The following is a 49,223-nucleotide window of genomic DNA, read 5'->3' on the forward strand; positions in this document are numbered from 1 at the left end:
ACAGGTTACATGCTCATAACCTGCTACAGCCCCCAAACCCACGTCCCACGCGGCTTCCCGGTTCTTATTCTTTCCCTGTCGCTATCGGATTGTCAGGGTAAGAAATCCAATCGCTCCAGCTCCCCGCATACAGCATCACATTACGAAATCCAGCGGCATACAGCGCCAATACATTCGGCGTTGCGGTAACACCGGAGCCGCAATAAACAATGGTTTCCTTATCGGGATCGAGATCCGCGAACGATTCCTTCAACGATTCCGCGGTTTTCCAGCTTCCATCATCATTCAGAACATTCTTCCAGAAGCGGTTGATCGCGCCTGGAATATGTCCTGCCTTCGCATCGATGGGCTCCTCTTCGCCAGCGTAGCGTCTGGGCTCGCGAGAATCGATGAGCACTACATCTTGCTTGCCGATGGACTCACTCACATAGGCGGCATCGGTCACCATGGCTGGCCGAACTGTCGGAACGAAGCTGGCTGGAATTATAACAGGCTGCTCGGTACTTACAGGATACGAGTCGGCCTTCCATGCGGAGAAACCTTCATCCAGAACGTACACCTCATCATGTCCGAGATATCGCAGCAGCCACCAGAGTCTGCCGGCCATTGCGCCTCCTTGATCATCATAAGCGACAACTCGCGTATGATTGCCAATCCCCGCCTTGCTCAGCGTGGACGCCAGCTCATTCACATCCGGAAGTGGATGCCGTCCTCCATGAGCCCCTACAGGAGCGGACAAATCCTTTTCCAAATCCAAATACACGGCCCCGGGGATATGCTCTGCCTCATAAGCCTCGCGTCCCGCGTTTGGCTTCCCCAGCTGGAACCTGCAATCCACGATGACTTGATCCGCCTCATACAAGCGGGCAAGCAGCCATTTTTTCGATACAATCGATGATTTCATCCGTATATGCTCCTCTCGGTAATTGTGCCTGTTCAACATTGATCATTCCTATTATATACCTCAAGCCAGCCCATTCCCAAGGTGCTAATTTCGATTTATTTATGATAAAATGTTAGCCAACAGGAACGGAGGTCGAACGGAAATTGCTCGCAGAATGGTTCACTACAATACCGGAACGAATCCGCTGGCTGGAATTGCTGACCTCTATCGGAATAGCAGCAGCTTCTATTATACTCTGCTTGGCTGTTTCCGGCTGGTTGGTAACATTCATCGTCCGCAAATGGGTTCGATCCAATTATATCGTCCAATGGACAGCGTCCTTCAGGAAGCCCTTGGGCGCTCTTATTATACTTAGCGGCTTCTCTATCGCTCTTCATCATTATGTGCCAGCCAATTGGGAATACAATGCTGTCGCCCAGCAAATCACAATGAGTCTAGCGATTATATTCGCCGGTTGGGGGTTGTACAATGTGTCCGCAACCTCCTCCTCCTTGTTCGAAGATATTAGCAGGCGGTTCGGCCTCGACGAATCCAGCATGCTGATCCCTTTCTTGTCCAAGCTGCTCCGGTTTCTCATCGTGGTGCTGGTCATCGCCCTCATCGCTTCAGACTGGGGACTGAATGTTAACGGCGTAGTTGCAGGGATGGGCATCGGCAGCCTCGCGGTCGCGCTCGCGGCCAAAGATACGCTTAGCAATGTCATCGGCGGCATCGTCATTATTACGGAGAAGCCCTTCTCCAAGGGCGACTGGATCATGACGCCGAGCGTCGAAGGCTTCGTGGAGGATATTACGTTTCGCAGCTCCAAAATCCGCACCTTCGCCGATTCCATCGTCACCGTACCGAACGCGACGCTTGCAACCCAGCCGATTACCAACTGGAGCAAGATGGGCAAGCGAAGAGTCAACTTCTCGCTAGGCGTAGCGCTCGATAGCGATCCTGTCTCCCTTGAACGGGCAGTTACCCGTATCGAGATGGAGCTGCATATGAGCGATGATGTTCATCAGGATCTGATCATGGTCCGGTTCAATGAATTCAATGCGCAGAGCCTTGGAATCCTGGTCTATTTCTTTACAAATACGATCATCTGGGCACAGCATCTGAAGATCCGTCAGGAGATGAACTTCATGATACTGCAAATTCTGGAGGAAGAGGGCATTAAGCTCGCCTATCCACTCCAGCGGGTTTTCCTGGAGCCTGCTGCTGCTGCTGCAGCTAGCACCACTATGCTGGAACCGGTTAAGAAAAACTCCGCCTCTTAACGAACAAGAATGAATCAGCCTTTGAATAGTCCCGCCTCCCTATTACATGATGAAGCCAGCCCTTCCATCTGGCTTCGAGAAGGAGCCCAACCTGTCATGACCGTCTCATCTGCCGCTGATTCATCCAGCTTTACCCTCTCACCGCTTGATCCGATGCTTGCTGAGGAGCTGTCCCGCTGGCGCTACGAGCCGCCGTTTGACTTCTACAATTGGTCGTCATGGGAGGTCATGCAGCAGCTTGGGCTTGAATTCGGCGATGCCGACATTCGTCTTCGGCAATATGCCGCTGTACGGAATGCGGACGGCCTATTCGTCGGCTTCGCGCAATTCTTCTCCCTGCTTGGGGTAATACGACTTGGCCTTGGATTGCGGCCTGATCTGTGCGGACTTGGGATGGGCTTGCGATTCGTGCAAGCTATTGTTGAGGAGGCGCTGCGCAGAGCGCCGGGGGACGAGATTGATCTAGAGGTTCATGTCTGGAATTCTCGTGCGATCCGCACTTATGAGAAAGCGGGATTTGTCATTACCGACACGTATGAACGGGCTGCTGGCGCAGCCACTGTAGAGGTTCATTGCATGTCCTATCTGCCTTCCCGTACTAAATAATTCACTCGCCGCATATCCGTATAGGGAGTCGTTAAGCAGCCGCTTGCGAATGCGTATACTCTTAAGGAGGCGAGTCCCTATCAAAACCTTGAACATTGTCAGCTTGCTCATTCTTATTATCGGAGGGTTGAACTGGCTGTCGATCGGTCTTTTCGAGTGGGATCTGGTTTCAAAAATTTTCGACGGCTCGGATACCGTCGGCGCCAAAGTCGTCTACATTATCATCGGGCTGTCAGCCTTGTATGCCCTGACCTTCCTCAGTAAAGTCAACGCCGAAGAGTAACACAACCTAAGAAGCCCGCCCCGCGCTCTTCCCAAGCGCTGCGGCGGGCTTCCTATTCGCGTTACATCATCTCTCCCCCTCAGGGTCAATAATATCGACAAACATAATGCCCTGCTGACCTACCGACACCGATATTGTGCGAATGCGGTCTCCCGAGTTGAGATCTGTATACGTGCGGGAGACATGCGCTCTCAGCTTGCCCTCCATCTCGACCGAGATCGGAATGAAGTACGGCCTCCAGCTCCAGTTCGACCCGCAGAAGGCAGTCTCTCTGTCCCAGACTCCATTGCTCTGTCGATTATAGTTGGAGGATATCTGTATCCCGTCTTCACGGCACCAATAAACACGAATGCACGAAGCTTCAAGTCGGGACAGCATCCCCTCGATGCAAGCGTCCGCCGCCTCCTGCCCTGCACCATCGGCAGCTGCGATAATGGATGTCCGCCATGAAGCATCAACAACCATTCGAAGCTTCTCCGCCTCAACGCCCCAATACCGCTCCTCGCTGATCATGCGGGAACGCCGACGCTCAAGCCCTGCTTCAATTAAGTCAGCATAATGATAGGCCGGCCGGAATTCCGGCTCTGCGGGTGCGAACAGGTAGCCTTGCACATACCGTGCGCCAATCTCAATCGCCCGCTGCAAATCATGCTCCGTCTCCACCCCTTCCACCAGCAGCGATGCGCCAATCTGCTCCGCTAGCGTAGAGAAGGAACGAACGACGCCATAATAACCAATATGCCCTTCGCTCTCCTGCAGCAAATGGATATCAAGCTTCAATAGGTTCGGTTGAATCTGCGCGATCCGATCCATGTTGCTGAAACCGCTGCCCACATCATCAATCGCAATCAAGCAGCCCTGCTTGCGATAGAGATCGACGACAGTCCGCAGCTGCTCCATCGATCCTTGGAACGCTTCCTCTGTTATCTCTATGACAATCCTTTTCGGATTAATTCCATACCTGTTTATCAATTGGAGTGTCGGCAGCTCGCCGGTCTCCTTATACGTCTGGTAGATCCAGGAGGGCTTCAAATTAAGGAAGAGCATAGCGGGATGATAACCGTTATCTGCAGCTGTCGATGCCAGCTTTGCCAGTGCCTTCTCCCTGAGAACCCGGTCCACACGAATCTGCTCCGTCATTGGCACCGTCTTGTCCTCGAAGAATGGCCCCAAACTTCGTACACCCTCGCCTGTCTGAATGCGGCCGAGCGCTTCATAGCCCATAATTCTTCTCGTATCCAATGCCAATATAGGCTGGTAATACGGTATCAATTGACTCGTCGCCGCACCTTCATTCGGTGTCCATGTCCTATTATATAGTCCCATTATCGCATTCGCGCTCCCTGGCATTTCTCATGTTAGTTTATCTGCCATATATAGACACCTCCTATTGTAGAACAGTGTCCAATTGTTGTAAAGAGTGCGCGCGTTCACTTCCAAAATCCCTGTTTATCCAACAAATGTGCGGTATGCTTCATTGTAGCGTTCAGCCGACTGAATATCCAGCTTCGTCAGTCCGCCAGAGTCCCATGAAGTGAGGCGAAGGGTAACCCTTTTATAATCGATGCCGATAAAGGGATGATGGTTCAGCTCCTCCGCAATGTCAGCAATTCTGCCAACGAATCCGATAGCCTCTGTAAAAGAAGCGAAACGGTAGCTGCCCGCCATCCATTTCTCATCCTCGCGCACCCAGCCGTCAAGCGCGGCAATTGCGTCATTCGCCGCCTCTGCCGTCAATCTGTCCTGCTTCGCCATTCGCTTTCATCCCCCTCTATCCCATCAGATCAGCCGAACAATACGGCTTTCCTTGCCATCCACCGACACCTCGATGCAATGATGCTTGGAGCGATATGCAATGACACCGCTGCCCACTTCAATCACATCATCCTCACCCAGCCCGAAGAAAACATCGTCCGCCAGCGTCTGCATTAATTCCTTGCGTTCAGGCTCGGACAACGACTCCCAGTCCTGCGCCTCCATATCAAAAAACAGATAACCATCGCCAATCGCATGAATGGCTTCCGTCAAATCGGCCAGAATCTCTTCATATTCCCTCGCATGCTTAACTCCCACCGTGTATGGCCACCTTTCTCATCTAAACGAACTGCTGATTAATCACTGATCCAAGCAATCGCCCGCGCTCATGCGAACGCAGAACACAGTCTGCCCGCCTATTCATGCCAGCTATTAAGCATTATTCTACACGAAATCCAATTAAAATTAACAGTTTGCGCGAAAACATCTATTTTGCTCTAATCTACTCTTCGTTTTTGACGATAATTAATATAGAGTGTTATTGTCGAAAATACATTAATAATGTCACCCCGGCACATCAGTTGTCGACTTATAGTTTCCCGCACTTGGGGTATGAACGGCAATCGCCGGTCATGGCTTCATTATCAATATATCTATCAGACGAGGTGTGTCATGGAAAAATCGACTTACATTGGTATCGTACTCGGACTCGTTGCAGTCATGCTAGGAATGGTGCTCAAAGGAGCGGCGCTTGTCAGTCTGTTTACTCCGGCGGCATATGTTATTATTTTTGTCGGAACTGCGGCATCGCTATTCATCGGATTTCCGATGTCGGATCTCGCCAAATTTCCTAAGCTAATCAAAATGATATTCGTACAGCAGCAGCTGATCCCCCGCGAGAAGCTCATTGCCTTATTCATGGAATGGGCAACGATTACGCGCCGTGAAGGCCTGCTCGCTCTTGAAACACAGGTCGACGAAATTGAAGATGCATTCCTGCGGAACGGGATGCGCATGATCATAGACGGCAACGATCACGACCTTGTTCGTGATGTACTGTTGGAGGACATTGCCGCAACCGAGGATCGCCACCGTGCAGGGGCGCTAATCTTCTCCCAGGCGGGTATGTATGCGCCTACGCTCGGGGTTCTCGGGGCCGTTATCGGACTTATCGCCGCGCTCTCCGAGATGAGCGACATGGACAAGCTCGCTGGCGCTATTGCAGCAGCATTCGTCGCAACGCTGCTCGGTATCTTCACAGGTTATGTGCTGTGGCATCCAATTGCCAACAAGCTCAAGCGTCTGTCCAAGCGTGAAGTCGATATTCGCCTTATGATGGTTGAAGGGCTGCTCTCCATTCAATCCGGCGTATCCACAATCGCGATTAATCAGAAGCTGTCTGTCTTCCTGACACCAACTGAGCGCTTGAAAATGAATGAGAAGGGAGCGGAGGGCGGTGAGCAAAAAGAGGCATAGAACCGAACACCACGAAGAACACGCTGATGAAACGTGGCTCATCCCTTATGCCGACTTGCTTACTCTTCTTCTTGCCCTGTTCATCGTTCTCTACGCCATGAGCTCTGTAGACAATAAGAAATTCGAGGATATGAGCAAAGCCTTCAATATTGCCTTCAGCACCGGTGTAGGCGTCCTGGATAATACGACAGTGGTCGAGACCGGTCAGCAGATGGATGATGCGAACAAGGATAAGAAACGTTCTGATGACGAGGATCAGAAGAAGAAGGAAGAGAAGGAACGCCAAGCTCTCATGCAGCAGGAGCAAGAGGATCTGGAGAAGCTGAAGAAGCAGATTGATCAGTATATCCAATCCAACGGCCTGACGACACAGCTCGACACCAAGCTGAATCAATCACAGCTGATGCTGACCATTAGCGACAACGCGCTGTTCCCTTCCGGAAGCGCCACGCTGAAGCCTGATTCACGAAGCTTGGCTGGAGCAGTCGCTAATATGCTGAAGCAGTATCCGGAGTATGAGATAATTGTTGCGGGTCATACCGATGATCAGCCGATCTCCAATCGGGAGTTTAGCAATAACTGGGAGCTGAGCTTCCAGCGGGCGTATAACTTTATGGAAATTCTGCTGAACAACTCCAAGCATGATCCTAAGCTAATCAGCCCTATCGGGCACGGTGAATACCGTCCGGTCGATACGAATGATACCGTACTCGGACGCTCGAAGAATCGCCGCGTCGAGGTGTCCATCATTCGCAGATACGCAGATCCTGAGAAAGCGCAGTCGATCACAGCAGCGTCAGCGACTAAGCAATAATACCCTTATAAGTATGTACAAGAAACTTCCAGCATACAAAAAACCAACGTTATTCAGACATCGGTCTGAAGCGTTGGTTTTTTTGTTGCCGTTATCCTCCCCCTGAAAAAAGGGTTGCAGCAATACACCGACTGCGGCACTTTGCGAAGCATTTGTTCAATTGTGGTCGAACGAACGCCGTCATGCAGCGAAACACCCCGTGCTGGGAGCTGCGCCCGGTGCGAAAGATAGTTCGTGATGCTGCACTGCCACGCGCACGAAGGGACTGTACGAAAAGTCCAATAACCAATGAGTCAGTCCCAAATGATGTGAAAAGATGCCTCCAAAACCACTATAAAAGATAAAAGTGGGACTGGAAGCATCTTTTTCATCCTATATGAGGGGGCTTAGCAGGAACTTTGAAATCGACTTTCTGAACAGTCCCCTGATTCATGGTTAACCGTCGATCAATCCCGCCTTGAGCAGCAATCGGTGAATGAGTACAGTCGTCTCGGCACGGGTTAATGACTGCTGCGGACGCAATTCATCGCCATAGCCCTTCACCAGACCCGCCGTAATGGCTGTCTGTATCGCAGCGCTCGCCCAGCCGCCAATTTGATTGCTGTCCACGTAGATTGCCAAATCCGCTTGCGCCACCGCATGATCTGTAATCGAAGCGGCATTAGCCAGTCGCAGCGCCCGTACGATCATGACGATCGCTTCTTGCCGCGATACCTCCCGATTGGGCCCGAAGGTTCCGTCCTTGAAACCATCTGTAATCCCATATGCTTTAACTGCCGCAATGGCGCCGCTGTACCAGCTCGATTGGCTCACGTCCCCGAAGCCAGCCTGATCTCCGCCTTGCGGCAAGCCTAATGCTCTTGCAAGCAAGGCCACGAGCTCAGCCCGAGTGATCGCAGCGTCAGGAGAGAATCGGCTTCCATCTGTGCCATTTACGATCATTCTGCTGTACATGCCGCCAATTTCAGCTGCTGCCCAATGTCCTTGAATGTCGGACAACTCGGATGCTCGCGATACCAGTACATAAGTGCTGTTCGTGAGACTGCGAATAACAGCAGCCTGCCGTCCCTCAACCTCGATAAATTCCGTCGGCACCGGATGCACGCCGAGCTTTCCGTCCCAGACCACGGCCGTTGAAGCCATTCCGGCAGCATCCTTCGGCAAGTACAGTACCCTTTCCACATAACGACTGAAGCTGGATATCTCTCTTCTCTCGCCATTGCGCACCAAGCTTACAGTAAAATGAACCGGAGCCGCAGCTAGTCGGAAGCCGTCCCTATTCGCCGCTTCCTGCAGCCCGGAAGGGACTTCGCCGTTGCCTGACTCGATCATTATTTGCGCTTCCGCACCGTCTGTCCAATCAGCATCCTGATTTATGACCTCAGCCAGAGGCAGCCGATATTGGCCATGACGAGTTTTTAAAGTTATCGTTGCCGCCTTCTCGGCTAGGAGCGTTACAACCTCAGCGGGAAGCCGCAGAGCTGCTTTGCCCGCCACATCCTCAATCGAAATCGAGAGATTCACTTCATCAGCGGCGGATAAGGAGTCTAAGTCGAGTATCCTCTTGAGCGTATTCATACCCAGTATGACATCGATGGATTTCACACCATTCCCATCCGTTTGAAGGGAGGCGATTCCCGTCACTTCTCTGCCATTTATCCAAATCGCAAGCGTATTGCTCGAAGGCGAGGGGCTCGAAGGACTCGTTGTATTGGGATTGGAGCTTGCAGCTGCACGAATCACGTCCAGCGTATACTTTTGGACCGAACCGTCTTGCGCTTTGACGCTGACCTCGAACGTGTTCTTGCCCGTTACAAGCGAATATTCATTTGTAATCGAATTGCCGGTGACCTGCGATCCGTTCACATGGACGACAGAATACGCATCTGCGGCAGTCAGCATCATTTTCAAGCCATGTACCGAATGGCCTGCCTCAACCGTATAGCTCGTTGTCCCTGGATCAAATTCGAACTTCACCGTGCCGTCCACTCCAACAAGCTGCCAGCCGGACAAATTCGAATTGCTGCTCAAAGGAACGATGTTCTGAACCTCGATGGAGCTGACATTCGCATTGCCCGCTGCATCGGCCGCATAAACAGAATAAATTCCATTCTCTTGTACCGTAAAATGGTCTGTCACTGGCACGCCTTCCGTATCAAAATACGAGATCGAGCGGCTGCCCGCTGCCCACTTCATCGATGAAACGCTATTGAATTCGCCATATACCGACGCTGTTACTGTAACGGTTACGCTGCCAAAGGTTGAGCCGACAGGGTCCGCATACAGTTGGATTATCGGAGGCTGGTCGTACGTAAACGCAATCTCTACCGTTTGATCCAGCGAGAGACCGCTTGCTTCCTCCTGAGCGGAGTAGGTCACTTTCTCTGCCGCTGTATTGCTCACCGAGAATGCAGCTAGTCCGTCCGCGTTCGTCAATCCATACACCGTATCGATTACCGATCGTCCGCCATTAGCCTGTAGCAGTACCCGTTTGCCGACGAGCGGATGATCATAATCGTCCTTGAGCTTCACAAAAATCGAAGCCTTGCTGCTGCCATCCGCGCGCACAACCAGATCGCTCGCAGTAACAGTGGAGTGAGAAGAGCTCACCGCCCCGGGCACGAATTGCATGCTGGCTGTTTGTCCAATCGCGCTCCCGCCAATACTTGCGCTGATCGTTGCGATGCCCACCGTTACTGGAGCTGTCAGAAGCGCTGTATAGGTCCCGTTGTTGTGGTCCGTCACCGTGCCAACCGCGCCTAGCGTCGAAGCAATGGCGACCGTCGCTCCTCCGATCGTAAGAGCATTGCCCTGCGCGTCCTTCAGCTTCACGCTGACGGTCGTCTGGCTCGTCCCGTCTGCGGTCAGGGTCACATCGCCGACTTCAACCGTGCTGGTCGCTTGGGATGGCGCTCCCGTCACGAATTGTACGCTGGTCGTCGCTGCTATCGCACTCCCGCCAACACTTGCGCTGATCGTCGCGTTGCCTACCGTCACCGGAGCCGTCAGCGTTGCCGTGTAGGTTCCGTTGTTGTGGTCTGTCACCGTACCCACCGCGCCTAGCGTCGAACCGATGGTGACTGTCGAACCACCGGTTGTCAGAGCATTGCCCTGCGCATCCTTCAGCTTCACGCTGACGGTTGTCTGGCTCGCCCCATCAGCCGTCAGGGTTGCATTGCCCGCTTCAACCGTGCTAGTCGCTTGGGATGGCGCTCCCGCGACGAATTGTACGCTGGTCGTCGCTACGAGCACGCTCCCACCAACACTTGCGCTGATCGTCGCCGTGCCTACCGTCACCGGAGCCGTCAGCGTTGCCGTGTAGGTTCCGTTGTTATGGTCCGTCACCGTACCCACCGCGCCTAGCGTCGAACTGATTACGACCGCCGACCCTCCGGTCGTCAGAGCATTGCCTTGCGCGTCCTTCAGCTTCACGCTGACGGTTGTCTGGCTCGTCCCGTCAGCGGTCAAGGTAGCATCGCCTGCTTCAACCGTGCTCGTCGATGGAGACGGTGCTCCCGCCACGAATTGTACGCTGGCAGTGTCCGTTATCCCACTGCCTCCAACACTTGCGCTGATCGCCGCCGTTCCCACCGTCACCGGAGCCGTCAGCGTTGCCGTATAGGTTCCGTTGTTATGGTCCGTCACCGTACCCACCGCGCCTAGCGTCGAACTGATGGCGACCGTCGACCCTCCGGTCGTCAATGCATTGCCCTGCGCGTCCTTCAGCTTCACGCTGACGGTCGTCTGGCTTGTCCCGTCTGCGGTCAGGGCAGCGTCGCCAGCTTCAACCGTGCTGGTCGATGCGGATGCCGCTCCAGACACGAACTGGACGCTGGCCGTGTCCGTTATCCCACTCCCGCCAACACTTGCGCTGATCGTTGCCGTGCCCACCGTCACCGGAGCCGTCAGTGTTGCTGTGTAGGTCCCGTTGTTGTGGTTCGTCACAGCACCCACCGTACCCAGCGTTGATGCGATTGCGACCGCTGCTCCTCCGGTCGTCAAAGCATTGCCCTGCGCGTCCTTCAGCTTCACGCTGATCGTCGTCTGGCTCGTTCCGTCTGCGGTCAGGGCTGCATCGCCCGTTTCAACTGCACTGGTCGCCGGGGACGGTGCCCCCGGTACGAACTGAACGCTCGCTGTCGCCGCTAGCGTACTGCCGCCTACACTTGCACTGATCGCAGCAGTGCCCACTGTCACCGGAGCCGTCAGCGTCGCCGTATAGGTGCCGTTGTTGTGGTTCGTCACAGCACCCACCGTACCCAGCGTTGATGCGATTGCGACCGCTGCTCCTCCGGTCGTCAAATTATTGCCCTGCGCGTCCTTCAGCTTCACGGTGATCGTCGTCTGGCTCGTCCCATCAGCGGTCAGCGCTGCAACGCCCGCTTCAACCGTGCTGGTCGCTGGGGACGGTGCTCCAGGCACAAATTGTACACTGGTCGTCGCTGTTATCGCACTCCCGCCAACACTTGCGCTGATCGCCGCCGTGCCTACCGTCGCCGGAGCCGTCAGCGTTGCTGTGTAGGTTCCGTTGTTGTGGTCCGTCACCGAACCCACCGTGCCAAGCGTCGAACTGATTACGACCGCCGCTCCTCCGGTCGTCAAAGCATTGCCCTGCGCATCCTTCAGCTTCACGCTGATCGTCGTCTGGCTGACTCCATCTGCAACAAGACTGGAATGGGCGCGGGAAACCAAGCTTTCTGACGGAGAGGTAGAGTAATCACCAATCATGTACGTTCTGAACGAGAAATCAAGGGATGCAGGTGTCGAGTACCCCCTGGTGTACATATTGCTATTGTTCGAGTTCCACCCATAGCCATTAGAGCCTCCTCCAAATTCCGAAGAGACAACCATCCGATACATCGTTTCCCTCTTTAAGTAAGGCAGTGTTCCGGAGAAATCGACTAGGACCCAGCCGTCACCTTCCCCCGCCGAATGCGCCGTGGCAAGCAGTGTCGATGAATCTCCATCCTTATAGAGACTCACCTTAATGGGACCGGGCGAGCCCAGAAATCCGTTAATATTGAGATATATTTGGCTAAGGTTTCCGGTAACCGCCGGGGTAAATGTCTGGAAGCGCGAATAATCAGCGTTAAAAAATACACTTCCAGTAATAGATGCCTGCTCTTGATCCAGCACGGCTGGACCTGTAGCAAATACACCACCCCCGGTTGGCATTCCTAAAGTAACCATCGCTATAAGAAACATTGCAACCCATCGCTTCAAACCTTTCATGCTTATCCTCCGTTTTCTGCTTACGATGTTATAAACCTCTCGAATTCAATCCTGTTATTAAAGTCATGTTTAAGAGTAAGATAAATCCCTTCATCTCTCCATACCTATAAAGGAGTATCTTCATTGCTATAAAACATAAAAATGCACTAACATCCACTACAACCTATAAAATATAGGATAATATGTAAACTGTACTTGCAATTGTGATGAACTGCTGGATGGCTTCAGTAAATTCCATTACAATAGAATGCAAGACTTAGGAAATTGACATCAGAGGTGTGCGAGGATGAACGCAAAGGATCATTTCGAGAGGCCAACCAGCCATTCAGAGCTTGCAGGGCATGCCTCCGATGTGACGCAGGCGCATGAATCTGGCATGACGCTTAGAGAATATATGAATGGACAATCGTCCATGAACCCGGAGCTGTTTCTACAGCTGGCAAGAGCCATTACAACCAGTGTAGGACAGCTGCATCAGCAGCAGATCATTCATCTCGATTTGCGACCGGAGCGGATCCATGTGCTGGCAGCCCGACAAGAGGCTTGCTTGAGCGATTCAGGCTATGCGGTGCATCGCAGTGCCGATGGCTATGTACGCCCGACTGGCTCCGGTCTCTTCGAAACAGCAGGCTTGCCCTACTGCTCGCCCGAGAATACAGGCAGAATGCTGCGAACTGTAGATGAGCGCAGCGATCTTTATTCGTTAGGCATTATTTTCTACGAAATGCTGACTGGCCGTCCCCCTTTTCTGGCTGACAAACCGCTTGAATGGGTGTATATGCATCTGGCGCAAAGCCCCCCGTCTTTAACCAACCTTAACGCACTTTTGCCCGGCGGTCTTGAAGCGATCATTATGAAGCTGCTGGAGAAAAATCCGGATAACCGTTACCAGAATACCGGCTTTCTCATTGCTGATCTGGACAAAATAGGACGTGCGCACGATACGTTCTTCATAGAGCAGGGGTTTTACGGTAGAGAGCATGAAATTTCATTGCTGACTCAAGCCTTTTATTCCGCTTGCTTAGGCTCGACGGAAATGGTTTACGTGTCGGGCGAAGCCGGTATCGGTAAAACAAGCTTGATGGAGGAGATATTTCGTAAACAACAGCATGCACGGAATTTTTTCTATATCACCGGAAAGTTCGAGCAAATATCGAAGGAAAGCCCCTATCATCCGATTATTCAGGCGTTCCGCGGATTAATACGCCATTTGCTCGGGGAACGAAAGAATCAGTCCGAGCTGTGGAAGCTGAAGCTGCAAGAAGCTTTGGGCTCCAACGCCAACATTATTACAGCGATTATTCCCGAGGCCGAGCTTATATTGGGCGGGTCTCCGGCTGCAGAGGAGCTTCCAGCCCATGAGTCGAAGAAACGGTTCATTTATGTTTTTCGCAAATTTGTACAAGCACTGGCTTCCAAGGAGCATCCTATCGTTCTGTTCATCGATGATTTGCAGTGGGCGGATTCCTCGTCCCTTCAGTTGATTCATGCGCTGCTGTGCGATCCGGAATGCCAATATCTGATGTTTGTCTGCGCTTATCGCCATACAGCGATAGACCTGAGCAAGCTGCCGGGATATGAAACGGATGGAAGCATCTCCGAACAGGCGGTTGTCCGTCATATTCATCTGTCTCCGTTGAGCTTGGAGCAAATGAACCTTATTGTGATGGAGACGCTTAATAGCCATGAGGACACTACGCTCTCCTTGACAGAGCTGCTGTATCATCAATCAGGCGGCAATCCGTTTCATTTCAAACAAATCCTGCTCCGCCTGCAGGGTGACGGCATTCTGCTGTACAACCACGAGAAGCGCTGCTGGCAGTGGAATTTGGGACAGGTAATCGGCGGGCAGGAGCCAAGCTATGCCATCCACGATCTGATCACGCACAGGCTGCAGCGCCTATCGAGTAATGCGCAGGAGCTGCTCAAAGTCGCGGCCTGTGTAGGCAACACCTTTCACCCGCTTCTGATAGCGGGCATTGTGAATGGAAGATTGGAAGACAGCATGGCAGAATGGTCCGCGATTGAAGGCGAAGGGATCATTCAGCCGTTTGAAACAGAGAAATTCCGCTTTGCTCACGATAACATACAGAAACTTATTTACAGCCAGATGGATGATGAAGCGAAGCAGGCTATCCACATTCGGATAGGCAGATGCATGAACGGGCAGGACGCCGGTTATGGAGAAAGTGCGTTTGATGCTGTCAACCATCTTAATCGGGGCTCCCGGACAATAACGGACGAGCAGGAGCTGCTGCAGCTGGCAAAGCTGAATCTGGATGCGGGGAACCGTGCCAAGGCCTCTTCCGCCTACGATATTGCGTTAGGGTATTTTGGGAAAGGGGTGGAGCTGTTAGCAGCGGACGATTGGAACAGAGAGTTCGAGCTCTGCTTCGAATTGCATGCGCACAAAGCGGAATGTGAATATTTGTGCGGGAATTATCAGAGCTCCCATCGGGAAATCGGCTTCTTGCTCGGTCATGCGCGCAATCCGGTTGAGCGGAGCAGAGTGCAGATGATCCGAATTATGCAGTATATTAATCAAGGCAAATATTTGGAAGGCACTGCGCTCGGTCTGGACAGCCTGAGAGAGCTTCAAATTATCGTTGCGCCCAATCCGGGAAACCTGATGCTTCTGATGGAAGGGAAGCGAATTGAGCTGCTGCTGCGCAATCGGTATGACAGGCTCGCTCATTTGGAGGAAATGTCGGATCGGGAGCGGATCGCCGCGATGAATCTGATTTTTGCAATTATACCCTCCACCTTCTTCACGAATAAGAAGGTTTATTTTCTGCTGATGTGCAGAGCGATTCAATTGTCTCTCAAATATGGCAACACCCCGGTTTCTGCGGCTGTCTATTCTGCATATGGGATGCTCCTGGGGAGCGCATTGGGCAAATTCGATAAAGGCTTTGCAATCGGCAAGGTAGGCGTGGAGCTGTCCGAGCGTTACAATATCGCTTCCATCAAAAGCAAAACCTACACCGTATATGGCGGGGTTCTGTGCCAATTTGCCGGCAATGCCCGCGAAGGAGATGCCTATCTGGCACAGGCGCTCCGTTGTGGCATGGATTCGGGGGATTATGTGTTCGCCAGCTATGCCATCGGCGCGCATATCAATTCATTGTACACGAGAGCCCCGTTAAGTGAACTGGCCAGAGCGATTGCAGACTATATGGCAGTGCTCGATACAACCAATGATGAATTCGTAAGACAGAACTTTTACCTGTATCAGCAATTTATTCTTGCCCTTCAGGGCGGGACGGCTGCGCCGGACTCGTTCAGCAGCGCTGGATTTGAAGAGGAGGAATTTCTAAACCGCATTCGCAAGGAGGAGACCTCGGCCACTACTTTGTTTCAATACAGCACGTATAAGACTCAGCTTTGCTATTTCCTGGGCCGCTATGAGGAGGCCGCCCGCTGGGCTAGGCAAGCGAGATCGTATGAAGCATACGCCACTCATTTGCCTCATTTGCCGGAATGCCTATTCTATGAATCGCTCGCCGCATTGGCTGCTTATACACCGGCAAGGAGAGGGCCATCGATCGGAAAAGGCTTGCTTCGCAGTCTTCGACGCTACAGACAATGGGCTGCATGGAGCCCGGCCAATTATCAGTCCAAGCAGCATCTTCTTCAGGCTGAATTCGCCCGTGTCTCCAGCGAATATAGTGTAGCCGAAGAGATGTATGACAAAGCCATCCGCGAGGCAAGAGAGCAAGGCGATATGCAGGTGACAAGCCTTGCCGGAGAGCTCGCCGCGAGCTACTATTCAAGACGTGGCAAGAGAAAGACAGCGTTATTTTATTTGCAATTGGCAGTTGAAGGATTCAAGCAATGGGGCGTGGTGGTGAAGGCAGCGCAATTGGAAGAACGCATGCTGCACTGGCAGCAGCAAGAGGAGGAGGCCACCGAAACGTCTGTGGGTGCACAGGCGCCAGCGGGAAGGAATGCTGGGGAGCAGGCGGCAGGTGCAGCGAGCAGGAGGAGCGAGCCGCATTCCGTGGACAGCGTCGATCTCGCAGCGCTTCTTGCAACGACCCGGGCGATCACGAATCAGACAGACATGGATGCTGTGCTTGCGGAAATCATGAATACCATTATGAAGTATGCGGGGGCAAGCAAGGGCGCTCTGCTTACAGGCAGCAATGATGCGCTTTATATTCAGGTCTATGCGGATTCCGTGACGCAAGCTGCCCCATTCCCTCTGGAGCTGAATGACAGCTCGCTCTTGCCGGAAGGGATCATCAGATATGTCTTTCGTACACAGGAGGATGTCCACTATACCGCAGGAGAGCAGAGCTGGCTGATTCACAACCCGTATATTGCGAAGCACCGGCCTCAATCCTCCCTATGCATCCCTGTCACGATTCATGGCACGATGCTGGGCGTTCTTTACCTTGAGAATAAGCTTGCAAGCGATGTATTCGCATATGACCGCATGGCCGTTATCCTCGCGATGGCGTCACATGGCATGTTGATGTGCGTGCTTCAGGGCTCGCCTGATCAATCGGATACGGAGCCGCAGTCGGAGGAAGAAACGAAGTCCTTGCCAACGGGGATGGAGGAACTGCTCACGGATCGTGAGCTGGAGGTGCTTGCACTATTAGCCGCAGGATTATCCAACAAGGAAATTGCGGACCATTTGGTTATTGCCATCGGGACGGTAAAGGTTCATGTGAAAAATATTTTCGCCAAATTAAAGGTCAACCGGCGCACCAAAGCTATCGCGCAAGCTAAGGAGCTGAAGCTGCTCGATCAGGGCGCGCGGACTCCTTCGCTGTAATCGGACTAGGACATTCAAGAAATCGTCGCGCCGAGGCATCCATCATTCGCCGGCATGAGGTTTGAACGCCGACGTGTGGACCGAGCACCGCGTGCCGCGATGGCACCGCGCGCCGGGCAGAATCAGAGAGCTTAGTGTCCTTCCAGCGTGGCGAACAGCTCGGACATTTCGCCTTTAGTCAAATCCCGCCATTTGCCTATCCGCAGATCGCCAAGATGAATATTCATAATGCGGACACGGCGCAGCTTCACAACCTGAAATCCGAAGGCCGTGCACATCCGCCGGATCTGGCGATTCTTCCCTTCCGTCAGAATAATGCGGAATACACGGTCTCCTTCCTTCGTTATCTTGCAGGGGAGCGTCATGCTGCCAAGGATGCGAACGCCCTCGCTCATTCCTTTTAGAAACGGCTGTGTAATCGGACGGTTGACCGTCACTACGTATTCCTTCTCATGCCGGCCTTCCGCCCGCAGAATGCGATTCACAATATCGCCGTCATTCGTAAGCAGAATGAGCCCTTCGGAATCCTTGTCCAGTCGGCCGATCGGGAAGATCCGTTCCTCATGTCCGATATAATCGACAATATTGCCGCGAATATGCGACTCTGTCGTACTTGTTATCCCCACCGGCTTATTCAGCGCGATATAGACATGCTCCTTCTGCTCGCCAACCCGTTTTCCGTTGATGCGGACATCATCGCCAAGCTCAGCCTGACTGCCCAGCTCAGCGAGCTTGCCATTAATAGTGACCCGCCCGCCTTCTACGAGCTTATCGGCCTCACGCCGGGAACAATAGCCCGTCTCACTGATGAATTTATTAATTCGCAATTGACCTCTTCACCCCATGCTTGCGCAGCACTGCCTAGCGCGCGTTCTCGTGTACAACATTATACCTTATTCCCCTATAAGAAGAAACGGCTGCACACAGGCGCTGATCTCTTCTGCCTATATAAATGGAATGAAAGAAAGCACAACAGAGCGGAGCAGGGGAACGTTTCTGGACAAGCGTCAGCGCTCGCCTTTGTTCCCGGAATGATCGTAAGAACGTTCCCCAGCGCAGCGCCTGTTTGTTCCTTTCTTCGCAATTCTATTCCTGACCTTGCCAAGACCCTCTGGCTACAACCAGCAGATCCATATGTCTGCCTGTCCGCAGCAGCGTCTTGACGATGGCCCCCTTCCGCCATTCATGCCAGCGTGTACGTCTGGACTGCCCTATAATCATTTGTGTCGCTCCCAGTTCAGCCGCATGCTCCACCATGACTTCCGGGACACGTCTTCCGCCGCTTGCTGTATGCACTATAAAAGTGCCGCCTAGCCGTTCTGTCAATTGCCGAATGGACGCCAGCCGGGATTCCAGCTCCCCCTGTCGCTTCGCTGCTTCATGCAGGACATGGGTCACGTACCAGGTCGCCTTCAGCCTGTAAGCAATTCGAAATCCTCTTCGGACAATCCGCTCCGCCTGCAAGGAGCTGTCCACAGCTGCGTAGACAACCTCCTTGCGGCGCCACGGCCCCCTCAGCGAGCTCGCTTGCTCCCATGATTCCAACCGTTCATCCACATCGTCCGCAAGCTCACGCAGCGCCAGTTCACGCAGTCCAATCAGATTGCCGATTTGAAAAAAATGGCTCAGCGCCTGATCCACCTTTTCCCGCGCATAAATCTTGCCCTCCCGCATGCGCTGCTGCAGCGACTGCGGCGTAATATCGATAAGCTGCACCTCGTCAGCCAGCTTCATGATCGTATCAGGCACAGTCTCACGCACACGCACGCCTGTCATCTGCTCTACGGCATCATTCAAGCTTTCCAGATGCTGCACATTAACGGTCGAAATAACGGAGATGCCAGCCGCCAACAGCTCCAGCACATCCTCATATCGCTTGCGGTGCTTGCTCCCCGGCACATTCGTATGCGCAAGCTCATCGACCAGTACGACATCAGGGCGGCATTGAACAATCGCTTCCGTATCCATCTCTGTCAGCTGAGTACCGCGATAGCTCACGATCTTGCGGGGAATGGCCCGCAGTCCCTCTGCCTGAGCACCCGTTTCTTCCCGGCCATGCGTCTCCAGCAGTCCAACAACAACATGAATCCCTTTACTGGCCAAGTCATGGCCTTCACGAAGCATCGTATATGTCTTCCCGACACCGGGCGCTGCCCCTATATACACCTTGAAACGCCCTTGATTAATGGATTGGATTTGGCGCTCCATTTCTTGTGGACTCAGACGCCGAAAGGGCTCCTCGTCATTGGAGCTGGCTGTCCTGGCAGGAACAATCCACTCTTCTCCATGGGCAGCCCGATCCGCAAGGACGAAGATATCGATATTGCGCGTCTTCTTCAGCATGTCATGGACGATCGAGCCTCGCCACAGCTCCTGCCATCTTGTCTGTCTGGAATGCCCCAGCACAATGCGCGATACGTTGTTCTTGCGCGCATAGCACACCAGCGCATCGGATATGGAGCCCTTGACTCCAAGTGGCAGCTCTTCGAATTGTCCGCCGAACTTGTCCACGAGCCTGCAGATGGAGCGCTTGAAGGCAGCTGCTTCCTTGCTCAGCTCCTTATGAGGCCGAAGGAACGTAACGACCAGCAGCTCACCGTTCAATCGCTTGGCGATTTGCTGGCCTCTGCGCACATAGTAGGAGCCGTTCCAATGATATTGACTGGATACGAGAATACGTTCCGCCACCCCAGAAGGGCCGCTCATACCTGCCTGCTCGCGATATTTCTCCAGCGAATCATTCACACCATTCGCGACCAGACGCAGGGCAAGCTCCCGCAGAACAGCGAGATTGCCTCGCCCGAAGCGCTCGCCCTCCTTGACGAAGCCCGCAGCAGCCCGGCTAAGAAGCGTCTCAGGCGTCACATCGATAAGCACGACCTCTTGAGCCAGCTCCAGCGTATCGGCAGGAACCGTCTCCTCTGTCTCGATCGGGGTCAGTCTTCTGGCAAGCTCATTCATGCCGTCCAGCTCATAGACGTTCACCGTGGTCAAGACGCTGATCCCATGCTCAAGCAGGCATCGGATATCTTCCAGCCTTGTGGCGAAGCCCGCTCCCGGGCGATTGCGATGCGCCAGGCTATCGACAAGAACAACCTCCGGATTGCGCGCTATGAGCGCATCGAGATCCAAATCCTTCTGCTCTGAGCCATCTTCAGCGGTCCAGTGAATGCTGGGCACCCGCTCCAGACTGCCAAGCTGTTTCAAGCTTTCGGGACGCTGCATGGTAGAGACGGCACAGATGACGACATCTACACCCCTATCGAGAAGCGTCTGTCCATCGCGCAGCATATGATAGGTTTTGCCCGATCCGCTTACCGCGCCGATGAATACCTTCAGTCGGCCGCGCTGAAGCTCATTAATCGAGGCTATAATATCCTGCGGCGTCTTCCGCCCGAAGCCATCCATCGTCCAACCCCCTAAGCTTGGCTTCACACTACGGATTCAATCGCTTCTGCAGCGCCAGATTCAGCTTCAGCACATTTACCCGCGGCTCGCCGAACAGCCCCCAATCCCGGCCCTCGGTATAGTCATCCGCCAGCTTCCCAAGCTCTGCCTGCGACAATCCAGTAAGCTTGCTTATCCTTGGAATTTGCGCCTTCGCTGATGCAGGCGTAATATGCGGGTCCAAGCCCGAACCCGAATTCGTGATCAGATCAATCGGCAGCCGATTAGCCGGCACATCCGGATTATTCTTCTTCCATTCCTCAATAGAGACTTGGGTTCTCAGCAGCATATCCGTATTGGAAGGAGCATAGTTGTTCGAGCCGGAGGCCTCCGCCTTGTAATCAATGCTCGACACACGCCCATGAAAATACTTCGGGTCAGTGAACTTCTGGCCAATCAGCTCCGAGCCTACCGTAATGCCCCTATCATCCTTGAGAAGACTGCCACTCGCCTGAGTCGGCATCAGCAGCTGCGCCGCCCCTGTACATACAAGCGGATATATGACGCCGCACAGAACGATAAAGACGACGCTCAGGCGAAGAATGATACTCATAGACAACCGGGCCGAGCCCGTTTCACCAGACGCTGAATGATTCATCTCTATCCCGCTCCCCTCTTATACCCATAAATGTACGACAAGGTCGATTAATTTAATGCCGATGAAAGGCACGATCATACCGCCAACGCCATAGATGAGAATATTCCGCTGCAGCAGCTTGTTCGAGCTCATCGGCTTATAAGCTACACCTCGCATTGCCAATGGAATGAGCAGTGGAATGATAATGGCATTGAATATGAGGGCAGACAAAATAGCAGAGTATGGCGAGCCCAGTCCCATGACATTCAATGCTCCCATCTCTGGAATAGCGAGCATGAACATTGCCGGTATAATTGCAAAATATTTAGCCACGTCATTCGCGATGCTGAAGGTTGTCAGCGCCCCGCGCGTCATCAGCAGCTGCTTGCCGATAGCTACAACCTCAATAATCTTCGACGGATCGGAATCCAGATCCACCATATTCGCCGCTTCCTTGGCTGAGGTTGTGCCGCTGTTCATCGCCAGACCAACATCGGCCTGAGCCAGCGCTGGCGCATCATTCGTACCGTCTCCTGTCATCGCGACCAGCTTGCCTTCAGCCTGCTCCCGCCGAATGACAGCTATTTTATCCTCCGGCTTGCTCTCCGCGATGAAATCATCAACCCCCGCTTCACGGGCAATCGTAGCAGCCGTCAGCGGATTATCGCCCGTACACATAATCGTCCTGATTCCCATTCGGCGCAGCTGTTCAAATCGCTCCTTCATGCCCGGCTTAACGGTATCCTTCAAATAAATCAAACCATATATGCGGTCATCAACCGCAACAGCAAGCGGTGTTCCGCCCTCTGTCGCTATGAAATCGCTCTTCTCGCCAAGATCCATCGGAATTGCGCCGCCCTGAGCCTCAACCCATTTCCTCACCGCATCGACCGCACCCTTGCGCACCCGACCTCCATCGCTCAGATCCATGCCGCTCATACGCGTTTCCGCCTTGAATGCGATGAATACGCCGCCCTCGGCCAGTGTTTCATGGAAGGGAATTCCTTGCGTCTTCATCAGCTCCAGGACAGAGCGTCCCTCTGGCGTCTCATCCCGCATCGAGCTGACGGCCGCCCACTCGCCGAGAGCGTCCAGCTCCACATCCCCGACAGGAATGAACTGGCTCGCCATTCGATTGCCGAACGTAATCGTCCCTGTTTTGTCCAGAATCATCGTATTAATGTCGCCTGCCGCCTCTACGGCCTTGCCGGACATGGCCAGCACATTGAACTGCGTTACACGGTCCATACCGGCAATCCCGATGGCTGAGAGCAAGCCGCCGATTGTCGTCGGAATGAGACAGACCAGCAGCGCGATCAGCACAGGTATCTCCAATTCAATATCCAGATAGCTGGCGATTGGACCAAGCGTGACAACGACGATGAGGAAGATAAGCGTCAGACTAATCAGCAGCGTATTGAGCGCGATCTCATTGGGCGTCTTCTGGCGCTTTGCGCCTTCCACCATACTGATCATACGGTCAATGAACGATTCGCCGGGATCACTCGTAATTCGAACCTCGATGTAGTCACTAACGACACGGGTTCCGCCTGTTACCGAGCTGAAATCTCCGCCGGACTCCTTAATGACAGGAGCCGATTCACCCGTAATCGCAGATTCATCCACGGACGCCAATCCGCCGATCACCTCGCCATCGCCAGGAATTACCTCACCCTGTGCCACTGCAACAATATCACCCTTCCTAAGCTCTGTTGAAGGCACAACCTTGATCACGCCGTTCATCAGCTTGCTGGCCATCACCGCTTTCTTCGACTGCTTGAGCGAGTCCGCCTGCGCCTTGCCCCGACCTTCCGCCAAAGCTTCTGCGAAATTTGCGAACAGCACCGTAAGGAATAGAATAAGAAATACCGTTAGATTAAAGCCGATCCTGTCCTCCGTGCCAAAATATCCGGGGAACAAGGTCATGAGAAGCACAATAACCGTTCCAAGCTCAACGACGAACATGACCGGATTGCGTATCATGACGAGCGGGCTCAGTTTGATGAAGCTTTCCTTGATTGCATGCCAGACCCTATCGCCAGCTGCGGCAGACATTCTATTCGCACTCATCTCCAAGACTCCCTTCACTATCGGATCGTTAAATGCTCAGCAATCGGTCCAAGCGCGACAGTCGGCAGAAAGGTAAGTGCGCCGATAATAAGCACCGTGCCCACCAGAATACCGACAAACAAGCCATTATCGGTGCGGAATGTTCCGATCGTCTCCGGCACTCGTCCCTTGCGCATGAGCGATGCCCCTACTTCCAGCAGCACAACCATGGAAACATAGCGGCCCAGCAGCATAACCAAGCCGGTGGATACATTCCAGAACGCCGTATTATCGCTCAGGCCCTCGAAGCCTGATCCATTATTGGCTGCCGATGACGTAAACTCATACAGCACCTGCGTGATCCCATGGAAGGACGGGTTCGTAATCGCATCCGTTCCTGCACTTGTTGCCAGAGCAATCGCTGTCGGAACAAGAATCATTAAGGGATGCGTCAGTATCGCGATCGCGATAAGCTTCATCTCGCGCGCCTCAATCTTCCTGCCTAGAAATTCCGGCGTGCGCCCCACCATCAAGCCAGCGAGGAACACCGCCAGTATCGCATACATCATCATGTTCATTAAGCCGACGCCCTTGCCGCCGAACACATTATTCAGCATCATCAGCGCAAGCGGCGTAATACTGCCAAGCGGTGTTCCCGTATCATGCATATTGTTGACCGATCCCGTTGTGGCCGCTGTCGTTACCGTAGTGAACAACGATGATTGCGGGATGCCGAACCTGACCTCCTTGCCCTCCATATTGCCTTGCGAGGAATCCATGTCCAACCGGTTCATTGCAGGATTCCCCTGTGATTCCGCGGCATAATTCAAGGCCAGGAACGAGAGGAACAGCATCATCATTGCCGCGAAAATAACCCAGCCCTGCTTGCGATTCTTGGCGAACAAGCCGAACGTATATGGAAGTGCTGCCCCGATACACCACATCGACAATATTTCGATCGCATTGGTCAGCCCATTCGGATTCTCGAACGGATGCGCCGAGTTGACGCCGAAGAAGCCGCCTCCATTCGTCCCCAGATGCTTAATCGATTCCAATGAAGCAACAGGTCCGATCGCAATCCTCTGCTGCACCCCTTCCAATGTCGTAAGGCTCAATGTCGGCTCCAGCGTCTGCGGCACCTGCAGTGCTACAAGCACCATTGCCACGATAAAAGCCAGCGGCAGAAAAACCCGAATCTGGGCCTTCACAAAATCCTCGAAGAAATTGCCGATCGTCGTCCCTCTACTCGTAATCGCCCGAATAAAAGCGATCGCCACACACAAGCCGGTAGCAGCAGAAGTGAACATCATCATCATAATGACGATCATCTGCGACAAATAAGACAAGCCCGTCTCCCCGCTGTAATGCTGCAGATTCGTATTCGTCATGAAGCTGATTGCCGTATTGAACGACAGCGTCTCTTCCATGCTGCCGATTCCGTTCGGATTCAATGGCAGGTACTGCTGTATCCTTAGAATCAGATAGCCGAAGGCAACCAGCACCAGATTCGTAATAATAAAGCTTAGCGCGTAGACCTTCCAGGTCATTCCTTTGCGTTCACGCAGGCCAGTAAGCCAGTAAATCGGCCGCTCCGCGAAGGAGAACCATTTGTCCGTACGATTTCCTTCATTAGAGAACACATGGTAGAGATACGTTCCAAGCGGTTTAACCAGAACAAGCAAAATCAATATAATGACGACCATTTGCAGGATGCCCATGATCTCCATTCCCTCCCCATCATGCTGAATTGACAGCTATTCCATTCATTCGTTAGAATTTCTCCGGATTTAGTAAGGCATAGACCAAATAACCGAATACGAAGAGCGTGAATAGATAAACGATCATCATCCTCGCTCACTCCCTTCGATTATTCGTCCGAACCGATCCGGCAGAATAGCTATCAACGCATATAGAGCCAGCAATATGAAAATGATAAAGATGTCCGTCATGCCTAAACCTCCCCTTAACGCTTGTCACTACTGCTGCAATCAGCAGCCGTAGTATCAATCAAGAACGAAATGTCCTCGTTATGCGTATGAATGACGAAGGTTGCTCCGAGTCTCTTGTAGACAAGGCGCGGATTGAGTGTACGCGTAATGACATAGATCGGCTTGGTCGTCCATGAACGGCACATATCAATATAACGGCAGCACAGATTCAGACTGCTTTCGAACAGAATGACTTTGCCGATCTCATAATTCGGCACCATCCAGGTCTCTTCTTTGGCTGATTTGACCATGACGAAATTTCTAACGCCGATGGATTCCAGCCTTCTCATCTCTTCCTTGTTGTTGATGATTGCAGCGCAGGGCTGCTTCTTCATGACGAGCTGACGAATAAAGTCCTCTCCTGTTTTGTTTGGCGCTGATACCAGAATACAGGCTTGCTCTCGATGATTCATTTACATTCTCCTCCTAAGTTTTAGAAGAGGAGGCAACAAAAAAGAAGCCTTCGGGAAGAGGGAACTCTCCACGCGGCTTCTTAAAAGACACAGCAAAAAACAGCCGCGTCTTACGCAGGAAATCGTTGCCTCTCTCAAATACGCTTACGAGGTTAGCTGTCGGATTCGGGCGTGAGAGTCGCCCTACCCATGTGCTTGCAACAAAGGCCGCACATTAGGATTCACCCCATAAAGCACGATGACAGATTGCCAATGGTTACGATTGCGGCAATGCTGCACGGCTTTGTTGGTTCCCCCGTTCCTTTTCCATTCAAGGACTCAGCGATAATTGACTTGACTAGACATGCTTTGCGATCAACCTTTCAACAAACATTGATGAATCATGATTCGTATCATACGCCTGCCCTTCATACAAGTAAAGAATAGCCGCAAGCCAATTCGGCCTGCGGCTGGCGTTTAACAGCACGAAAGGATGGGATTACGCTATATTCCTCTATGTATCTCTTATTACCTGCGTATTTTAAAGTTCCAATGAAAATAGTTAGCTTTTTCCAGAAAACATTCTAAAAACATGCGATAATAAGAGATGATACCGTTTACATCGGCCAAATTGTACATAATAATCACCATTTCGCAAGAAATTGACCGTTGCACGATCCGGCTGTCGTGCTCGTCTGCCAGAAGAGCCATTCGCATCAAATGATCGTCGAACTGGATGCCTCATCATTCTCTTCAGGCAGCATAGGCAATGAAATCGTGACCTTCGTGCCAATGTTCACTTTACTTACGATATCCATCGTGCCATAGTGGCTCTGAATAATACGCTGGCTGACCATAATCCCAAGCCCCGTACCCGTTTCCTTGCCTGTGAAGAAAGGATCGCCCAGCTTGGGGATCATCTCCTCTGGAATGCCTATGCCTTCATCTGTAATGGAGACCATAACGCAACCCGTTCGTCCCCGTTTAATCTCTACTTTAATGTCCCCCCCTTGCGGCATCGCTTCGATAGCGTTTTTGATTACATTGATGAATACCTGCTTCAGCTGATTCTCCTCGCATGAAATTCGGCATGACTCGGTACTGAAGTTCGTTTCAAAAATAATATCGCATAGATGGGCCTGACTATCGAGAAACGAGATGACATCTCCTAGTATGAATCGGACATCCTTCTCTTCGAATCGCGTAGCCTGCGGCTTGGCCAGAATGAGAAACTCGCCCACAATCAGATTGATGCGATCAAGCTCTGAGAGCATGATGTCCACATGACGGGAATTGAATTTACTCGTCTCCAATTGCAGCTGGAGAAAGCCTCTCAACGTTGTTAGCGGATTGCGGATTTCATGCGCGACGCCTGCTGCAAGCTGGCCGACTGTCGTCAGTTTCTCCGAACGGCGCAGCAGCTCCTCCATCTTATTGCGGCTTGTCATATCGCGGGTAATGCTGGCAATCGCCCGAATAGCGCCGTTCTTGTCCCGAATCGGCGAGGTCGTGACACTGACCGAAATCCACTCTCCGCTCTTCGTCACTCTTACTGTTTCCCTTGCGGGAAGCAGCCTGCCGGAATTCAGCCATTCCACCGTTTGCATCTCCTCCGCCATGAGATGCTCCGGCACGAGCGAGAGCATATTGCCTAACGCTTCATCAGAGCTGTACTCGAACAGCTGCTCGAATGCGCGGTTAACCTGGGTAATCCGGCCGTCCAGATCGACGACATGAATCGCATCCGTCGTCTGATTAATGAAGGATTCCAAATACTCCTTCATGCTTCGATTCTCCTCGAAGGCCAGCTTGAGCTTGTTCATGTATACACCCAAATTTTTGGACATCGCATTCACTCGCTGCGCCAGCTGACCAAGCTCATCCTTGCGGTTTACTTCAATGGAATTGTCGAATCTGCCGAAGGAGACTTCATTCACCTTCCATAGTATGGAGCGTATTGGCCGAATTAGAATATCCGACAACCAATAGATGCATAACACGACAATAATGAGCAGAATGACAGAAATGATAATCAGATTGTTGCGCTGCTCCTCAATAACCGACATCATCGGCTCCTTGTCGAGCACGATCGCAACGACCATTCCCGAAGGCTCCTTAACAGGGATGAAGCTCTTCACAACCTCACGACCATGAACAGTCGTCTGTCTGAATATGATCTCTCCCGCTGCTGCCGCCGTTACACTTTCCAGATCAAGATTCGCCTCGCGATACGTGTAGGTCCCGAATGAAATCGGACGTCCTTCCATCTCAGCAGCAGTCTTGGCATTCGGCATGTTCTCGATCGGCTCATTGCCGAATAACACAGAATTAAATCCTGTGATCTCCAGAATGACCGGATTATTCGCAATCATCTGGGATACATACGACGTTGGACCCGTAATCTGACCGTAGCTCGATGTCTTGTAATCTCTCACAAAACAGCTGATCATATACGATCTCTGCCCATCATCATAGAATCCCCACTTATCCACATAGCTGGATTCATCTCCAGTCCACTCAACAGGACTTGTCCAGAATTGAATCATATGGCCGTTCACTTGCTTTCGCTTCTTAATCGTCTGCTTCGTGAGTTCACTGCGCTTGTTCCACATAGGCGCCATAGCTTCCAATTCACGATAGTCCGAAGATCGGGCAACCTTGTACTCCCCATCCTCGCGTACAAGCAGTGAAATATCCGTTACTCCGACCCTTATCGCCAGCTGCTGCAGCTGTTCATTCGTAATTTGGTCCAGCTGGAGGTCCAGATTATCAGCAGCAGCGATGGAAGCCGTCATCAGCTTCTCCTCCAGCACTGTTTCGAGCAGCCTGTATCCCTTGGCATACTGGGTCACCGAATTTGAAATCTGCTTGCTCATATGCAGCATATTCGCTTCGGTGTCAGCTTGAAGGTTGACCCGCGTCGAATATTCGTTCAGAATCACATTAAGAACGAGAAGTACTAACACAATCAACGAAATCATTAAGGACAGTTTCGTCTTGACCGACAACTTACGACACACCCTTTTGGTCTAGATGTTACTAACGATATGATCTTATCATATCGAACTAGAAATGGAAGTAATTGATATATGTTATCCGCGGTTGTCCACAAAAACCTCAATAATCAACAAGACGAAATAATAAAATGTGTATAACTCTGTGCACAACCGCCTAGTTATCCACATTATTATACACATGGTGTTAACAAGGAATGTTTGTTCGGTGGATAATTCGAGCAAAAGCGACAGTCGGCGCCTGTCGAATACTCCTTGAACGAACCGAACTTGAGCTATGGAGGAGTCTCACTTATGAAATTCGTGCGGGAAGAAGATCAGCAATGGATGCATGCGGCAATGGAAGAAGCGTTAAAAGCCCAGCAAATCGGCGAGGTTCCAATCGGAGCCGTCATCGTTAAGGATGGCGAAATTATCGGAAGAGGTCATAATTTGCGGGAAACGACTCATGACCCGACTGCCCACGCAGAGATGATTGCCATTCGTGAAGCGAGCATCAAGCTTGGGGCATGGCGATTGCTGGACTGCACTTTATATGTAACGCTGGAGCCCTGTCCAATGTGTGCGGGAGCAATTGTTCAAAGTCGACTTCGTAAAGTTGTCTATGGGACAATCGATTCCAAAGCTGGATGTGCAGGTACATTAATGAACTTATTGCAGGAGCCTCGCTTCAACCATGAGACCGAGCTTGTGAGCGGCGTGCTTCAAGAAGAATGTGCTTCTCTTCTTACACAGTTTTTCAGAAGGATAAGAAAAGGCAAGCAACGAACGGAATCCAACGGATAAGACCTGGGAATTCCTAACGATTCAGCTCATTCTTCTGAAGATGCTGCAATGTCACAATAAGCTGATCCGCCGCTTCACTAATAGCCAGCACCTCAGGATCCGTCAAGCTTCCGCGCGCTTCAGCTGCTGCTAAGAGCTGTAAGCGAAGCGCCTGTAATTCATCTAGCAACTTCATTTTATCGTTCATGACGCCTCGGGGATCGCTCCTATCGCATCGAAGGTTACAATCGGTAACACAACTATTATACGCCTATCTTACAAAGTATTTTGTAAAAACGTGTCGATAAATAAGCGGAATTTCCGTAGAAATTTTCGACATTTTACAACACTAATAAATAAATATAGGTCTATGTGCTCTATTCCGGCCTATTTTCTTAACCATTTCCCAATAGGAGGAAAGAATGAACAAACTGATTCTTATACGACACGGTGAAGCGGAGCATCTTCTCCATGGCATGGTCGGAGGCTGGACGGATACGCAATTAACTGCCCTGGGCCGGGAGCAAGCTAGACGTACGGGTGAAAAACTGCTTCATCAATTAAGCAATACACCCGTTTATCTGCTCGGCAGCGATCTGTCCAGAGCATGTGAAACGGCCGAGATTATCGGGGCCATTCTTAATACGAAGCCTGTCATTGTTGAAGATCTGCGGGAATTAAACAATGGCGCGGCAGCCACATTGTCCAAGGAGGAGGCCGAGAAGCTGGCGCTTCCGATGACCGAGCCCATAATAGACTGGATTCCTTATCCCAATGCTGAGAGCTGGAGGATGATGCATACACGTCTTTCGAATTTTATGGACAAAATAGCGCTGGATAACAATGAAGTTGTTATCATCGTGAGCCATAGCAACGCCATTATCGCTCTTATTCATTGGTGGTTATCGTTTCCCCCAGAGATGTTTAACCGCTCGTTCGATATTCAGCCTTGCAGCATAACTCATCTGAGGATAAATGAATGGCAGGAGAAAACAATCGCCAAATTGAACGATACCGCTCATCTTGATTGAAACAATCCGCAACTATTCACATGGAAGCAATCCGTTATCATGATTCACAGGGTGTCAAGCTGTGGATTAGTTGATAACAATGTGCATATCCTGTGGATAACTATGGCGGGCTTATCTGTGATCCCATGCATTTTCAGCGATTAAAGCCCTTTTCGCATCAAATAATTCCTTTTGGTTCCAGTGGCAGTTTGTGATATAATACTAATTGCTGTGGCCCCGTAGCTCAGCGGATAGAGCACACGTTTCCTAAACGTGGTGTCGGATGTTCGATTCATCTCGGGGCCGCCACAAATTCTTTTCTCCTGCGCGAATAAGCGACAATAATAACGCATCCTGACGTCATACCTTTGTGGTATGGCGTTTTTTCGTATTAGTCACCGCCAGGTGTTTCAATAGGGAGTACGCTTGGGCGCGACCCCGAACTGAGAATTCCCTATAGTGCCGAAAGATTTCGGCATTGGCTTTTTTAAATGATTAAGAACACCATAATTAGCGCATAGTACAAAAGTAAAAACCAACCATTTTTCATTAATGAGAAGGTGTAGATATGACTAACACTGATGTGCAGCCCCAGCCGAGCTCAAGCGATAATCAGGTCAAGCCTTCACTAGAGCATACACTGAGCGAGTTTCAGGACTGTATCGATCTTATCCACAGGTCATATCCGGAGCTTCATATTGATCTGCTCTTTTTCGGCCATCAAGTGGACCATGACAGACTGTATCAAGATATTATGAATCCTCTCTTATCAGGGGAGACTGAGGCCATCCCGACAATATTGAAGCAATCCCGATTCATTCGTGTAAGGGATTCCAAAGAATTGATTATCGGAATCTTATCAGGAAAAGCAGCTATTTTCTTCCTTCAGGATGCCTTTCTTGTCGATGTGTTCGGGGTTAATTCACGCGCGATTTCGCAATCAGAGACAGAGACAGTCATTACAGGCCCGCATGATGCCTTTACAGAACAAGCTGGCACCAATCTTTCTTTAATCCGTCAACGTATCAAGAGCTCGCACTTGAAAGTGATCAAGCTGTCCGTGGGGGAGATCACCAAGACAGACGTTTACGTGCTGTACATCAAGGATATCGCCAATATGGATTATGTGAATAAAGCTATTGAGCGGATAAAATTCATTGAAGTGGATGCTCTATTCGATACGAATATGCTGCTTCAATATATTGACGATGCCCCTTATTCCGTTTTTCCGCAGTTTCTTACTTCAGAGCGCCCGGATGCAATCGGGTCGAAATTAATTGCCGGCAGAATTGTGGGCATTGTAGATGGCAGTCCGTCGGCATTCAGCGCACCCACTTCATTTTTCGAATATTTCTCATCCTCTGATGATTATTATCAGCGTTGGATGCTTGGCAGCGCCAGCCGATTATTACGATTTATTGCGCTTATCATTACACTGTCCTTCACTGCCCTGTATGTATCCATAACTACCTACCATTACGAGATGATTCCCGAGAACCTGCTCCTCACCCTGACAGAATCCCGAAGCAGAGTCCCTTTCCCTCCTCTGTATGAGGCGTTATTCATGGAGACGACGATTGAACTGCTCCGAGAAGCCGGTGCAAGATTGCCGACCAAAATCGGTCAGACAATCGGTATCGTAGGCGGTATCGTTATTGGCCAGGCTGCGGTTCAGGCCGGATTAACGAGCAATATTCTCATCATTACAGTAGCGGCCTCTGCCATTGCATCCTTCGTAACCCCTGCCTATGTCATGAGCGCTTCCATTCGCCTCCTTCGGTTTGGATTGATTCTGCTCGCAGGAATTTGGGGGAACTTCGGATTGGCTGCCGGTGTTACTGCCATTGTTATTCATATGAGCGGGCTGACAAGTCTTGGTTCATCATACCTGACCCCCGTTGCACCATTAAAGCTAAAGGATTGGAAGGATGTCTTTATTGTCGCGCCCTTCAAGTTCCTTACTGAGCGGCCCTCTCAGAGCAGGTCACCGAATAAGGTTAAAAACAAAATGAAGAAATAAGGATGGTCCGCGATGCAGGAAAAATTATCTCCATTCCATGTAGCCATTCTCGTTTATATGATACAGTCTGGTATTGTTATGTACCGGCTCCCTCAGATGCTGGCCGAGCATTTCGGTACCAATGGATGGCTCGCCATCATCCCTATGTTTCTGCTTGCTTCAGCAAACATCTTATTGATCGGCGCTGTTTATCGTCTTGGAAATGGAGTCTCAATCTTGGTGATTCTGGAGCAATCGATTCCAAGATTCATTCTCTATCCCTTCTATCTCATCATGAGTTGTGTGTGGGCGATGATCGGCTGCTTGATCTCCAAGCATTACGTACTTATTTTTCAAATGGTCGCTTTCCCTACCACCAATCCGATGATATTCAAGATTGCTCTCGATGTCCTTATATTCCTTCTGATGACCAAAAGTATTTATAACATTTCGAAAGCTACGACTGTCTTCTTCTGGATGCTGATGTGGATGGTGTTATTGTTGTTCTTCTTTTATAAAGATTTTCATTGGTCGAGACTGACTCCGTTTATCTTTCAAGGCAGCACACTCACAATTGACGGCTTTTTTAATGTTTATTCAGCCTTTGCAGGCTATTCACTCTGCCTCTTTCTCTTCCCTTATTCAGATAAGAAGACCAAGCTTATTAAAGCGGTTCTGGCTGGCAATCTCATCACGGCCATCGTTTATATCTACTTCTGCTTTATCGCCTTCGGCTTTTATTACTACGAGCAATTAAAGACGCTCCAGTTTCCATTGCTCAATCTGTTGGCCTATATTCAGCTCCCATTCGTTCAAGCTACGGAAAACTTGTTATACGGGTTCTTCATGTTCTCCATTATTATTACAGCCGTCATGTATTTCTGGTCAGCCAAAGAGATCAGTAAACGGATGTTTCCGATAAGCGATCGGCTTCTCTCAGCCATTATCCTTGTTGCAGCCCTTGGCTTCTCTTTCATTCCGGATGTAATTAGTGAGGTAGATCAATGGCTTAGTTATCTAGGCTATGCCGAGCTCGCCCTTTCACTTGGCTTGCCGTTAGGATTGATAGTTCTACTGCTCATTGTAAGAAAGAGAGGTGCGGCGTTAAATGAGTAAAGACCGTGTAACGATTGGGCTCTTGGTCCTGCTTATCTTTCTCGCTGGCTGCGGTGACCAACGCATTCTGGAGCGGACAGGCTTCATCCAATCAACAAGCTATGATTTATTGCCGAATGGACGAGTCAAGTTCTCTATAAGCCTTCCCAAAGCAGATCCTGAGATTAAAGTATCCCGGGAATTTCTAACAACAGTAGCGCTAAGCGGTAAGGAGGCCCGCATTAAACTAGCCCGAGAGACCAATCTGATGTTAGTTAGCGGCCAATTGCGAACCACCTTGTTTGGCCTATCGATAGCACGGGCAGGGTTGTGGGACCACATGGACACTCTGTTGAGAGATCCCACAATATCCGAGCAAGCAAAAATTGTTATCGTGAATGGGGATGCGCATGAGCTGCTCCAGAAAAATTACAAGGAGTATCCGCGAACAGGCCAATATGTCGATCGCCTTGTTGAGAAAGAAGCAACGGGACATACCATTCCGTTAACGACGCTGTATTCTTTTACAAGAGATTATCATGATGATGGAATTGAGCCTGTGGCTCCAATTGTTAAGGATGCCGGTCAGAATATTGTCGTGGATGGAGTAGCCTTGTTTCATGGCAGCAGCTATGTGGACAAAATTAAAGCAGACGATTCTTTGATATTTGCGTTTCTTCGGGGCAATTTCAAGCATGGAGAAATTAGTGTTGATCTTACTAAGGATACGAAGGAAAGCAAAACCGCGATGCTAAGCTCCTTGGCTAGCAAGAGAAAGGTGGACGTTAGACATGAGACTAACGGACGAACAACGGTTAACATGCAGGTATCAGTAAAGGTATCCGTTATGGAATATGTCGGTAAATTCAGACTCAGCAACGATGCCCAAAGACATACGCTGGAACAGCAAATTTCCGAAATCATGACAAACCGGGCGGCACGATTAATCAAATTTCTGCAGGAGAAGAAAATCGATAGCATCGGCGCCGGCATCTATGTGCGGAACAGCATGAGCTACCGGGCGTGGAAGAAATTGAATTGGTACGAGGAATTCCCCAATGTGAACCTGCAATGCAAGGTGAAAGTGAAAATAAAGGATTATGGATTTTTGCGGTAGAGTGAAATGTACCATCGAATCGAATTTCTGACCACTGTGTCAGCTCCATCTTCCGTTGTATCTCTTGGAATCTCATATAATCAGCAGAGTCCTCCAATAGAATAGAATAAAATTTTACCGCATCCTTGATTTGTTTGGTAAAATATTACTCATCTTTACACGTTTCAATAGACTCTAAAAACAGAGCTTTACAGCAGGTATATGAACTTGAAAATTGTTGTCGTAATCAGCTTATTTATCTCATTATTATCCGGGCGCATAAGTGCTTCCTCTACTTTATCAGATATAAAGGGGATTTCTTATAATGCTGAAAATCCGTCCTATAAGAACAATAACAGGTGAAGAAATTGAAACTTGAGTTTTCGGATGGGAGCTCTACGATTGTTGAACCACAGTTTGCCCAGATGGGATTTGACAATAAAATAGAATCGATCTTTGTTAAAATAACAAATACTTAAGAAGTAGATTTATTATAGGGCGGAAACAATAATAAAGCGGAGGACTTCTGATGAAACCAGTTATAAAGCATCCTTGGAATTTGAGCGAAATGGAGGCGATCATATTACAACAAGAATTAGCTTCAAAAGTGATTAAGGAGGATTCATTTGTAGAAATTAATTGTGTCGCTGGAGTAGATGTAGCCTATAGTGATCATAATAATAAATTAATTGCTGCAATAGTTATTTTAGATGCTAGTTCATTAAAAGTGATTGAATCAGTTGTAGTTGAAGATACTGTGGATTTCCCTTACATTCCTGGATTGTTTTCATTTAGAGAATTGCCGCCTGTAGTTAAGGCATTTGATCAACTAAAGATCTCTCCTCAGTTAATTGTCTGCGATGGTCAGGGATTGGCTCATCCTAGAAGATTTGGGTTAGCTAGTCATTTAGGGGTTATTTTCGATGTTCCAACAATCGGATGTGGAAAAACTAAGCTACTAGGAACATACGAGGAACCAGACTTTAATAGAGGGGCTTATTCAACATTGGATGACAATGGAGAAGTAATAGGGGCTGCATTAAGAACACAGAACAATATCAAACCTTTATTTGTTTCTATTGGTCATCGCATTTCACTTCAAACCGCCTGTAAGTGGGTGATAGATTTATCTCCCAACTACCGTCTACCAGAAACAACTCGTCAGTCAGACCATCTCGTTCGCAACTTACTTAACGCAAAGCAATAATACGATTGACCGCTCTTCAAGCAGAGCGTATATTTGTGCGTAAGAATACCGCGTGTCATCTCCGTTTGCACTTCGAAGACATGGAGCTTATGACCCTTGAATGTAACTTCATTCCCCAATTCGAGCACCTGATTCAGAACGACCTCATAGCAGATATAGTCCGTCACTCCCCTTCAAAAAAGAAACCCTGAACGGCATGAAGCCAATCAGGGTCAGTTGCGAATGATTTTGAAAAATCGGGAAGAAAACAAAGATAACAAAAAACAGATCAATCATGGTGGTATCTGACCATAATCGACCTGTTCATTGCATCGCAATAGCGTTATTTAGATTGTAAAATTAATGCATTGATGTGCGTACAACCGTAATGACGAAATCTTTATACAGGTATTACATGGGTATTTGTGTTATTGGTTGAATGATGGGTTCATTCGGTAATGGGTACCCCCCATAGTTGTGGCCATCCGATTCATTCCGCACCGGATGGGGTCTATTTATCAACCACTGAGACCTGAACAAGGGCAAGCAGACCTCAACACGGCAGTTTGCTCGCATTGTGGCGTTGTTTGGTTGCTTCATGATTACATAAAATTTTAGACAGACCCATAGAACCCGCTATTTATCACTATCATCATTCCATAGTGAATCAAATTCATCATGTGTCAAAGTTTCTAAATGGGGGCTATGAACATGACCATTTGGGTCGATGATATATTTAACTGATGCTTCTTTATCAGAAATTACAATTGTGTATTCATTTTCCGCAAAAAAGTCATTTGGCGCAATACTTACCATCACCAACCACACTGGCCCATTGACACTATCAAAATCAGAATAGAATCTTATTGTACGCTCCAAGTTTTCTAAAATATCGCCTGAAAGATCATACTTGCTCATATAATCTTTAGCGATACTTAAAGCCATACTTAAGGTTATATTTGTTTCCATTATATCCTCCTTCTCATTCAAAACCTTTCCATCCGGGTGGTGGCCACTCACCAGTTCGTAATTTAAATATATACTTTTGTGAAAACAAAATTTCTTCACTTGTGTACAAATCTTTATTTTTCATTATCTGACTATACACATACTCTTCTCTTTCTAAAATCGTTAGTTTCAAATACTTCTCTTGTCCAAGTTCGAGCCATTGTTGCGCATGATATGATTCATGCTTTGCACTTAAGTATGTTGGCTCTTTTTTCAACACAATTTGACCAGTCTTAGGATTGAATCCCCCGTCCGCAAAACTTGGCAATATCTTACCTTTGCTATCAATAACCACTCTAATATTTTTTGCATTCATTTCTTTAGTAAACATTTTTAAATCACGTATGCTAATCAATCTCTGTCCATTTGATGCTATTTGCACTTGACCACTAACAGGCATATCTGCCCATTCTTTAAAATCAAAATCTCCCGTCCCCTCAATTCGCTCTCCTCCAACTGGGTTTGTATTAGGTACTTCTCCATCCCCAGCCGGTTTCCCTTTCGGCGGTACTTCGCCATTACTAGTCCTTCGTAATAAATAATCCAATTCATCCAACGCAGTAATCTGCTTTGAATTCGACAGCTTATTCGCAGCCTTCATAACACCGTGCTTCATGAGGCTCAGCAGGGCTACGCCTGCCATTCCGACCCCTAGAATATCAATAGTCCGCTGATTCAATCCAAGGAAGGTCGGATCCGTAAAGGCCTTTCCATCTTTCAGGTCATTCATCTTCTGTGTACTGACAACCATTCCCGCTACTCCTAGAAACACCTCTGCTGCTGCCAGCAAATACATCGATGTCCCTCCAGTGGGGATTACGAGCACAATGGCTACCGCTCCAAACAAGAAGCTTAACTCCGCCATCTGCATTTGCGGATCAATTACAAACTTCTGGAACGTGAATCGGGAATAGTGGAGCGGCGTTTCGATCATTCTCTTACTATAATAATCCGGCATCTGGGGAATGACCATATTTAACGCCATTTCGTTCAGAAGGTCCTTCCCGATCTGCTCCATAGGACTCGCCTTGTTTGGCTGTACCGGTGCAGCCGGAATCCCATTCGCCGCATGCGGTACAACGCCTAAGAATTGCTCTTGCTTCCCTATACTATAGGCATCATACGATCTCTTGTAAGCCTCTTGCTCTGCTGCAGTCTCATCATCCGACTTCGAAGGTGCTGCTGGCGAGAACCTCGCCTGATAGCTCTCCTTCAGCGTCTTCTCATCCAGCTTCCCTATGGCATCCCGTGCCTTTGTCGATGCATGTGGATCATTTGACACTTTCTCTGCAATTCGCGTTCTTACTTCTCCACGCTGACTCTCAGGCAGTGGTACTTGAATGGTGGCGCCAAGGTCCTTTTGCACCTTATCGAACCGGATCACGTTGCCTTTGATTCTCACCTGATTGCCCTCGATATAAATATATTGATCCAGCTTCGTTTGCATGGCAATGCTCGTCGCTTCCATCTTGATCGAATCAATCACTGCCCCTGAACCGCTCAAATTCAGATTGTTGGATGCCACGATAAGTAGGTCTTCCGATGCCTTTACTCGAATATTGTTCTGGTCCATATGGAAGCTAACCGTGCCTTGCTTGAACAGCACGCCATCCTCGCCCAACTCCATCTTCGCATTACTGGGCATCTCGAACACCTTCGTCGTCGGCTTCTGGAACACCTTTTTCGCCTTCATCTCTTCACTACCGCCGCGAACCGCATTCACCGCGATCGCCTTCTTCTCTTTCCCGCTCGGAAAATAGACCTTAATCCGCGCCCCTTCGTCCGGCAGGCAGTGAAAAATATTGTTCCCCTCCGGCGAGTACGGGAACCACCAATTCCCTTGCTCATCATGTCCATCATCAATGTCCAGATGCACCTTCACCATATTGTTGGCCCGTTTCACGACCCGGCCTTCCAGTGAAACCCCTTGTATCGCTTTGTTCAGACGCGCCTTGCGCCGCAGCGATTGCCGGTGAACCAACAGATACTCATACTGGAGCATTCCTGTCTGGTACGTAATCACGGATTCCGCTACGACCCACATGCTGCCCTTGAACTGTACATCATCTCCGACCTGACAATACTGCTCCGTCACGACCCGATAGCTGGTAAAGTCCGTGACACGCATCGCATCGGCGGAACCTCCCTCCGCATGGGCTTTAATCTCCATATACGTATCGCAATTGCGAATCATCGCGTAGCGCTTCGACTTAATTGCGGTCCTCCACGACAAATCTGGGACGCCGAAATAAACACGCGCCGCATCCATCACCACATCCGGCAGGATGACCGTTCCGATTCGGGAAGCGAGTCGCTTCATAAACTGCCAATCTGTCTCCTTGTACTGGACAATTAGCTCGCCAATGGTGTCCCCTGGATTCGTAGCAACATTCTGCGCATCGCCCTTCGGGTATTTCTCCGAGAGTTGACCGATGACCTCCGTATACGTGAGCCCCTTATTCTGATACGAACGGCTCACGGGTTTCATATCCATCGCATACGTCCGTGAGATCGCCTCGATCTGCACATGGGGGATGCCATCCTCCATCTGGATATCAATGCTCGTGATGCCTCCGGCGAACCAGTGCTCATCCCGAACCTCACCAGGCTTGCGGATCATTAGACTATCCGCGAAGCTGCCGTTGCGTATGCAAGCTTCCGCATCCTCTTCCGCCATCATAGCGGTAAACGAGCATGTGGCATGCTCATTGAACTTTCGGTCAATTCGCAGGCTGCGAACCGCCTTTAATGGATAGGGCCACTTCAGTTGAAACCCGTCTCCCTGATACCATGTCGCCATCCCCGTCACCTCCCTGATCAGTAGGGTCCTCTTTCGAGAAATTCGGGTGGGGCTGGGTCCATCCCATTCGTTAGAAACTTAATCTTCCCGCCCCATGTGCAATAGAGACAGGATTTGGTGGTCAGGACAGGCACATCGTTCACCAAGACAGTCGGGCTGCCGTTCTGCCATTCCGTTGCCCCTGGAATCACAATTCCACCCGGTATAGCCAGAGAGGAAGGCAGCAGCTTGGGGACAAAGGGATAGATCGTAATATCCATTAGAATAGTGCCTGTTTCCGGTTCACAATCATAGTTGTAACCATTCAAATACGGCCCCGTTAAGCCTAGCCCCTCTAATCCGTCTAATCCCCCATTTGGATTTGGCGTGATTGCTCCGCTCAGCTCGGCCGCTTTCAAAGGATGGATCAAACTCCGGCAATAGCCAAAAGAATAAAAATTGCCGTCAATCTTGTTCCCAAGCTCATCGAATTGCGCCATACTGCCGTTAATCTGTTCCGATGTAGACACCGCACAATCCTTCACGGTCATCATCGGGCTTTCATTAATGAGCACCCCTTTTTCCCCGATCTGATTAAGCACTTCCTCATGGGTCCCCATTGTGCAATGCATATATGCGCCACGGGTTACATAGGTCTCTTCACTTCGCCAGGACTCCCCGCTCTCCAATTCTGCTATCGTCGATTTCTTCAGAAAACCATGAACTGTTGGAACCGTCATCTCATTCTTCCCCTTCCTTCAACAAGATTCTTCGTACACGTAGCCCATACAAGCCTGCTCGTAGCAGATTCTCCGCCAGATCCAGACGCACGACCAGCAGAGCACTCTGATAATACGTAATTTTGAACATACTCGAATCCCCAATCAGCCGTTTATCAATCGCCAGCTGCTCAATTCTCCCCTTCTCAACAACCACTTCCGCCGGGGCCGTGCATGGAATTTCCTTCAGCTCCATCATCGAGAAGTGAACCTGCATGTTCTTGGTCATATCCATTACGACAACCGTTTTGCAAGCCATTTCCGGCTCATATCGGCTGATGATTGCCTGCATTTCATTAGAAACGAGCAGCACAGGGCGTTCGATGATACTGCTGTACACCAGCTCTCGACCTGGCTTGATATGTACAATCTCCTGCTGCTCCGCATGCTCGAACCCCTTCAGCATTCGCTCTGGGAAGACAATAGCTCCCCCCGCCGCATCCAGCCGATCATCATGCTCAATAATGAAATATTCCATGCTCTATTCCTCCACCCATTCCACACTCTCACGCTGCGCTGGCGTCAACGGAACAAGAAATACATCACGCTCCAGCATCCGACTTCCGGTCAAATCTGCCCCGGTGAAATCCACCCCATCCAGAACCGCATGCGTGAAGTCGCCTGCTATCCTTGCATAACGGAAGCTGGCATTCGTCAGATTCGCCCCTTGATAACGGACACCGTGAATGCCGAAGTACATGCCATGCTTCTCATTCAGGACATCGCGGCTCCCGATAACGCCATCGAACCGGGCTTGCTCCAGCTTGCAGCCGCGGAAATCCGCATCGAATAGCCTGCTCCCGCTAAAATCTACTCCATCGCATTCGCAGCGCTCGAAGCCGGTCCCCAGCAGCAGCCCGCCCCGAAGATTGCTCCCTGTCAGCTTCACAACCTCGAACCAGGTATAGCTCAGATTAATGCCCTCATAGTTGCCTTCAGACAGATTGACATATCTGATATGCTCGTAGATATATTCCTGCTCCAGCCGACTCTCCAGCCAGCCCTTGCAGCTAACCGACGTTCGGGGATAACCGCTCCTCAGGTAAACCGATTCACTCGTCTGCTCATCCTTGTACTCCCCGACACGAATATCTAGCTGCCCTTCCGTCGCCAGATTCTGAAACGATTCGAGCTGCTTGGCTGTGTCCATCGCATAGCGCACCGCATGCACCATATATGCGTGGAACGGATAGAGCTGCGCCTTCATCCACGACTCCGTCGCTTCACCTCGCACGCCTGATCCCACGCCTCCAGATACGTATAGATCCATCCCGCGTCATAGCGAAACGGAGTCACAACAGGCTTCCAAAGATGATCTGCGTCACAAGCTTCCAGCATATAGACCGGCTTGCCCTCCATCAGACTTGTACGCAGCAGCGAAATATGGATGCTCCCGCATTTCTTCATCGTCCCGTCAGCCTGCAGCCGCTGCACCGACTGACAGAATTGATCGAACAACAGAACAAATTCCTCCGCTATCTCGTCTTTCCTCGTACAAAAATAATGGTGCAGCGCTTTAATTTGTTCCGTTCGATGCGGCATCGCATCCTGTTCCACAAAATACTCCCACGCTTCGATTGCACTCATCCGCAGCTCTCCTTGCTCCCTGATCGTTACTTCTTCATTAGAATTTCAACGCCCTTTAACGTAATCTGGCTCTGATCCAGAGTAATGGCCCCGTCACCGGTCAGCGTCGACATCTCGATCTGATTGCTGACCATCAGAATCGTCTCCGCCACCATCTCAATCTGCTTATTGGCCTGAAGCTGGATCTTATTGTTGCTATTCAGAATGATGGTCCCATCATTCGTCAACGTAATCGTTGCGCCGCCTGACGCGCCGGTAATCGTAATTCGGTCTTCCTCGAAAGAAATCTTTTGACCCGTAGGTGTGAGCAAGAACTTTGTGTTCGGATTCGCCATCAAATCCTCCTTCAAATCCTTGTCGTAATTGACAATAGGCTGGAGATATTCCTGCTGAACAACCGTTGTCGTCCCTGCTGCCTTCTTGCTCTCCGAGCCGCCCGACTGACTCGCGCCTTGCTGGCTTCCACCCTGCATCGCTTCCTGAGGGAGCATCTTCCTGACGGAGCTGAGGGCAATGCCTTCTGATTCATGAGCGCTGGGAAAATAGAGGCGGATGTCGTCCCCTTTCTCCGGCATACAATACCATCCCGTCTGATCATCAGACGCGTACATGGTTGAGTATGGGAATGGGGAAGACTTCTCCAGACTCCAATTCTGATCATAGTCCAGCTTTACCTTTACCTCGTCCCTGACGACCGCCATCACTTTGCCCTGTATGGAGGCTCCGATCAGCTTCTTATTGCTCCGCTTCCGTTTATAGCTGGCGCTCTTCAGGCAGAGCGTATATTTGTGCGTAAGAATACCGCGTGTCATCTCCGTTTGCACTTCGAAGACATGGAGCTTATGCCCCTTGAATGTAACTTCATCCCCCAATTCAAGCACCTGATTCAGAACGACCTCATAGCAGATATAGTCCATCACTCCCCTTCAAAAAAGAAACCCTGAACGGCATGAAGCCAATCAGGGTCAGTTGCGAATGATTTTGAAAAATCGGGGAGAAAACAAAGATAACAAAAAACAGATCAATCATGGTGGTATCTGACCATAATCGACCTGTTTTGTGTAACACTTTAGCGTTATTTAGATTATTAATTGTCAGGCATTATTGTGCGTACAAACGAAATGACGAAATCTTTATACGGGCATGGGCTAAGTATGTTATTGGTTGATTGATTGATGGGTTCATTCGGCACTGGGTTGCCCCCAACATGATTCTGTTCGTAGCAATCACCTATGCAACACTAAAATTAATCAACTTTCAAACCTAAGATGTATTCTACTCTTGATTTAGTGGAATCGCTTGTTTCCCTGATTTTGTATTCATCTTTATTTGTAATTAATTTTTTGCAGATTTGAATGTCCTGCAACAGCTTTTTAATGTCATTTTTATCTATATTATTTTCAACTAATTTAGTATTTTCCAGATAAGTATCCAATTTAGAATATATAAAATCAGCAATTTCTTTATATTTCAAACTCTCTATTGCAATAGAAACAAAGTATAATTTTTTAGTAAACAAACTGTTGTTTACTATTTTCCAATCTTCTTCCAAAATTTTTGCTGAAACCTGCGCCACATTTAAACCTTCTTCTTCAATATATTCCTCAAAGTCTAACACTATAGATGACCTTATTGATTCATAACTTGTCATGTTCATATCATCGTCCTTATCTCATATTTTTAGAATATACATTTAACTGAATATTTGGGAACTTACGTCTAAATTCCATAATTAAATTTGAACAACTTTGACATGCATCTAGTTCTGTAAACAAATCTATTCGCCCTTTAACATTAGGGTCTTTAATTTGAGAAGCAATATCTTCAAGAATCTTTGCCTCCGTGTCATTAAATCTTGGAAATCCATCGTCAACATAGGTTTCCAATGACTTATCAACTTTGGAGAAACTAAAATCTCCAACATTACTACCAACGCTATCAGAGGAATGAATCTGACTATGTGCTTGAAATTCTTTATTAATACCAGGAATGCTTACATCTGCCACTGCGACATTTCCACTACTTAACTTTTTTAGTTTTCTGTCAAGTTTATCTCTCTGTGTTTTTGAGAGATTTTTGTATTCATCGGAATTCCTTATTTTTTCTATTTCTCTGTTAATATCGCTCCTAACATTTTGAGTTTTCCCATATAAGCTATCTATTGTCCCATTAGGTACTTCCCCACTCCCAGTCCTTCGCGATAGCTCATCCAATTCATCCAACGCAGTAAGCTGCCTTGAATTCGACAGCTTATTCGCAGCCTTCATGACGCCGTGCTTCATGAGGCTCAGCAAGGCTACGCCTGCTATCCCGACTCCTAGAATATCAATATTCCGCTGATTCAATCCCAGGAAGGTCGGATCCGTAAAGGCCTCTCCATCTTGCAGATCATTCATCTTCTGTGTACTGACAACGATCCCCGCTACTCCTAGAAACACCTCTGCTGCTGCCAGCAAATACATCGAGGTCCCTCCAGTGGGGAATGCGAGCACAATGGCCACCGCTCCAAAAAAGAAGCTTAACTCTGCCATCTGCATCTGCGGATCAATCATAAACTTCTGGAACGTGAATCGGGAATAATGGAGTGGCGTCTCGATCATTCTCTTACTATAATAATCCGGCATCTGGGGAATGACCATATTTAACATCATCTCATTCAGGAGGCCCTTCCCGATCTGCTCCATCGGACTCGCCTTGTTTGGCTGTACGGGTGCAGCCGGAACCCCATTCGCCGGATGCGATACAACGCCCAAGAACTGCTCTTGCTTCCCTATATTATAGGCATCATACGATCTCTTATAAGCCTCTTGCTCTGCAGCAATCTCTTCATCCGACTGCTCTTCAGGAGGAGCTGGCACTGGCGAGAACCTCGCCTGATAGCTCTCCTTCAGCGTCTTCTCATCCAGCTTCCCTATGGCATCCCTTGCCTTTGTCGATGCATCTGGATCATTGGACACTTGCTCTGCGATTCGCGCTCTTACTTCTCCACGTCGACTTTTGTGAATGCCCCTGTAACCTTTCAGTTCTCCTTGATGATACACTTCCTCCCCTTGTTTCATTTTCGCCTCAACCTCTTGCTCAATATACAGCTCCTTCAAGTCATCATCCGTCAGCAGCTCCATGAAATCCTTTTGCACCTTATCGAAACGGATCACGTTGCCCTTGATCCTCACCTGATTGCCCTCGATATAAATATATTGATCCAGCTTCGTTTGCATGGCAATGCTCGTCGCTTCCATCTTGATCGAATCAATCACTGCCCCTGAGCCGCTCAAATTCAGGTTGTTGGACGCCACCACAAGCAGGTCTTCCGATGCCTTTACTCGAATGTTGTTCTGGTCCATATGGAAGCTGACCGTGCCTTGCTTGAACAGCACCCCATCCTCGCCCAGCTCCATCTTCGCGTTACTGGGCATCTCGAACACCTTCGTCGTCGGCTTCTGGAACACTGTTTTTGCCTTCATCTCTTCACTGCCACCGCGAACCGCATTCACCGCGATCGCCTTCTTCTCTTTCCCGCTCGGAAAATAAACCTTAATCCGCGCCCCTTCGTCCGGCAGGCAGTGAAAAATATTGTTCCCCTCCGGCGAGTACGGGAACCACCAATTCCCCTGCTCATCATGGCCATCATCAATGTCCAGATGCACCTTCACCATATTGTTGGCCCGTTTCACGACCCGACCTTCCAGTGAAACCCCTTGAATCGCTTTGTTCAGACGCGCCTTGCGCCGCAGCGATTGCCGCTGAACCAACAGATACTCATACTGGAGCATCCCAGTCTGATACGTAATCACTGATTCCGCTACGACCCACATGCTGCCCTTGAAATGCACATCATCTCCGACCTGACAATATTGCTCCGTCACGACCCGATAGCTGGTAAAGTCCGTGACACGCATCGCATCGGCGGAACCTCCCTCCGCATGGGCTTTAATCTCCATGTAGGTATCGCAATTGCGAATCATCGCGTAGCGCTTCGACTTGATTGCGGTCCCCCATGACAAATCTGGGACGCCGAAATAAACACGCGCCGCATCCATCACCACATCCGGCAGGATGACCGTTCCGATTCGGGAAGCGAGCCGCTTCATAAACTGCCAATCTGTCTCCTGGTACTGGACAATTAGCTCGCCAATGCTGTCCCCTGGATTCGTAGCGACATTCTGTGCATCGCCCTTCGGGTATTTCTCCGCAAGCTGTCCGATGACCTCCGTATACGTGAGCCCCTTATTCTGATACGAACGGCTCACGGGCTTCATATCCATCGCATACGTCCGTGAGATCGCCTCGATCTGCACATGGGGGATGCCATCCTCCATCTGAATATCAATGCTCGTGATGCCTCCGGCGAACCAGTGCTCGTCCCGAACCTCGCCCGGCTTGCGGATCATCAGACTATCCTCGAAGCTGCCGTTGCGTATGCAAGCCTCCGCATCCTCTTCCGCCATCATAGCGGTAAACGAGCATGTGGCATGCTCATTGAACTTACGGTCAATTCGCAGACTGCGAACCGCTTTTAATGGATAGGGCCACACTTCAGTTGAAACCCGTCTCCTTGATACCATGTCGCCATCCCTGTCACCTCCCTGATCAGTAGGGTCCTCTTTCAAGAAATTCGGGTGGGGCCGGGTCCATCCCATTCGTTAGAAACTTAATCTTCCCGCCCCATGTGCAATAGAGACAGGATTTGGTGGTCAGGACAGGCACATCGTTCACCAAGACAGTCGGGCTGCCGTTCTAAAAAAAGCTCATTCCTACTTATCATTCAAGTGGGAAAGAGCTTTTGGAAGTTTATCAGTGTGCTTATCAAGTTGTTAAGTGTTTGGTTTGTTGATATATTGTACGATCTTGTTGTTGGAGTTGGAAACATAAATAGTAACAGTTCAATTACTCATATCATCAATATTATCTAAATTCTCGTCTGAAATATCAATGGCATGCAACTTTGAATATCGTTCACACCAATTATCTATAGGAAATGCACCAAAACCATAATCCAAATAGATACCTTGATCAAGTCTTAGATCCCCCCCCCTTTCAAAATATTTAATTAATGGTTCGTAAATGTCTTGACATTCATCATAGGTAATTTCCCCCTTATCAACTAAGTAGGTCCATTCGAGATAACGCAAACAAATTGTTTTACACAATAGATTAGGTTTTCCTGATTCAAAAAAAATGCTATTAATCCTATCCTCTAAATCTAGATCAGTACGCACCACTTTTGCAGGGCTAAAAAAGGGGCCTGCTTCAAATGAGTGTGCCTCTAAAAATAGTGAACTTCTCCTTAGATACTCGGCAATTAATAGTTCTCTTGATTTCTTTTTCACCTCAGAAGTTCCCCAAGCAATTTTCGAAATACGAGTTGTTGCCTTGTTCATTAAATCAATCATATAGTTCCCTCCATTTGATATTATAAAATTTAGCAACATCTTCCTCGTACCCTGGAAATGAGCCAAATTCGGGTTGTTTAGGTGCCAAGTCATGAGCACCTGGTGGATCACTTGTAAATTTCATGCCATCCCACGAGTCGGGGTGACGATAATTAAGACCACTCTCCATGAGCTTTTTCTCTGCCAATTCATGTGCTGCTAACTTTTTGAACCATTCCTTGCCTTGTTGGGTTAGTTCTCCTTCTTGCGCTTTAGTGAACGCATATACTACTTCCGAGTCAGGTGTGAGTCGTGATTTATAATAATAAAGCCCTTGCTGATCAAAATGACACAGTTCATATTCATTTAAAAACATATGTGACTTTAGATTTTTGGCCTCCTCAATACTGAGGCCAGTGTTTTTTGCAAATACTTCAATATTATCCAATCCACTTACTCTTATCAATTCTGCCTTTTTTTCTGCTGCTATATCAATTTTTAATTTTGTTTCAACAGGCGGCTCACCATATCTTTTCGGAACATTGCCCGACCCATCAGTCCCCGTTGCATTTTCCTTTAATTTATTCTTTCCTTTAATTTTATCAAAAAGCACTTTTTCATTTCTCAAATAAACATCAAAATTTGATGCATCACGCGCTTTCTTGCTGTTTGCTATATTTCTCAACACACGCGTTCTTATTGTCTCTTTCATAATGGAAGTCTTCGAATCATCAACTGGCTCTGGTCGGGTTTTCTGTAGGGGGCCCTCACTACCCGCCTTACCTGGCAAAACTTTAGGAGGCACGACCTTAGGTGCAGCATTAATTTCTGGTGTCTTGCTCCCTAACTTCCCACTAGCCGGAGGCAATTTCCCAGCCTGCTTCCCATCAGCCTTTCCAGCTGCTTTTCCGCTAGCCGGAGGTGCGACTTGGATATCTCCACCCGTCATTCTCTGAAGACCTTCCAATTCATCCAACGCAGTAATCTGCTTTGAATTCGACAGCTTATTCGCAACCTTCATAACACCGTGCTTCATGAGGCTCAGCAGGGCTACGCCTGCCATTCCGACCCCTAGAATATCAATAGTCCGCTGATTCAATCCAAGGAAGGTCGGATCCGTAAAGGCCTTTCCATCTTTCAGGTCATTCATCTTCTGTGTACTGACAACCATTCCCGCTACTCCTAGAAACACCTCTGCTGCTGCCAGCAAATACATCGATGTCCCTCCAGTGGGGATTACGAGCACAATGGCTACCGCTCCAAACAAGAAGCTTAACTCCGCCATCTGCATTTGCGGATCAATTACAAACTTCTGGAACGTGAATCGGGAATAGTGGAGCGGCGTTTCGATCATTCTCTTACTATAATAATCCGGCATCTGGGGAATGACCATATTTAACGCCATTTCATTCAGAAGGCCCTTCCCGATCTGCTCCATAGGACTCGCCTTGTTTGGCTGTACGGGTGCAGCCGGAATCCCATTCGCAGCATGCGGTACAACGCCCAAGAACTGCTCTTGCTTCCCTATATTATAGGCATCATACGATCTCTTATAAGCCTCTTGCTCTGCTGCGGTCTCATCATCCGACTTCGAAGGTGCTGCTGGCGAGAACCTCGCCTGATAGCTCTCCTTCAGCGTCTTCTCATCCAGCTTCCCTATGGCATCCCGTGCCTTTGTAGATGCATGTGGATCATTTGACACTTTCTCTGCAATTCGCGTTCTTACTTCTCCACGCTGACTCTCAGGCAGTGGTACTTGAATGGTGGCGCCAAGGAGGGTCCTTTCCTCTCCCTTTTCCATCTCCGCCTCAACCTCTTGCTCAATATACAGCTCCTTCAAGTCCTCATCCGTCAGCAGCTCCATGAAATCCTTTTGCACCTTATCGAAACGGATCACGTTGCCCTTGATCCTCACCTGATTGCCCTCGATATAAATATATTGATCCAGCTTCGTTTGCATGGCAA

General features: G+C 49.6%; 37 protein-coding genes, 1 tRNA gene, 1 pseudogene and 1 riboswitch. Of the genes and pseudogenes, 13 read left to right on the forward strand and 26 right to left on the reverse strand.

The genetic code is table 11. From position 1 onward, the window contains the following. Positions 1-64: 64 nt before the first annotated feature. Positions 65-904, reverse strand: coding sequence for a sulfurtransferase (locus L6H65_RS23625; RefSeq protein WP_236345945.1), 840 nt, complete (start codon positions 902-904; stop codon positions 65-67). A 143-nt stretch (positions 905-1,047) separates the two neighbouring features. On the opposite strand from L6H65_RS23625, the gene L6H65_RS23630 reads away from it, so the two are divergent. The 3 genes from L6H65_RS23630 to L6H65_RS23640 all read left to right on the forward strand — a co-directional run bounded on the left by L6H65_RS23630 (position 1,048) and on the right by L6H65_RS23640 (position 3,055). Next, complete coding sequence (locus tag L6H65_RS23630; protein WP_236345948.1) at positions 1,048-2,166, forward strand: mechanosensitive ion channel family protein; 1,119 nt, start codon at positions 1,048-1,050, stop codon at positions 2,164-2,166. Between the two features lie 96 nt (positions 2,167-2,262). Beyond that, a complete protein-coding gene (locus L6H65_RS23635) occupies positions 2,263-2,772 on the forward strand; it encodes a GNAT family N-acetyltransferase (RefSeq protein ID WP_371877759.1) in 510 nt (169 codons plus the stop codon). A 49-nt stretch (positions 2,773-2,821) separates the two neighbouring features. Next, a complete protein-coding gene (locus L6H65_RS23640; protein WP_307728391.1) occupies positions 2,822-3,055 on the forward strand; it encodes a DUF378 domain-containing protein in 234 nt (77 codons plus the stop codon). Between the two features lie 66 nt (positions 3,056-3,121). Here L6H65_RS23640 and L6H65_RS23645 read toward each other — a convergent pair whose 3' ends face one another. The 3 genes from L6H65_RS23645 to L6H65_RS23655 all read right to left on the reverse strand — a co-directional run bounded on the left by L6H65_RS23645 (position 3,122) and on the right by L6H65_RS23655 (position 5,128). Then, positions 3,122-4,381, reverse strand: coding sequence for an EAL domain-containing protein (locus L6H65_RS23645; protein WP_236345951.1), 1,260 nt, complete (start codon positions 4,379-4,381; stop codon positions 3,122-3,124). A gap of 123 nt (positions 4,382-4,504) precedes the next feature. Further along, positions 4,505-4,810 (reverse strand): 4a-hydroxytetrahydrobiopterin dehydratase, encoded by a 306-nt coding sequence (locus L6H65_RS23650; RefSeq protein WP_236345954.1) that lies wholly within the window; start codon positions 4,808-4,810, stop codon positions 4,505-4,507. A 24-nt stretch (positions 4,811-4,834) separates the two neighbouring features. After that, the gene (locus L6H65_RS23655; RefSeq protein ID WP_236345958.1) at positions 4,835-5,128 is read right to left on the reverse strand and encodes a hypothetical protein; all 294 of its coding nucleotides are present in this window, start codon (positions 5,126-5,128) and stop codon (positions 4,835-4,837) included. Positions 5,129-5,482: 354 nt separating this feature from the next. Between L6H65_RS23655 and motA the strand changes: the two genes are divergently transcribed. Continuing rightward, on the forward strand, positions 5,483-6,286 hold the full coding sequence (motA, locus tag L6H65_RS23660; protein WP_236345961.1) for a flagellar motor stator protein MotA: 804 nt from the start codon (positions 5,483-5,485) through the stop codon (positions 6,284-6,286). Further along, a complete protein-coding gene (locus tag L6H65_RS23665) occupies positions 6,267-7,100 on the forward strand; it encodes a flagellar motor protein MotB (protein ID WP_236345974.1) in 834 nt (277 codons plus the stop codon). Before motA ends, L6H65_RS23665 begins: the two co-directional genes overlap by 20 nt. A gap of 435 nt (positions 7,101-7,535) precedes the next feature. On the opposite strand, the gene L6H65_RS23670 is transcribed toward L6H65_RS23665, so the two are convergent. Next, positions 7,536-12,332, reverse strand: a complete 4,797-nt coding sequence (locus tag L6H65_RS23670) for an invasin domain 3-containing protein (protein ID WP_236345992.1) — start codon at positions 12,330-12,332, stop codon at positions 7,536-7,538. A 286-nt stretch (positions 12,333-12,618) separates the two neighbouring features. Between L6H65_RS23670 and L6H65_RS23675 the strand changes: the two genes are divergently transcribed. After that, the gene (locus L6H65_RS23675; protein WP_290370469.1) at positions 12,619-17,115 is read left to right on the forward strand and encodes an AAA family ATPase; all 4,497 of its coding nucleotides are present in this window, start codon (positions 12,619-12,621) and stop codon (positions 17,113-17,115) included. A gap of 131 nt (positions 17,116-17,246) precedes the next feature. On the opposite strand, the gene rluF is transcribed toward L6H65_RS23675, so the two are convergent. From rluF to L6H65_RS23715, 8 genes are all read right to left on the reverse strand, one after another. Next, positions 17,247-17,942, reverse strand: a complete 696-nt coding sequence (gene rluF / locus L6H65_RS23685) for a 23S rRNA pseudouridine(2604) synthase RluF (RefSeq protein ID WP_236346006.1) — start codon at positions 17,940-17,942, stop codon at positions 17,247-17,249. Positions 17,943-18,201: 259 nt separating this feature from the next. Then, positions 18,202-20,523, reverse strand: coding sequence for a universal stress protein (locus L6H65_RS23690; protein ID WP_236346010.1), 2,322 nt, complete (start codon positions 20,521-20,523; stop codon positions 18,202-18,204). A gap of 28 nt (positions 20,524-20,551) precedes the next feature. Beyond that, positions 20,552-21,160, reverse strand: coding sequence for a potassium-transporting ATPase subunit KdpC (kdpC, locus tag L6H65_RS23695; protein WP_236346013.1), 609 nt, complete (start codon positions 21,158-21,160; stop codon positions 20,552-20,554). Positions 21,161-21,178: 18 nt separating this feature from the next. After that, a complete protein-coding gene (gene kdpB, locus L6H65_RS23700; RefSeq protein ID WP_236346041.1) occupies positions 21,179-23,209 on the reverse strand; it encodes a potassium-transporting ATPase subunit KdpB in 2,031 nt (676 codons plus the stop codon). A gap of 17 nt (positions 23,210-23,226) precedes the next feature. Beyond that, on the reverse strand, positions 23,227-24,906 hold the full coding sequence (gene kdpA / locus L6H65_RS23705; protein ID WP_236346056.1) for a potassium-transporting ATPase subunit KdpA: 1,680 nt from the start codon (positions 24,904-24,906) through the stop codon (positions 23,227-23,229). 52 nt (positions 24,907-24,958) lie between these two features. Next, positions 24,959-25,036 (reverse strand): K(+)-transporting ATPase subunit F, encoded by a 78-nt coding sequence (gene kdpF / locus L6H65_RS26865; RefSeq protein WP_371877760.1) that lies wholly within the window; start codon positions 25,034-25,036, stop codon positions 24,959-24,961. Positions 25,037-25,151: 115 nt separating this feature from the next. Then, the gene (locus L6H65_RS23710; protein ID WP_236346059.1) at positions 25,152-25,589 is read right to left on the reverse strand and encodes a hypothetical protein; all 438 of its coding nucleotides are present in this window, start codon (positions 25,587-25,589) and stop codon (positions 25,152-25,154) included. Between the two features lie 126 nt (positions 25,590-25,715). Continuing rightward, positions 25,716-25,923: riboswitch (cyclic di-AMP (ydaO/yuaA leader) on the reverse strand. 361 nt (positions 25,924-26,284) lie between these two features. Next, entirely contained in the window at positions 26,285-28,576 is a 2,292-nt protein-coding gene (locus L6H65_RS23715; RefSeq protein WP_236346090.1) for a sensor histidine kinase, read from the reverse strand. Between the two features lie 300 nt (positions 28,577-28,876). On the opposite strand from L6H65_RS23715, the gene tadA reads away from it, so the two are divergent. Next, complete coding sequence (tadA, locus tag L6H65_RS23720) at positions 28,877-29,368, forward strand: tRNA adenosine(34) deaminase TadA (protein WP_236346093.1); 492 nt, start codon at positions 28,877-28,879, stop codon at positions 29,366-29,368. A gap of 13 nt (positions 29,369-29,381) precedes the next feature. Here tadA and L6H65_RS23725 read toward each other — a convergent pair whose 3' ends face one another. Then, complete coding sequence (locus L6H65_RS23725) at positions 29,382-29,543, reverse strand: Spo0E family sporulation regulatory protein-aspartic acid phosphatase (protein ID WP_236346152.1); 162 nt, start codon at positions 29,541-29,543, stop codon at positions 29,382-29,384. A 226-nt stretch (positions 29,544-29,769) separates the two neighbouring features. On the opposite strand from L6H65_RS23725, the gene L6H65_RS23730 reads away from it, so the two are divergent. From L6H65_RS23730 to nfi, 6 genes are all read left to right on the forward strand, one after another. Further along, positions 29,770-30,378 carry a histidine phosphatase family protein gene (locus L6H65_RS23730; RefSeq protein ID WP_236346155.1) on the forward strand — a complete coding sequence of 203 codons (609 nt, stop codon included), beginning with the start codon at positions 29,770-29,772 and terminating at the stop codon, positions 30,376-30,378. Between the two features lie 212 nt (positions 30,379-30,590). Continuing rightward, positions 30,591-30,666 (forward strand) — tRNA-Arg (locus L6H65_RS23735). A gap of 259 nt (positions 30,667-30,925) precedes the next feature. Continuing rightward, positions 30,926-32,377, forward strand: a complete 1,452-nt coding sequence (locus L6H65_RS23740; protein ID WP_236346158.1) for a spore germination protein — start codon at positions 30,926-30,928, stop codon at positions 32,375-32,377. 12 nt (positions 32,378-32,389) lie between these two features. After that, positions 32,390-33,472, forward strand: a complete 1,083-nt coding sequence (locus tag L6H65_RS23745) for a GerAB/ArcD/ProY family transporter (RefSeq protein WP_236346161.1) — start codon at positions 32,390-32,392, stop codon at positions 33,470-33,472. After that, positions 33,465-34,568 carry a Ger(x)C family spore germination protein gene (locus tag L6H65_RS23750; protein ID WP_236346164.1) on the forward strand — a complete coding sequence of 368 codons (1,104 nt, stop codon included), beginning with the start codon at positions 33,465-33,467 and terminating at the stop codon, positions 34,566-34,568. The genes L6H65_RS23745 and L6H65_RS23750 overlap by 8 nt, the downstream gene beginning before the upstream one ends. Before the next feature lie 508 nt (positions 34,569-35,076). Next, positions 35,077-35,754 (forward strand): deoxyribonuclease V, encoded by a 678-nt coding sequence (gene nfi / locus L6H65_RS23755; RefSeq protein WP_236346168.1) that lies wholly within the window; start codon positions 35,077-35,079, stop codon positions 35,752-35,754. Positions 35,755-36,369: 615 nt separating this feature from the next. Here the strand turns inward: nfi and L6H65_RS23760 are convergent. The 12 genes and pseudogenes from L6H65_RS23760 to L6H65_RS23810 all read right to left on the reverse strand — a co-directional run bounded on the left by L6H65_RS23760 (position 36,370) and on the right by L6H65_RS23810 (position 49,122). Further along, complete coding sequence (locus tag L6H65_RS23760) at positions 36,370-36,702, reverse strand: hypothetical protein (RefSeq protein ID WP_236346171.1); 333 nt, start codon at positions 36,700-36,702, stop codon at positions 36,370-36,372. A gap of 13 nt (positions 36,703-36,715) precedes the next feature. Then, the gene (locus L6H65_RS23765; RefSeq protein ID WP_236346184.1) at positions 36,716-39,541 is read right to left on the reverse strand and encodes a zincin-like metallopeptidase toxin domain-containing protein; all 2,826 of its coding nucleotides are present in this window, start codon (positions 39,539-39,541) and stop codon (positions 36,716-36,718) included. A 17-nt stretch (positions 39,542-39,558) separates the two neighbouring features. Next, a complete protein-coding gene (locus tag L6H65_RS23770; protein ID WP_236346188.1) occupies positions 39,559-40,260 on the reverse strand; it encodes a PAAR-like protein in 702 nt (233 codons plus the stop codon). 1 nt (position 40,261) lies between these two features. Then, on the reverse strand, positions 40,262-40,777 hold the full coding sequence (locus tag L6H65_RS23775; protein ID WP_236346191.1) for a hypothetical protein: 516 nt from the start codon (positions 40,775-40,777) through the stop codon (positions 40,262-40,264). A gap of 3 nt (positions 40,778-40,780) precedes the next feature. Then, the gene (locus tag L6H65_RS23780; protein WP_236346194.1) at positions 40,781-41,533 is read right to left on the reverse strand and encodes a pentapeptide repeat-containing protein; all 753 of its coding nucleotides are present in this window, start codon (positions 41,531-41,533) and stop codon (positions 40,781-40,783) included. Then, positions 41,503-41,886, reverse strand: coding sequence for a hypothetical protein (locus tag L6H65_RS23785; protein ID WP_236346208.1), 384 nt, complete (start codon positions 41,884-41,886; stop codon positions 41,503-41,505). The genes L6H65_RS23780 and L6H65_RS23785 overlap by 31 nt, the downstream gene beginning before the upstream one ends. 26 nt (positions 41,887-41,912) lie before the next feature. Beyond that, a complete protein-coding gene (locus L6H65_RS23790; protein ID WP_236346212.1) occupies positions 41,913-42,803 on the reverse strand; it encodes a hypothetical protein in 891 nt (296 codons plus the stop codon). Positions 42,804-43,132: 329 nt separating this feature from the next. Next, positions 43,133-43,543, reverse strand: a complete 411-nt coding sequence (locus tag L6H65_RS23795; RefSeq protein ID WP_236346214.1) for a hypothetical protein — start codon at positions 43,541-43,543, stop codon at positions 43,133-43,135. 10 nt (positions 43,544-43,553) lie between these two features. Beyond that, positions 43,554-46,451 carry a deaminase domain-containing protein gene (locus L6H65_RS23800; RefSeq protein ID WP_236346217.1) on the reverse strand — a complete coding sequence of 966 codons (2,898 nt, stop codon included), beginning with the start codon at positions 46,449-46,451 and terminating at the stop codon, positions 43,554-43,556. Positions 46,452-46,476: 25 nt separating this feature from the next. After that, a pseudogene (locus tag L6H65_RS26870) lies at positions 46,477-46,611 on the reverse strand (hypothetical protein); the annotation flags it as partial. A gap of 158 nt (positions 46,612-46,769) precedes the next feature. Next, complete coding sequence (locus L6H65_RS23805) at positions 46,770-47,279, reverse strand: hypothetical protein (RefSeq protein WP_236346220.1); 510 nt, start codon at positions 47,277-47,279, stop codon at positions 46,770-46,772. Next, on the reverse strand, positions 47,272-49,122 hold the full coding sequence (locus L6H65_RS23810) for a hypothetical protein (protein WP_236346222.1): 1,851 nt from the start codon (positions 49,120-49,122) through the stop codon (positions 47,272-47,274). Before L6H65_RS23810 ends, L6H65_RS23805 begins: the two co-directional genes overlap by 8 nt. Between the last annotated feature and the right edge of the window lie 101 nt (positions 49,123-49,223).

This window comes from Paenibacillus plantiphilus (genome assembly GCF_927798095.1).
GTDB lineage: Bacteria > Bacillota > Bacilli > Paenibacillales > Paenibacillaceae > Paenibacillus_Z > Paenibacillus_Z plantiphilus.

Excerpts from the sequence above, each read along its gene's own strand:
- kdpB (WP_236346041.1), bottom strand. The coding sequence starts at position 23,209 with ATGAGTGCGAATAGAATGTCTGCCGCAGCTGGCGATAGGGTCTGGCAT.
- tadA (WP_236346093.1), top strand. The coding sequence starts at position 28,877 with ATGAAATTCGTGCGGGAAGAAGATCAGCAATGGATGCATGCGGCAATG.
- L6H65_RS23670 (WP_236345992.1), bottom strand. The coding sequence starts at position 12,332 with ATGAAAGGTTTGAAGCGATGGGTTGCAATGTTTCTTATAGCGATGGTT.
- L6H65_RS23675 (WP_290370469.1), top strand. The coding sequence starts at position 12,619 with ATGAACGCAAAGGATCATTTCGAGAGGCCAACCAGCCATTCAGAGCTT.
- L6H65_RS23790 (WP_236346212.1), bottom strand. The coding sequence starts at position 42,803 with ATGGACTATATCTGCTATGAGGTCGTTCTGAATCAGGTGCTTGAATTG.
- L6H65_RS23795 (WP_236346214.1), bottom strand. The coding sequence starts at position 43,543 with ATGAACATGACAAGTTATGAATCAATAAGGTCATCTATAGTGTTAGAC.
- L6H65_RS23645 (WP_236345951.1), bottom strand. The coding sequence starts at position 4,381 with ATGGGACTATATAATAGGACATGGACACCGAATGAAGGTGCGGCGACG.
- L6H65_RS23810 (WP_236346222.1), bottom strand. The coding sequence starts at position 49,122 with ATGGAGCTGCTGACGGATGAGGACTTGAAGGAGCTGTATATTGAGCAA.
- nfi (WP_236346168.1), top strand. The coding sequence starts at position 35,077 with ATGAAACCAGTTATAAAGCATCCTTGGAATTTGAGCGAAATGGAGGCG.
- L6H65_RS23625 (WP_236345945.1), bottom strand. The coding sequence starts at position 904 with ATGAAATCATCGATTGTATCGAAAAAATGGCTGCTTGCCCGCTTGTAT.
- L6H65_RS23710 (WP_236346059.1), bottom strand. The coding sequence starts at position 25,589 with ATGAATCATCGAGAGCAAGCCTGTATTCTGGTATCAGCGCCAAACAAA.
- L6H65_RS23635 (WP_371877759.1), top strand. The coding sequence starts at position 2,263 with ATGACCGTCTCATCTGCCGCTGATTCATCCAGCTTTACCCTCTCACCG.
- L6H65_RS23730 (WP_236346155.1), top strand. The coding sequence starts at position 29,770 with ATGAACAAACTGATTCTTATACGACACGGTGAAGCGGAGCATCTTCTC.
- L6H65_RS23650 (WP_236345954.1), bottom strand. The coding sequence starts at position 4,810 with ATGGCGAAGCAGGACAGATTGACGGCAGAGGCGGCGAATGACGCAATT.
- L6H65_RS23800 (WP_236346217.1), bottom strand. The coding sequence starts at position 46,451 with ATGGTATCAAGGAGACGGGTTTCAACTGAAGTGTGGCCCTATCCATTA.
- kdpF (WP_371877760.1), bottom strand. The coding sequence starts at position 25,036 with ATGATGATCGTTTATCTATTCACGCTCTTCGTATTCGGTTATTTGGTC.
- L6H65_RS23690 (WP_236346010.1), bottom strand. The coding sequence starts at position 20,523 with ATGGATGGCTTCGGGCGGAAGACGCCGCAGGATATTATAGCCTCGATT.
- L6H65_RS23750 (WP_236346164.1), top strand. The coding sequence starts at position 33,465 with ATGAGTAAAGACCGTGTAACGATTGGGCTCTTGGTCCTGCTTATCTTT.
- L6H65_RS23640 (WP_307728391.1), top strand. The coding sequence starts at position 2,822 with ATGCGTATACTCTTAAGGAGGCGAGTCCCTATCAAAACCTTGAACATT.
- kdpC (WP_236346013.1), bottom strand. The coding sequence starts at position 21,160 with ATGAATCATTCAGCGTCTGGTGAAACGGGCTCGGCCCGGTTGTCTATG.
- L6H65_RS23725 (WP_236346152.1), bottom strand. The coding sequence starts at position 29,543 with ATGAAGTTGCTAGATGAATTACAGGCGCTTCGCTTACAGCTCTTAGCA.
- L6H65_RS23775 (WP_236346191.1), bottom strand. The coding sequence starts at position 40,777 with ATGGAATATTTCATTATTGAGCATGATGATCGGCTGGATGCGGCGGGG.
- L6H65_RS23760 (WP_236346171.1), bottom strand. The coding sequence starts at position 36,702 with ATGGAAACAAATATAACCTTAAGTATGGCTTTAAGTATCGCTAAAGAT.
- L6H65_RS23765 (WP_236346184.1), bottom strand. The coding sequence starts at position 39,541 with ATGGCGACATGGTATCAGGGAGACGGGTTTCAACTGAAGTGGCCCTAT.
- motA (WP_236345961.1), top strand. The coding sequence starts at position 5,483 with ATGGAAAAATCGACTTACATTGGTATCGTACTCGGACTCGTTGCAGTC.
- kdpA (WP_236346056.1), bottom strand. The coding sequence starts at position 24,906 with ATGGGCATCCTGCAAATGGTCGTCATTATATTGATTTTGCTTGTTCTG.
- L6H65_RS23740 (WP_236346158.1), top strand. The coding sequence starts at position 30,926 with ATGACTAACACTGATGTGCAGCCCCAGCCGAGCTCAAGCGATAATCAG.
- L6H65_RS23785 (WP_236346208.1), bottom strand. The coding sequence starts at position 41,886 with ATGAGTGCAATCGAAGCGTGGGAGTATTTTGTGGAACAGGATGCGATG.
- L6H65_RS23770 (WP_236346188.1), bottom strand. The coding sequence starts at position 40,260 with ATGACGGTTCCAACAGTTCATGGTTTTCTGAAGAAATCGACGATAGCA.
- L6H65_RS23805 (WP_236346220.1), bottom strand. The coding sequence starts at position 47,279 with ATGATTGATTTAATGAACAAGGCAACAACTCGTATTTCGAAAATTGCT.
- L6H65_RS23745 (WP_236346161.1), top strand. The coding sequence starts at position 32,390 with ATGCAGGAAAAATTATCTCCATTCCATGTAGCCATTCTCGTTTATATG.